The sequence below is a fragment of the Glycomyces sp. TRM65418 genome (genome assembly GCF_019710475.1).
Taxonomy (GTDB): domain Bacteria; phylum Actinomycetota; class Actinomycetes; order Mycobacteriales; family Micromonosporaceae; genus Glycomyces.
On record NZ_JAJFAX010000002.1, the window covers coordinates 1 to 56,178 of the forward strand.

At 68.8% G+C, this 56,178-nt stretch carries 56 protein-coding genes and 1 tRNA gene (1 of these 57 only partly in view); 37 read left to right on the forward strand and 20 right to left on the reverse strand.

Annotation, left to right across the window (positions count from 1 at the left end):
* Positions 1-4: 4 nt before the first annotated feature.
* Both K3N28_RS05055 and K3N28_RS05060 read right to left on the reverse strand, forming a co-directional pair.
* Positions 5-889 carry a helix-turn-helix transcriptional regulator gene (locus K3N28_RS05055; protein ID WP_228091396.1) on the reverse strand — a complete coding sequence of 295 codons (885 nt, stop codon included), beginning with the start codon at positions 887-889 and terminating at the stop codon, positions 5-7.
* Between the two features lie 111 nt (positions 890-1,000).
* On the reverse strand, positions 1,001-1,243 hold the full coding sequence (locus K3N28_RS05060; RefSeq protein ID WP_228091397.1) for a DUF397 domain-containing protein: 243 nt from the start codon (positions 1,241-1,243) through the stop codon (positions 1,001-1,003).
* Positions 1,244-1,747: 504 nt separating this feature from the next.
* On the opposite strand from K3N28_RS05060, the gene K3N28_RS05065 reads away from it, so the two are divergent.
* Positions 1,748-2,059, forward strand: coding sequence for a hypothetical protein (locus K3N28_RS05065; protein WP_228091398.1), 312 nt, complete (start codon positions 1,748-1,750; stop codon positions 2,057-2,059).
* A 213-nt stretch (positions 2,060-2,272) separates the two neighbouring features.
* On the opposite strand, the gene K3N28_RS05070 is transcribed toward K3N28_RS05065, so the two are convergent.
* Both K3N28_RS05070 and K3N28_RS05075 read right to left on the reverse strand, forming a co-directional pair.
* Positions 2,273-2,974, reverse strand: coding sequence for a glycoside hydrolase family 11 protein (locus K3N28_RS05070; protein ID WP_228091399.1), 702 nt, complete (start codon positions 2,972-2,974; stop codon positions 2,273-2,275).
* Between the two features lie 322 nt (positions 2,975-3,296).
* On the reverse strand, positions 3,297-4,346 hold the full coding sequence (locus tag K3N28_RS05075) for a potassium channel family protein (protein WP_228091400.1): 1,050 nt from the start codon (positions 4,344-4,346) through the stop codon (positions 3,297-3,299).
* Between the two features lie 301 nt (positions 4,347-4,647).
* Between K3N28_RS05075 and K3N28_RS05080 the strand changes: the two genes are divergently transcribed.
* Positions 4,648-4,980, forward strand: a complete 333-nt coding sequence (locus K3N28_RS05080; protein WP_228091401.1) for a hypothetical protein — start codon at positions 4,648-4,650, stop codon at positions 4,978-4,980.
* 17 nt (positions 4,981-4,997) lie between these two features.
* Here K3N28_RS05080 and K3N28_RS05085 read toward each other — a convergent pair whose 3' ends face one another.
* Both K3N28_RS05085 and K3N28_RS05090 read right to left on the reverse strand, forming a co-directional pair.
* Positions 4,998-5,393, reverse strand: coding sequence for a hypothetical protein (locus K3N28_RS05085; RefSeq protein ID WP_228091402.1), 396 nt, complete (start codon positions 5,391-5,393; stop codon positions 4,998-5,000).
* A gap of 977 nt (positions 5,394-6,370) precedes the next feature.
* Positions 6,371-7,018: a hypothetical protein gene (locus K3N28_RS05090; protein WP_228091403.1), complete on the reverse strand. Its 648-nt coding sequence runs from the start codon at positions 7,016-7,018 to the stop codon at positions 6,371-6,373.
* A 744-nt stretch (positions 7,019-7,762) separates the two neighbouring features.
* Here K3N28_RS05090 and K3N28_RS05095 point away from each other — a divergent pair.
* The 3 genes from K3N28_RS05095 (at position 7,763) to K3N28_RS05105 (ending at position 9,508) form a co-directional block, all read left to right on the forward strand.
* Positions 7,763-7,978, forward strand: coding sequence for a hypothetical protein (locus K3N28_RS05095; protein ID WP_228091404.1), 216 nt, complete (start codon positions 7,763-7,765; stop codon positions 7,976-7,978).
* Positions 7,971-8,738 carry a hypothetical protein gene (locus K3N28_RS05100; RefSeq protein WP_228091405.1) on the forward strand — a complete coding sequence of 256 codons (768 nt, stop codon included), beginning with the start codon at positions 7,971-7,973 and terminating at the stop codon, positions 8,736-8,738. Before K3N28_RS05095 ends, K3N28_RS05100 begins: the two co-directional genes overlap by 8 nt.
* Positions 8,739-8,884: 146 nt before the next feature.
* Positions 8,885-9,508, forward strand: a complete 624-nt coding sequence (locus tag K3N28_RS05105) for a hypothetical protein (RefSeq protein WP_228091406.1) — start codon at positions 8,885-8,887, stop codon at positions 9,506-9,508.
* 965 nt (positions 9,509-10,473) lie between these two features.
* Here K3N28_RS05105 and K3N28_RS05110 read toward each other — a convergent pair.
* Positions 10,474-10,899: a hypothetical protein gene (locus K3N28_RS05110; protein ID WP_228091407.1), complete on the reverse strand. Its 426-nt coding sequence runs from the start codon at positions 10,897-10,899 to the stop codon at positions 10,474-10,476.
* Positions 10,900-12,417: 1,518 nt separating this feature from the next.
* Here K3N28_RS05110 and K3N28_RS05115 point away from each other — a divergent pair.
* On the forward strand, positions 12,418-13,167 hold the full coding sequence (locus K3N28_RS05115; protein ID WP_228091408.1) for a BRO family protein: 750 nt from the start codon (positions 12,418-12,420) through the stop codon (positions 13,165-13,167).
* A gap of 380 nt (positions 13,168-13,547) precedes the next feature.
* Here the strand turns inward: K3N28_RS05115 and K3N28_RS05120 are convergent, their stop codons facing one another.
* Positions 13,548-14,204, reverse strand: a complete 657-nt coding sequence (locus K3N28_RS05120) for an HAD family hydrolase (RefSeq protein WP_228091409.1) — start codon at positions 14,202-14,204, stop codon at positions 13,548-13,550.
* Positions 14,201-15,082 carry a winged helix-turn-helix domain-containing protein gene (locus K3N28_RS05125; protein ID WP_228091410.1) on the reverse strand — a complete coding sequence of 294 codons (882 nt, stop codon included), beginning with the start codon at positions 15,080-15,082 and terminating at the stop codon, positions 14,201-14,203. The genes K3N28_RS05120 and K3N28_RS05125 overlap by 4 nt, the downstream gene beginning before the upstream one ends.
* A 166-nt stretch (positions 15,083-15,248) precedes the next feature.
* On the opposite strand from K3N28_RS05125, the gene K3N28_RS05130 reads away from it, so the two are divergent.
* The 15 genes from K3N28_RS05130 (at position 15,249) to K3N28_RS05200 (ending at position 28,394) form a co-directional block, all read left to right on the forward strand.
* The gene (locus K3N28_RS05130) at positions 15,249-15,473 is read left to right on the forward strand and encodes a DUF6284 family protein (RefSeq protein ID WP_228091411.1); all 225 of its coding nucleotides are present in this window, start codon (positions 15,249-15,251) and stop codon (positions 15,471-15,473) included.
* A gap of 9 nt (positions 15,474-15,482) precedes the next feature.
* On the forward strand, positions 15,483-15,980 hold the full coding sequence (locus K3N28_RS05135; RefSeq protein WP_228091412.1) for a hypothetical protein: 498 nt from the start codon (positions 15,483-15,485) through the stop codon (positions 15,978-15,980).
* Complete coding sequence (locus tag K3N28_RS05140) at positions 15,977-16,639, forward strand: GGDEF domain-containing protein (protein WP_228091413.1); 663 nt, start codon at positions 15,977-15,979, stop codon at positions 16,637-16,639. The genes K3N28_RS05135 and K3N28_RS05140 overlap by 4 nt, the downstream gene beginning before the upstream one ends.
* Entirely contained in the window at positions 16,640-16,999 is a 360-nt protein-coding gene (locus K3N28_RS05145) for an RRQRL motif-containing zinc-binding protein (RefSeq protein WP_228091414.1), read from the forward strand.
* A 112-nt stretch (positions 17,000-17,111) separates the two neighbouring features.
* Positions 17,112-17,726 carry a hypothetical protein gene (locus tag K3N28_RS05150; protein WP_228091415.1) on the forward strand — a complete coding sequence of 205 codons (615 nt, stop codon included), beginning with the start codon at positions 17,112-17,114 and terminating at the stop codon, positions 17,724-17,726.
* The gene (locus K3N28_RS05155; protein ID WP_228091416.1) at positions 17,723-19,012 is read left to right on the forward strand and encodes a DUF2637 domain-containing protein; all 1,290 of its coding nucleotides are present in this window, start codon (positions 17,723-17,725) and stop codon (positions 19,010-19,012) included. Before K3N28_RS05150 ends, K3N28_RS05155 begins: the two co-directional genes overlap by 4 nt.
* A 102-nt stretch (positions 19,013-19,114) precedes the next feature.
* The gene (locus K3N28_RS05160; RefSeq protein ID WP_228091417.1) at positions 19,115-19,321 is read left to right on the forward strand and encodes a hypothetical protein; all 207 of its coding nucleotides are present in this window, start codon (positions 19,115-19,117) and stop codon (positions 19,319-19,321) included.
* An 11-nt stretch (positions 19,322-19,332) separates the two neighbouring features.
* Positions 19,333-21,297 carry a hypothetical protein gene (locus tag K3N28_RS05165; protein WP_228091418.1) on the forward strand — a complete coding sequence of 655 codons (1,965 nt, stop codon included), beginning with the start codon at positions 19,333-19,335 and terminating at the stop codon, positions 21,295-21,297.
* 100 nt (positions 21,298-21,397) lie between these two features.
* On the forward strand, positions 21,398-23,521 hold the full coding sequence (locus tag K3N28_RS05170) for a hypothetical protein (RefSeq protein WP_228091419.1): 2,124 nt from the start codon (positions 21,398-21,400) through the stop codon (positions 23,519-23,521).
* A gap of 204 nt (positions 23,522-23,725) precedes the next feature.
* Positions 23,726-23,863 carry a hypothetical protein gene (locus K3N28_RS05175; protein WP_228091420.1) on the forward strand — a complete coding sequence of 46 codons (138 nt, stop codon included), beginning with the start codon at positions 23,726-23,728 and terminating at the stop codon, positions 23,861-23,863.
* 54 nt (positions 23,864-23,917) lie between these two features.
* Positions 23,918-24,115, forward strand: coding sequence for a hypothetical protein (locus tag K3N28_RS05180; RefSeq protein WP_228091421.1), 198 nt, complete (start codon positions 23,918-23,920; stop codon positions 24,113-24,115).
* 43 nt (positions 24,116-24,158) lie between these two features.
* Positions 24,159-24,620 carry a Pycsar system effector family protein gene (locus K3N28_RS05185; protein WP_228091422.1) on the forward strand — a complete coding sequence of 154 codons (462 nt, stop codon included), beginning with the start codon at positions 24,159-24,161 and terminating at the stop codon, positions 24,618-24,620.
* A gap of 59 nt (positions 24,621-24,679) precedes the next feature.
* A complete protein-coding gene (locus K3N28_RS05190; RefSeq protein WP_228091423.1) occupies positions 24,680-26,608 on the forward strand; it encodes a YfjI family protein in 1,929 nt (642 codons plus the stop codon).
* 56 nt (positions 26,609-26,664) lie between these two features.
* Positions 26,665-26,886, forward strand: coding sequence for an AlpA family transcriptional regulator (locus tag K3N28_RS05195; RefSeq protein ID WP_228091424.1), 222 nt, complete (start codon positions 26,665-26,667; stop codon positions 26,884-26,886).
* A complete protein-coding gene (locus K3N28_RS05200) occupies positions 26,886-28,394 on the forward strand; it encodes a tyrosine-type recombinase/integrase (RefSeq protein ID WP_228091425.1) in 1,509 nt (502 codons plus the stop codon). The genes K3N28_RS05195 and K3N28_RS05200 overlap by 1 nt, the downstream gene beginning before the upstream one ends.
* 102 nt (positions 28,395-28,496) lie before the next feature.
* Here the strand turns inward: K3N28_RS05200 and K3N28_RS05205 are convergent.
* Positions 28,497-28,569, reverse strand: a tRNA-Arg gene (locus K3N28_RS05205).
* Positions 28,570-28,878: 309 nt separating this feature from the next.
* Here K3N28_RS05205 and K3N28_RS05210 point away from each other — a divergent pair.
* The 5 genes from K3N28_RS05210 to K3N28_RS05230 all read left to right on the forward strand — a co-directional run bounded on the left by K3N28_RS05210 (position 28,879) and on the right by K3N28_RS05230 (position 34,069).
* Positions 28,879-29,547, forward strand: coding sequence for a hypothetical protein (locus K3N28_RS05210; protein WP_228091426.1), 669 nt, complete (start codon positions 28,879-28,881; stop codon positions 29,545-29,547).
* A gap of 144 nt (positions 29,548-29,691) precedes the next feature.
* Positions 29,692-30,129, forward strand: coding sequence for a dihydroneopterin aldolase (gene folB / locus K3N28_RS05215; RefSeq protein WP_228091427.1), 438 nt, complete (start codon positions 29,692-29,694; stop codon positions 30,127-30,129).
* On the forward strand, positions 30,126-30,662 hold the full coding sequence (gene folK, locus K3N28_RS05220; RefSeq protein ID WP_228091428.1) for a 2-amino-4-hydroxy-6-hydroxymethyldihydropteridine diphosphokinase: 537 nt from the start codon (positions 30,126-30,128) through the stop codon (positions 30,660-30,662). The genes folB and folK overlap by 4 nt, the downstream gene beginning before the upstream one ends.
* Positions 30,663-30,673: 11 nt before the next feature.
* Positions 30,674-31,237 carry a DUF3180 family protein gene (locus tag K3N28_RS05225; protein ID WP_228091429.1) on the forward strand — a complete coding sequence of 188 codons (564 nt, stop codon included), beginning with the start codon at positions 30,674-30,676 and terminating at the stop codon, positions 31,235-31,237.
* 141 nt (positions 31,238-31,378) lie between these two features.
* Positions 31,379-34,069, forward strand: coding sequence for a hypothetical protein (locus K3N28_RS05230; RefSeq protein WP_228091430.1), 2,691 nt, complete (start codon positions 31,379-31,381; stop codon positions 34,067-34,069).
* Positions 34,070-34,121: 52 nt separating this feature from the next.
* Here the strand turns inward: K3N28_RS05230 and K3N28_RS05235 are convergent, their stop codons facing one another.
* The 3 genes from K3N28_RS05235 to K3N28_RS05245 are packed head-to-tail and all read right to left on the reverse strand — an operon-like array spanning position 34,122 to position 35,045.
* Entirely contained in the window at positions 34,122-34,388 is a 267-nt protein-coding gene (locus K3N28_RS05235; RefSeq protein ID WP_228091431.1) for a hypothetical protein, read from the reverse strand.
* Positions 34,375-34,704, reverse strand: coding sequence for a hypothetical protein (locus K3N28_RS05240; protein WP_228091432.1), 330 nt, complete (start codon positions 34,702-34,704; stop codon positions 34,375-34,377). Before K3N28_RS05240 ends, K3N28_RS05235 begins: the two co-directional genes overlap by 14 nt.
* Positions 34,701-35,045, reverse strand: a complete 345-nt coding sequence (locus K3N28_RS05245) for a hypothetical protein (RefSeq protein WP_228091433.1) — start codon at positions 35,043-35,045, stop codon at positions 34,701-34,703. The genes K3N28_RS05240 and K3N28_RS05245 overlap by 4 nt, the downstream gene beginning before the upstream one ends.
* A gap of 356 nt (positions 35,046-35,401) precedes the next feature.
* Between K3N28_RS05245 and K3N28_RS05250 the strand changes: the two genes are divergently transcribed.
* Positions 35,402-36,142, forward strand: a complete 741-nt coding sequence (locus K3N28_RS05250; protein ID WP_228091434.1) for a GntR family transcriptional regulator — start codon at positions 35,402-35,404, stop codon at positions 36,140-36,142.
* Positions 36,143-36,189: 47 nt separating this feature from the next.
* Here K3N28_RS05250 and K3N28_RS05255 read toward each other — a convergent pair whose 3' ends face one another.
* Genes K3N28_RS05255 through K3N28_RS05265 form a run of 3 tightly spaced genes read right to left on the reverse strand, consistent with a single transcriptional unit; the run spans position 36,190 to position 38,277 of the window.
* Positions 36,190-36,678 carry a hypothetical protein gene (locus K3N28_RS05255; RefSeq protein WP_228091435.1) on the reverse strand — a complete coding sequence of 163 codons (489 nt, stop codon included), beginning with the start codon at positions 36,676-36,678 and terminating at the stop codon, positions 36,190-36,192.
* A gap of 4 nt (positions 36,679-36,682) precedes the next feature.
* Positions 36,683-37,450: a hypothetical protein gene (locus K3N28_RS05260; protein WP_228091436.1), complete on the reverse strand. Its 768-nt coding sequence runs from the start codon at positions 37,448-37,450 to the stop codon at positions 36,683-36,685.
* A 41-nt stretch (positions 37,451-37,491) separates the two neighbouring features.
* Positions 37,492-38,277: a DeoR/GlpR family DNA-binding transcription regulator gene (locus tag K3N28_RS05265; RefSeq protein WP_208498914.1), complete on the reverse strand. Its 786-nt coding sequence runs from the start codon at positions 38,275-38,277 to the stop codon at positions 37,492-37,494.
* A gap of 167 nt (positions 38,278-38,444) precedes the next feature.
* Between K3N28_RS05265 and nagA the strand changes: the two genes are divergently transcribed.
* On the forward strand, positions 38,445-39,560 hold the full coding sequence (nagA, locus tag K3N28_RS05270) for an N-acetylglucosamine-6-phosphate deacetylase (RefSeq protein ID WP_228091437.1): 1,116 nt from the start codon (positions 38,445-38,447) through the stop codon (positions 39,558-39,560).
* Positions 39,561-39,628: 68 nt separating this feature from the next.
* Here nagA and K3N28_RS05275 read toward each other — a convergent pair whose 3' ends face one another.
* Positions 39,629-39,928 carry a DUF4190 domain-containing protein gene (locus K3N28_RS05275; protein ID WP_228091438.1) on the reverse strand — a complete coding sequence of 100 codons (300 nt, stop codon included), beginning with the start codon at positions 39,926-39,928 and terminating at the stop codon, positions 39,629-39,631.
* Between the two features lie 1,502 nt (positions 39,929-41,430).
* On the opposite strand from K3N28_RS05275, the gene K3N28_RS05280 reads away from it, so the two are divergent.
* Together K3N28_RS05280 and K3N28_RS05285 are read left to right on the forward strand one after the other, a co-directional pair.
* A complete protein-coding gene (locus tag K3N28_RS05280) occupies positions 41,431-42,303 on the forward strand; it encodes an RDD family protein (protein WP_228091439.1) in 873 nt (290 codons plus the stop codon).
* Complete coding sequence (locus tag K3N28_RS05285) at positions 42,300-43,361, forward strand: histidinol-phosphate transaminase (protein ID WP_228091440.1); 1,062 nt, start codon at positions 42,300-42,302, stop codon at positions 43,359-43,361. The genes K3N28_RS05280 and K3N28_RS05285 overlap by 4 nt, the downstream gene beginning before the upstream one ends.
* A 76-nt stretch (positions 43,362-43,437) precedes the next feature.
* Here K3N28_RS05285 and K3N28_RS05290 read toward each other — a convergent pair whose 3' ends face one another.
* Positions 43,438-43,779: a helix-turn-helix domain-containing protein gene (locus K3N28_RS05290; protein ID WP_228091441.1), complete on the reverse strand. Its 342-nt coding sequence runs from the start codon at positions 43,777-43,779 to the stop codon at positions 43,438-43,440.
* A gap of 238 nt (positions 43,780-44,017) precedes the next feature.
* On the opposite strand from K3N28_RS05290, the gene K3N28_RS05295 reads away from it, so the two are divergent.
* The 7 genes from K3N28_RS05295 (at position 44,018) to pknB (ending at position 53,885) form a co-directional block, all read left to right on the forward strand.
* Positions 44,018-44,731: a DUF3662 and FHA domain-containing protein gene (locus K3N28_RS05295; protein WP_228091442.1), complete on the forward strand. Its 714-nt coding sequence runs from the start codon at positions 44,018-44,020 to the stop codon at positions 44,729-44,731.
* 236 nt (positions 44,732-44,967) lie between these two features.
* Positions 44,968-45,450, forward strand: coding sequence for an FHA domain-containing protein (locus K3N28_RS05300; RefSeq protein ID WP_228091443.1), 483 nt, complete (start codon positions 44,968-44,970; stop codon positions 45,448-45,450).
* Between the two features lie 69 nt (positions 45,451-45,519).
* Entirely contained in the window at positions 45,520-46,785 is a 1,266-nt protein-coding gene (locus tag K3N28_RS05305) for a PP2C family serine/threonine-protein phosphatase (RefSeq protein ID WP_228091444.1), read from the forward strand.
* Between the two features lie 180 nt (positions 46,786-46,965).
* Positions 46,966-48,906, forward strand: a complete 1,941-nt coding sequence (locus K3N28_RS23325) for an FtsW/RodA/SpoVE family cell cycle protein (protein WP_304608689.1) — start codon at positions 46,966-46,968, stop codon at positions 48,904-48,906.
* Positions 48,903-50,366, forward strand: coding sequence for a penicillin-binding transpeptidase domain-containing protein (locus K3N28_RS05315; protein WP_228091445.1), 1,464 nt, complete (start codon positions 48,903-48,905; stop codon positions 50,364-50,366). The genes K3N28_RS23325 and K3N28_RS05315 overlap by 4 nt, the downstream gene beginning before the upstream one ends.
* A gap of 242 nt (positions 50,367-50,608) precedes the next feature.
* Entirely contained in the window at positions 50,609-51,895 is a 1,287-nt protein-coding gene (locus K3N28_RS05320; RefSeq protein ID WP_228091446.1) for a serine/threonine-protein kinase, read from the forward strand.
* A gap of 70 nt (positions 51,896-51,965) precedes the next feature.
* Positions 51,966-53,885: a Stk1 family PASTA domain-containing Ser/Thr kinase gene (gene pknB / locus K3N28_RS05325; RefSeq protein ID WP_228091447.1), complete on the forward strand. Its 1,920-nt coding sequence runs from the start codon at positions 51,966-51,968 to the stop codon at positions 53,883-53,885.
* A gap of 140 nt (positions 53,886-54,025) precedes the next feature.
* Here pknB and K3N28_RS05330 read toward each other — a convergent pair whose 3' ends face one another.
* Both K3N28_RS05330 and K3N28_RS05335 read right to left on the reverse strand, forming a co-directional pair.
* The gene (locus K3N28_RS05330) at positions 54,026-54,559 is read right to left on the reverse strand and encodes a DUF305 domain-containing protein (RefSeq protein WP_374209708.1); all 534 of its coding nucleotides are present in this window, start codon (positions 54,557-54,559) and stop codon (positions 54,026-54,028) included.
* Positions 54,560-54,926: 367 nt separating this feature from the next.
* Positions 54,927-56,178, reverse strand: partial view of an ABC transporter substrate-binding protein gene (locus K3N28_RS05335; RefSeq protein WP_228091449.1) — the 3' portion only. Its footprint extends 536 nt past the window's final position; only the last 1,252 of its 1,788 coding nucleotides appear in the window; its start codon lies beyond the right edge, outside the window; the stop codon is at positions 54,927-54,929.

Consider the following 56,178-nt stretch of genomic DNA (forward strand, 5'->3'; position numbering starts at 1 on the left):
ACTACTAACTGTAATGATCGCGCAGGATCTGCCGCAGGAAGTCCTGGGTCTTGTGGGGCTGCGTGGCCTGGACGCACAGGTGCTCCATGGCCGCCTGGTAGGCGTCGAGCTCGTTGTCGCGCTCCAGGTACAGGCCGCCGGTGAGGTGCTCCAGGTAGATGACGTCGTTGAGTTCCTCATAGGCGAAGCGCAGCCACGTGAACGGCGCTCCGGCACCGGAGTGGGCGCCCGAGGCGAACGGAACGATCTGGATGCGCACGTTCGGCTTGTCGCAGGAGTCCAGGAGGGACTGGATCTGGCTGCGCATGACGGCCGCGCCGCCGAACGGCCGGTGCAGGGCGGCCTCGTCGATCACGGCCCACAGCTCGGGCCGCCGGTCCTCGCGGTCGAGGATCTCCTGGCGCTTCATCCGCACGTCGATCCGCTTGTCGATCTCGGTGAGCGGCGTGTGGCCGTAGCCGAGCATCATGACCGCCCGGGCGTACTCCTCGCTCTGCAGCAGACCGGGCATGACCTGGACCTCGTAGGTGCGGATCATGTACGCCGCGCCCTCCATGTCCAGGTAGTTGCTGAACCAGTCCGGCAGGAAGTCGCTGTAGCGGTGCCACTGGCTCGGCTGGTTCGCCATCCGCGCCATGTCGACGAAGCGCTCGATCTCCTCTTCGTCGCGGACGCCGTACATGAGCATGAGGTCGCGCACGTCGCGCAGCCGGAACGAGACCCGTCCCAGCTCCATGCGGCTGATCTTCGAGGCGGACGCGCGGATCTCCTCGGCCGCGTCCTCCCGGGAGATGCCCGCGGTCTCGCGCAGGCGGCGCAGGTTGCTGCCGATCATGACCCGCAGGGTGGTGGGGCCCGTCGGCAGGTCTTCAGGGTTCGCCTTCGCCATCGCTCATCTCCCTTCGGTGTCGGAGGACGAAAAACTCACCCTGACAGGGTAGCCGCATGGCCCGTCCCGCCAGGGTGAGTGTGCTGCCCGAAAAAGCTCGCTGGGGGCGAGCTAGGCGATCATGTCGTCGAACTCGCCGTCCTTGGCGCCTTCGACGAGCGCCTTGATCTCGGCGACGGTGTAGATGAGGGCCGGGCCCTCGGGGTCGCGGGAGTTGCGGACCGCGATCGATTCCCCACCAGGGAGCGCGGCCAGCTCGACGCAGTTGCCGCCGTTGGGGCCGCTGCGAACGCTCTTGCGCCAAGTCAGCGACGAGGGGAGCTCCCCCGCCGGGATTCCGTTGTGTGCCTTCATCACAGATCCTTCCACCAATGGCCGGAGGTTCCGACCGGATCTTCCATACCGGTGACCGACGGCGGTCCGGCGGGAATCCACGTGCACGGCCCCTACCAGAGGGGCCCGGCGGCGGACTATTCCGACATCCCTATCGCAGGCCGCGTCAAGTGTCCCACATTACAGACGGTGACCGCACATGAGGATGCTCGCGCGAATGCTCGCGCGGATGCACGTGCATCCGCCCGGTGTTGATGCATGTTACGATTCATGTGAGAATGCACATAGACACGGGACACAACCGCGCAGGATGTGCGACCGTGGTCACGGACAAGGGAAACCGTCAAACCGGGACTCTGATCCGTGACGACGCATCGCCGCCTAAAGGGGCGCACAACCCTCGGACGGCCGGTCGCCTTCGCGGTCGGACGCCCGGCATCGCACAACCGGACACGCCAGTCGTTTTGGAGAGCCAGGCCGGGCCAGCCCCGGCGAGGATCGTCGCCCGGAGAGGGGTTGGGTGCCATGGAACGTCTCGAAGCGCAGACGTTGCTACAGGCAGCCGCGGCAGGCAAGCTGCGGAGCTCGATGTGCCAGCAGGTGATGGCGATCGAATACGACCGCAACGGCCAGGTCCTCTACCGCTGCGCCCGCTCGTGCGGCAAGCACACGGCCGACGCGGCCCAGGTCCAGGCAGGACTCCTGTGGCACTACCGCGGTCGCAGCCTCGGGCAGCACTACGGGCTTCCCGACGAGGAGATCGTGGGCGACATGTTCGCGTCCCTCCAGCTCGCCTGGATCCGCGACGGCGACATCTATACCGCGCGCTTCCGCTAGGCGCCCAACTGAAAACGAGTGCGGCCGTCCGGCGGGGACCGTCGCGCACCCGAAGACTTTGCTCCGTTTGGTGGGATAGAGCCTCGGGGAGGCCGGTGGGGGCCTCCCCGAGCTCTGCACCAGACCGTCGACCTTGCAATCGCGAACAGTGCTGACACACTGATGGCGGGCGGGACCTCCGGGCCCCGTCCGCCTTCGCCCTTCCCTCCCGCGTCAGCTGACCCAGATGTTGGAGTAGCCGCTGCTCTGGTACCCCTCGGTCGCGAGGATCATGTAGTAGTCGAACGAGCCCAGGCGCATGCCCTTGCTCGCCCAGGCGTCGAAGTGGTTGCCGGTGGTGATCTGGCCGCCGGTGCTCTTGGACCGGCGGACGCTCCAGTACTGGTCGAAGGTCTTGGTGCCCTCCACGGACGGCGCGTTGTAGCGGGTGGTCTGGTAGATGTCGTAGGTGCCGCCGTTGCTCGAGACGGTGCCCTTGTGCGTTCCGGTCGGGCGGTAGGTGCCCCAGCTGTCGACGATGTAGTACTCCACGAGCGGGTTCGAGGTCCAGCCGTAGAGGCACAGGTACCCGTTGCCGGACGGGGCGAAGTTCCCCGACCAGTTCACGGTGCGCCGGCCGCCGTTCGCCCAGCCCTTGCCGCCGACCCAGTTGCCGGTGTTGCGCCACGAGGAACTGTAGTTCCCGCCCGACCCGAGGGTCATCGAGACGGTGCCGGGGGCGTCGGTCCAGAAGGAGTAGTAGTACCCGCCGTGGGTCCCGGTGGCGTTCTGCGTCAGCGTCTGCGCGTTCGCGGTCCCCGGCAGCGCCAGTGCGGAGGCGGTCCCGAGCGCCAGGGCGCCGGGCACGCCGAGCAGCAGGCTCCGGCGACTGACGGGGTTCCGGGAGATCTCGGGGGTGGGTTCGTCCTTGATCATGCGCCCTCCAGGTGACATAGAAGAAAATCGATGCGATAAGTATGAGGACGGCATGCGGGCGCGTCAATAATTTTCGGAGAATTTCCGGTAATCAGTTTGGAAGTTCCGATTGACTGTGGTCGAGGTCGGCCTGAGCCGGGACGGCGAGCCGCGGTGACCGCACCTCACCTGAGCACATGGGAGGCCGGGGACGAAGCGTCGCCCGGCCTCCCATGTGCTTCTCGAGTCCGCCTGGATTCAGGCGGTCGTCGTGACCCCGGCCTGCGATGGCGCGTTTCACCCTTCCGCCGGTCTCATCGACGGCGTCCGGAGTGCGCCGCGCTCATGCGTCCCACTCGTGCCGTGGCGGCTCGGAACGTGTCCAGTGATGCAGCCCTTCGAGAAAGATCCGAGTGCGGCACACGGCCTCCGCCGCCCGCCGGTGCTCGGTCGGTGACTCGGCCGGGCCGAGCGCCCCGGAGAGGGCGCGATCGACGGCGGCGACCGCGGCGCGGTCGCGCTCGGTCGGCTCGGGATCGGTGAGGCCGCGGGTGATGGCCTCACTGAGGTAGGTCTCCGCGATTGTGGCCTGCAGCCGGGTCAGCGCCGAACACAGTGTCTCGGCGGCCGTTCGCAGGCCCGGCGTGTACGCCGCGGCGACGAGGGCGGTCACCGTCGCCTCCGCGACATGCCGCAGCGCGGCCTCCGGGTCGTACTCCGGTCGCCGCGAGCGATAGGTGAACGCGACCAGTGGGTAGCGGTGCACCATCTCGTCCACCGCACGCAGGTGCTCCGCCCAGTTCCGGCAGCGCCCGCGGGTCTCCTCGACTCCTGCCTCGACGAGGCAGTCGGCGAGCATCGTGACGCCGCCATCCCCTCGGGCGTCGTCGTGGAGGGCGAGGGTGAACCGGTTGCGCGTCGCCACGCCGTTGACGACCTGGATCACGTAGGTCGCCATCCCGGTGAACATGGTGAAGCCGACCCCCGCACCGAACACCGCGAGCAGCTGGGCCTGTGTGGACAGCGGGGTGACGTCACCGTAGCCGAGCACCGAGGTGGTCCCCGCCGCGAAGTACAAGGCGTCGACGAAGGTGGGTGTGCCGAGCGCGGTCTGGATCGAGAAGTCGGTGTCCAGTATGGGCCACGCCGCCACCGCCATCCCCAACGTGGCCAGCAGGATCCAGCCGAGGAAGGTGCAGGCCACGATCACCGGCCCCGCCAGCCCGAGCACGGAGGCGCCGAGTCGGGCGCTCAGGAGGGTCGTCGCGGCCCACACCGTCCGCCGGATGGCCGTGGCGAGCAGTCCCTCGCGGTCCGGGTGGAGCACGGTGACGGCGGCGTCCCAGGCCGCCAGCACGATCAGGGCGAAACCCAGTATCTGTACAGTGATCACCGGGAAGCAGTACCCGTTCTGCCGGAACTGACGCGGCGACGACCATGCGCAGGTGCGGCGCCGTCCGGGCGCCGGACCGCGACGCCGCCGAACCGCTCCGGTGAGCGCCTCGACGGGAACACTAAGCGTGCCGAGCGGCGGTTGCTTCGAGCCCGCGCCGAGGAGGACGACGAGGCCGAGGGCGGTGCGGCAGGTGAGGGCGGGGAAGAGCCGGCCTGGAAATCGGCCCTGATGCCGACCGGCGAGCCGGCATGGGCCGTCCCGGGCCGGAACCGATCGGACCACCGTCGCAGCGACGACAATGGCCCTCGACCGGGAGATCCCTGGTCAGGAGCCGTTTTCGCCGGTGAGGAAAGTGCCCCGTTTGGTCGCTTATTCGAACACGTTGACGCAGGTCGTCGCCTTGCATGAGGCGGTGGAACGGCGATTGGGTGCGCCGATTGGCCAAGTTGCGTCCAGTTCCGCCTCCGCCGTGGCGCCGCGCCGACCGCGTTCGCTCTACCAGCGCCTGACTCCAACTCAGATCGATGCTCTGGTAGCGGCCTATCGCGCTGGCGTGCGCCAGCCGGTGCTAGCTGAGCGGTACGGCATCGGTCTGACCAGTGTCAAGAAGCTGATCCGCTCCGCCTCGTAGAGGCGGAGCGAGGACGGTTATTTCTTGGAGTAGTAGGCGAAGACGGCCTTGTGTTGGTCGATCCAGAACTTGAGCCGGTCCTTCTTTGGTTTGAGCAGGCCCAACTCGATCGCTTCCTTGTAGAAGCCGGGGCCGACGTCGTTCTGGTTGAGGTAATAGACGAGCGAGGAGATCATGAACCGCTGCCCGATTTCCTCCATGTGCTCCTTCGAAATCTCGCCGAGGAGCTGACCCATCGTGAACCGGTCGGCGTCTTGGTTGAAGTCGAACCCGAGCCCGATTCGGCGCTCGAGAACGGCGTTGAGTTCGGTGTAGCTGGTGAAGTTGCCGAGCTTGGCACGCTCGATCAGGAACTCGCGCCCGGCTTCAAGGAGCCTGGACCAGTCCTCATCGTCTCGCCCGAACTTGGGCATGGCGTGACCTTCCGTCGAGGGGTCCGCGCGGGCCAGCCCGCGCAGTGAGGCAACCACGTTAGCGCTGGCGCCGACAGAACTTCATAGGCGGTGATGCCGATGGCGATGCGGCAACCGCAAAAACATGCCAAGACTTTGCTCGGCCTTCGTCGGCCGAATCTTGGCCTGCTCGCCCCGGGAAGGCTCTCGACACCGCTCACCCCGCGTTGGCGGAAGAACTACGGGGTTCCCTCAACGTTGCCCTCCCACGGAATCGTCCACGGCCGGTGGCCCTCCCGGATACACGTGAAAGTGAGTCGCACCCTCTTGTCCTTGTACCGGTCTTGCCAGTTCTCCGTCGCAGGGACCCAACTCGGCGCTGGCGTTTCTTCCATCGTGCGCCGTATCCCCCATTGCCCTGGGCTACTGTTCCCTCGCCCGGGGCGTGCTTGCCATCTCTCGAGGCGCCGTCAACGTCCCGGACGAACCGATACGGCCCCCAGATCACGTGGCTTGCTTCTTGCGTCTCCTGTGCCGACATGCCAGGGCTGACCGGGTGGTCGTCACCGTCATCACGGACAGAGATGGACAGGTCGTCCAGACGGTCGAGTCCGGGCGGCCCCGACAGCGTCACCTTCAGCTCCACCCGGCCGCCGACTGCTCCGGTGAGTTCAACTTGCAGCTTGGGAGTAAGTTCGGCATGCCAGCGGTCACGCTCGATCTGTGCCAACGTATCGGCGGTGGCGTTGGCTCGCTCCGCCGCTTGGTTTGCTTTCGCGGCGGCCCGCCACGAACCAACCGCGGTCACGGCGGCGAGGGCGGTGACGGCAGTGCCAATGACACCCAGGGTCGTAGTGAGGTCCATAGTCGCTGAAGCTACAGCTCCACCCTGACAACCGACCGTGCCAGTTCTGGCACCCGGCTTGCAATGCCATCACCAACCGGCGCGCGAGCGACACGCACCCACGGTTGCAGAAACGATCTGCTCGAACCTCCTCCTACTGGGTGTGGTTTGTGCGTCCCTGATACAGCTGTGAACGGATCCGAGAGAGGCTTTCGCCATCACGAATTCGTTGCAGGACAGGACTACCATCCAGGATGCGCGCTAGATCGGAGGGCTTTAGATCGACGTTGCGTGCGCGCCAAGCCAAGCCGGCATCCAAGAGCTCGAGGCCGGCGCTCCACCATGCCAGTACTTCGCTCGGAGCGAAGCCCTTATCCGCCCAGTGATCTGCGACCGACCGTGCTTCCTCGTCCGATGCAATTTGGATCGGAAACATCTTCCGTGCGGCTTGTACGAAGTCCGGGCCTTGAGCTCGAATCGCCGGCTGGCTCTGTTGGGACAGGTTGCCGAAGAGATCTCGAGTCGCCTTCTCCAGCCGATGCTTTTCTGACCTGCGGCCACGCGGCTTGTTGCTGGTCCGTGGGCCGGGTCGCCGCTGCTGTGCGAGCCTCGGGAAGTGCTGCCGCGCCTTCATCACTACCGAGGCGGAGACGAGGTCGGTCGGCTCAAGGATGGTGTTGGTTTCGACGAAGATGAAAGTCGTGAGCTTGTCAAGAGGGACCCCGAGCTCGGCTGCGAGATCGCACGCGCGCTTGCGCGGAGGACCCGGCTTCGGGAAGGAACCTTGCTGACTCTCTGCCACCAGAACTCCTCACTTCAGACCTGCCGACGAACCCGAGGCATATGAATCCACACGTTAAGGCTGGATCACGCCCTCAGTGTGTCGCCGGGGCAAACCTGATCGAACACTTGTCCGACCACGGAAAGTGAACCATGACATCGACCGGCCGTCAACAACTTCTAGTGGTTCGTGCTTTGTGATAACACAAGATGTAGGTCCTTCGGGAAGCGCATTCCGCTTTGTCGGCCTCTGAGGGAATTCGACTCTTCTCATCAAGGGCATGGCCTGAAGTGCGAAAACACACCGGTGCCCCGATGAATTGGCGCATTGAAACTCATTTTCATTGACACGCAGCGTAGCGGCAAGGTGGAGTTCCAGGTGGTGAAGGTCACTAATGAGGCGCAGCGGATTGTTGGGGCCAGCCGAGGTGTCCTGACGTCGTTGCGGCGCATTCCAACCTGCCTCAAAGAAGCAAGAAGGCCGGTACGCGAGAACGGTGAGCGGGGCGATCGCGACAGCCAAAGGATGAATTGGATCTGTTCGCCACTGCGGGCCCTGTTGGCTGGGGGCGGGTTGAGGGCCCAGTGCCCGTAGCATACGGCTGTGACGCATGTCCTAAATGGCGATCGCGTTCTCCCTGGCCTTTCTCAGCTGTTCGGAGGATGCGCGCAGGGGCTGAAACTGTCGTATGGTTGAGATGGCCCACATCGCTCGCTGACCGGGGAGTGTGGTGCCCTACCCCGAAAACGCGAAGGAGACCGAGCTATGGGACCCGTCCAAACCCAGTCCCCGACGTTCGTGCTGAACACCGACGCCGAGCTTGAGGACGAGCGCGCGCAACTGGTCGACGAGCTGACCGGCAAGATGCATATGTCCTTCGACGAAGTGCGCGAATGTGCGGAGGACTGGGCGCTCAGGGCCGACGAACTGAGCCTGTGGGAGGCGATCCGAAGCATCGATTTCCTCCTCGGTCATGACTGAGGCTGGCCCTCCCGGCGCCGACGAACTGCGGGAGCTGGCAGCAGATTTCGCTCAGAAGCTGACCCGACGAGTTTCGGCCATCATCGATACCGACGTCCGATTCGTGGCGCATGCCAGCCACCGCGGATCGAAGTTCCGGGTCATTGTCGGCGGCCCGTCCGGAAGCATGGCAGTAATCCCTCTCAAAGTCGCCGAGAAGGAGTGCATGGAGCTGCGGGTGCAGTACAACTGCTGTTTCGACCACAGCAACGAGTTTCTGACTGTCGAGGATTCCTTCTTCCGGTTGTTCGATCTCCGCACCCGCGAGCGCGTGCCGTTGTTCCGGGTCGAATACGACCGGAACCCGACAAGGCAGATTCCGGCCTCGCATTTCCATGTCCACGCTCACCGGGACGACTTTACTCACCTGCTGATACTCGCGCCCGAACCGGGAACTCGCCCGTTTGTTCGTAAGGCGAAGGAGAAGGTGCCACGGATCGCCGAGTACCACTTCCCGACTGGCGGTCATCGGTTCCGTCCCTGTCTTGAGGATGTCCTTGAGAATTTGGTCCGGGAGTTCGGGGTCAAGCACGCCGGTGACCAGTGGATGGAGGCGATCCGAGAAGGACGCGAGGAGTGGCGGCGGACCCAGGTGATGACGGTGGTACGGGATCGCCCTGCCGATGCGGCGAAGGCGCTGAGAGACCTCGGATACACCGTCCAGGCGCCCCCCGAAGGTGATCCTGAACGGTCAATTACCGACCGGTTCACCGCATACTGACGCCGAACGGCGAAACGCCCCAGACCTTCGGGCGAGGTCAACCGCGGGAAGCTGGCCATGAGTCCTCGTGGTCAGCGGAGTTGCTGGGAGGCGGCCAGAAACGCCCCTGAGGTTGCCTTCTTCCATCTTCTACTCTCAGGAGTACCGTGAGCCCTTTGAACCCTGGCCAGCCACGCGAAGTTGTCTGGCTCCAACCGGAATACGTGGACCGACCCGAGGAGTTGTTGACGCCAGCTGAGATTGCGCAGATCGCCGGCGTCAGGTTGGAGACTGCGCAGCGATGGTGCAGGCTGGACCTCTTTCCGGTGCCGGTCAAGGAGGAGTATTTCGGGCCGCCAAGCCCGCGCCGGTACTATGTCGCGGTCGAAGTCGCAACGTGGCTTCTCGAGAACCCCCTGCAGCGACGCGAACACGTTCGCAGCCGCGAGCGGCTGCAGCAGGCACTGGGTGTTTACGATAGCCAGATCGCTGGTTTTGAACAGCAATTGCGCCACGCGCGCAGCGTCCGTGATCAGATCGCAGTCGCGCTCGAGTCGGTGCCATCGGTGCCGGAACCTGCCCTCCCGAAGCCGAAACGGTCAGGCGCGAAGCAGCCGTATCGCACCCTTCCCGAGCAGACGCTGGGCTCCTCAGATTCGGAGCCTTCCTTGCCAATGCTACGAGAGCCGCGAGCCAAGCAGTTGCGTCGGGCCAGGCGTGAAAAAGCTGCAGAGCAGAGCAGGGGTGGAGCGCCGAAGTTCCAGTGGTCATGGGAGCGACGCGACGATTGATCGGTCGGGATCAGCCAGCGGGCGGGACGAGGCTGGCGCCGATCTGCTCTACCGGGGGCAGCCTGCGCCACGGCACCTCCTTCGAACCGGTGCTGCGCCGCGCGATCGTGGCCTGGGCGGGCGGGTTTGGGGGTCCATGCCACGCATCGAGAGGCTATGCGCAGTTGCCGTCGACGGGGAAGCCCTGCGTGGGACCCGCATGAGGAAGCTGGTGAAGGTTGCGGTCTTCCGCGCGGCCACCAGCATGGCGAAAAGCCCGATGTAGCTGGAAATAGAGGCAAATTCATATATTTAAAAATATGGTGCCCCCGGCAGGATTCGAACCTGCGACGCACGGTTTAGGAAACCGTGGCCACAATTCCCCTTGACCAGCCTCTTTGTGCGAGACGGCGGAAAAATCTGACCATATCCTGCCTGCGGCTTCTGCTGGCTTAAATCAGCTTGTGCCTGCGCCCGCCGACGTGAGCGCGAACGGGCCATGGTTCGCCCGGCCCCACCACGGCGGATCGCCCGCCAAGGGCGGCGAGGCAGTGGTCTATGGAGCCGGAGTGAAGATCCTCGGAGTCCTCGGCGGGACCGTCTGGGCGCCCCCAGACGCGCACGAGGACCGAGCCGTCTTCCCATGCCGAGTCAGTCGGGCGCGCCCATACAGCCACGGCTCCAAAGCGCCGCCGCGAGATGACACGGAACAGGTGCACACCAAGTCGAATGTTGATCATGCGTCCGACAATAGGAACATCGTGACAGCAGGCGCCTTCTTGCTGTCTGCTCTCATTTCATCTGTGGCATCGTCGAGGCCCTGGACGAGAACCTCCACGACGTCGAGGTGTGGGCGTCCTAGACGACGGCAGCCTCGTCCGCGGAGACACGCGCATCGATGCGTACGACGATCCCTGAATCCCCCTCCACCACCAAGCGACTCGCGACACGGAGGAGTAGTAGGTCCGGATCCAGCCCGTCTGCGATCAGGCAGGGTTCTGCGGCTCCTGGTCTTCCGGCGGGCCGTCCAAGAAATTGTCGCGGTAGAACAGGTTGAGCGGCCCGGACGGTGCAGTCTCGTCGACGCCGACCTGCTCAAAGATCTGTCCGCTGAACTGGCTGACGGCATTGGCGTACTCGCGGCCTGTGGCAGCCGCGACCGCGAGGTCTTCCAGATAGAGGACAAGCCTCTCGAACTCGGCGTTTGCCTCGGCCGTCTCCGGCAGCGTTCCGATACGGTCGCGTATGTCCTGTGGAAGACCGTCCGCAAACTGCTGGAAGTCATCGCGGTCCCGCCACTGGCTCGACTGGAACTGGGCGTAGTTGGCGACGGCGAACCCCACCTGCTGCTTGGGCACGGAGTCGAAGGTCAGCTGCGGCACCGCCGGCAGCGAAGAGCGCTCATCGTTCATGGGCTCATCGTGGCACTGGGTCCTGGCCCTGCGGGCCGGAATCGGGGACCCCGAGCTCGGGCTAGCGGTCTCGCATGCCCCAACTTAATCGTGAACCGCAGGCCAGGGCCTCGACGACGCCTCAGATGAAATGAGAGCGGACACCCGCCGCGCATCTGTAGCATATCGGCTCTGACCTGCGAAAACATAACCCTCTGAGAGCGATTCTAAGGGGTTTTGAGTGCTCGGCCCTACCTCAATGTAGGGCCGATTTGCTCTCAGGGCTTCCCCTGGATCGTTTTGCCCGCCGGAACTCGGAAGGTGCGCCGCAGTGCCCGACGAGCCCGCGAACCAGCCCTGAGTCGCTCGCGCGAGGGCTGGAGCAGTCAGCCTCGCGGCCGATACCTCCGAGACCGTCGTGGCTCTCAAACTCACCGCCGGGCGCCGGAACGACTCGCCCCAGCTCGGCCTGGGAGGGGTAACGGTTTTCTTCATGTGTGCTGCCGGCTCCGGTAACCCGGCCCGGGCCACCAGCTTTGGGGAGACTCTATGTTCGACCTGTCGGCTTGAGACCTACCCGAACCGGGCCATCAACCACATCATGTTCTCTGACGAGCTCCGGTTCTCCACCGATCTTGCGACGGCTGGGCGGCAGTGGTCTCGCTGGCCACATGAGGTTTCGAGCCAAGATGCCCACTTCAGCCGCCTCTGCACGCCCATACAAAGTCTCAGCGCCATGGATCTGGCGCTCGGACGGATGAACGAGGGAGGCCACTACATCTACGCTTGAGTGATGATCCCCAGCGGCCACGCCTTCTGCACCGCCAACTTGGCGAGCTGCGAGCAGGTGGCAGGCCATCCTCTCATCAGTGCAGCGTTCGAGGAGGTGTAGTTTCGACCGGTTCCAGCGCCGCATATCACGGCAGGGAATCGCATTCGTTTGCATTGACACCTGCAGACGTCGACGTACTTCCACTGACATAAACAGACATCTGCACACCCGCTCTATCCGCTCTGCCCGCTCTATCCGCTCTATCCGCTGCATAGTCTCAGTACTCTCCAGCAATTCCAGTAAATATGTTAGGGACATCCTCTCGTTAGCGTGTAAATAGAAACAACAGTGTATCTTCGCAGCTAGAGCAGGCAATGCAGCCTCACACCGTCCACGCCGACGGGTCATCCCGGGTCACCCAGGGGCACCTAGAGGAATCTGTAGAGGTATCTACAGGAAGTCGGCAGCCGACGGTTCCTTGCGGTCGTCGGCCGCTTTCCGGAGTCGGAGGGGAATGGTACTCTGAGCGAAGACGGCCGCGATTCACGTCGCTGCCGCCGGACCGTCCGGGCAGTTCCCGAGCGATGAACTCCGGCCCGCCGATGGACCTCCAGCGGACCGGAGAAACCCACCCGAGGCCAGAAGGGGTCCTTCACGAACTCAGGCCAGCCGGCGTACCGCCGGACATGGAGAAGCCCGCCGCGAGCGGTAACTCGACGACGGGCAGAGATCTCCGCTAAAGCTCACATCTATGCATTGGAGATGCCTTGAAGGCTATCATGTTTGCGTGCGAAGAACCGTATCACGGGGGCGGCAATTCCCCCTTTGATCAGGTCAAACACTTGGACGAACACGGCAACGAGTACTGGACCGGGCGTGAACTCATGCCCCTGATGGAGTACCGCCACTGGGAGGACTTCCGCCGCATCACCGAGCGGGCCTACCAGAGCGCCAAGAACTCCGGGCGCGACGCTGACCAGCATTTTTCGGCGATCACCGAGAAAGGTACCGGCGGTCGACCGCGATCTGACTACCGCCTGACGCGATTCGCGGCCTACCTGGTTGCGATGAACGGTGACCCCAACAAGCCCGCGGTCGCCTCCGCTCAGGCGTACTTTGCCATCCGGACTCGGGAGGCCGAGGTCCGTCCGCAGCTCTCCGGCGGTCTCGCGGTCCTGGAGAAGGTGCTCTACGAAATCCACGACACCCAGGTGCGTGTGGGCGCAGTCGAGCTCGTCCAACAACGGCAAGACCAGCGGCACACGCAGCTCGAAGCTCGCGTGAGCACGCTCGAGGGCAATCACGGCTACGTCTCCGCCCTCGGATACGCGAAGACGCACCCGCCGCTGTGCACCGAGCAGGTGTACCTGTCCCGAGTCGGGAAGGTCGCTACCCGCATGGCAAAGCAGCAGGGCATCCGCGTCGGGCAGGTCAACCACCCGAACTTCGGGAAGGCGAACACTTACCCGGAGCACATCCTGAAGGCGGCGTTCGAAGAGGTCAACGCCAAGCAGTAGCTGCACGTGAAAGCCCCCGCATCACTCGGTGTGGGGGCGTTTCCGACCATGGCGCGACGGAAGACAACGAGTGCAGAGCTTCCTCGCGGGTGACTGAGATGCCTCCCGGTGGGCGGGCCCATGGCCAATATGGCCAAAAGGGCCACAACTCTTGGTGGTGTCCTTTGACCTGGGAAGATGGCCCGCGGTGCGACATGGCCGAACTCGGCCGATAGTTCCTCCGACATGGCCAAAACTCCCGGCGCCAGACCGCACCGGGAGTTTTGGCCATGTGCCCCCGGGTTTGGCTGGGTACTGGCCACGTACGAGGACCAAACGTTTTCCCAGGTAGACCGGCTAAATCCTTGGGTTGTGGCCATTTGGGCCATATTGGCCAGGGGTCAGAACGACTCCACGACGAGTGAAGCGCCCGCATCCTTGAGGCGCTTCGCCTTCCCCTCCTTGTTCGCGTAGCCGATCGTCATGACGCCGGCGTTCTTACCGGCTTCGATATCGGTCACGGAATCTCCGACGAAGCAGGCGCCCTGCGCGTCGGTGCCTGTCACCTTGAGCACCTCGTTCAGGAGGTACGGGTCCGGCTTCATCCGCTCGGGGAGGCCGAACGGCCTCCCGATGATGGCCTCGATCGCCTCATCGAGACCGTGGCACTTGAGGTACTTTGCGATCGCACCTGCGCTGTTGTTGCTCACGATTGCGACCGTGAGGCCAGCCGTGACCGCCGTGGAGATCAGGTTGCCTATGCCCGGCGTTGGCTCCGCGCTCTCGACGGCCAAGCTCTCTGCCAGGCTCAGTTGCTCATCGATGCTGTCGATTTGAGCGCGAGGTAGCGAGTTGGCGGCACCTCGTAGCACCTCCATCGGGTCATGCTCATCCTTGATCGCGTCGGCAATCTGCGGAGCGAGTTCCCGAAGCGACTCGACAAGTTCCGCGGCGATCTGTGAGGCGGGATACCCGGCGAACACACTGCACACGGGCCCGTCGAAGTCGAGCAGCAGCAACGATTTGCCTGCAATGACTGTTTGGGGATCGAGCTTCATCCGATGTCCCTGGTGGTCGCGACGGTATCCCACAGCGAATCGAACCAGGTGCGGGCAGCGTTCACGAACATCTCGCCCTGCTCAGCGTCCTCGCCGGTGCTGGAGAAGTGGAACAGGCTGGCGTCCTTGCCCATGGGATCAAAGATCTCGACCCGTTCCCCGTTGATCGGCACGGAGTGCTGAACGATCGGATAGAAGCCGAAGAACACTTCGGCTCCGTTGAGGATGAAGAGCTTGAAGACCGGAGAGATGCCGTGCATCCGCACCTCCACCGAGCCTGACTTGATCAGGCCGAGTTCCTCCAGCTCTCGGACATCGTTCACGATGGTTTCCAACGCCCGGTCTGTGATTCGGGCCATCCGCTCGGTCACCCTAGACGCGTCGTTGGTCGGATCTACAGGCGTTGGGAGCGACATCGGCAGCCGCATATCCGAGACCATGATCCGCAAGGTGACGTCCTGGGGTGTCAGCTCTCCCATCCGGATGCGGTCGAGCGGTTCGAGCACGACTCCTTTCAGGGTCTCGCCGGAGAATCCGGCGAAGTCGATCGCTACGTGGTCGTCTTTGAAGAGCGCTTCGACGTGGGGCCGTAGTTCGACGCTGCGGTGCGTCTTAACACGGACGCGAGGCAGTCGGCCCTGTTGGGTGACAACCAACTTTTCCTTGTCCGTGAGGATCTTGAACGCACTTTTGACAGTCTCGCGGGCGACGCCGAAGCGGTTCTGAAGCTTCTGGTTCGAGGGCAGGGTCTCTCCGGGCGCGAACTTGCCCGTCAAAATCGCCGCCTTAAGCCTGTTCGCGATTTGGACAGATGAGCTATCGCTGCTGTCCTGATCGAGTTTCCCCAGGAAGTCGTACTCGTCGCTGTAGTCGTCCATGCCCCCAACATAGCACTTGACTAGCCAGGACGGGAATCTTGCGACCCTGCGTTGACATGGCTAGCCAGGATGTGTATGGTGATGCTTAACCGACTTGGCTATCCAAGTCGACCAGGAGCTTCGGTTCCGTCCTTCCCAAACGCCAGAACTTCCTTGGGGGCATCCCGTGCTGAACCTCACCACCATCAACGAGCCCGACTGGTTCGACCAGGAGCCGAGTTTCTCCGAGCTCGACGCGATCGAGGCCGAGTGGCCGGCCATCGAGGCCGAGCTGTCGCTCTTGGAGGACGAGCTGCACCAGCTCTTCCCGGAGTGCCTGGGCGACTTCGACATCGACGTTGCCCTGGGCGACGAGGTCAAGTTCGCCTTCCCGACGTTCTCGATGTCCTAGGAGGCCACCGTGTACTCCTTCAGGGACATCGAGGCCCAGCCGGTCAAGGCCGAGGACCTTGAGGCGGGCGACGTCATTGCGAGCCCGGCTCTGCGCAGCGAGACCGTTGCCGTGGTCGAACGGCTCGACGCCTGCCGCGTCAAAATCACCACCGAGTTCGGCCGTAAGCCCGTGGTCTGGCAACTGGACCGATGGACCAAGGTGCCGACACTGCGGTGCTCGAAGTTCAAGATGCAGCCGACCGTCGCGGTCTGGGAGCCGACGTACGAGGCCCGGAAGATCGAGGCCGGCATCCGCTTCAACCCCCACAACCGAAGCGACATGTTCGTGCTTGCCGCTGCCAGCTTCGAGAGGCGCGGCCAGGGCTGGTCCTTCGACGACCTCTCTACCGAATGCGCCGAATCGGTTGACGGGCTGACCAAGGCGCAGGCACGCTCCGCCGTCCGCAAGGCCGCCAAGTCCCACGCTCGCCGCCTCGGCCTCGACTTCGCGGAGACCGAACGATGAGCCTGAAGACCTCCTACCTCATCACGGCGGCTTCGGCGGGCCTGGTCGCCGCTGCGGCGACGGCGGGGCCGCTGGGGTTGCGGCTGCGTCGCCAGCACCAGGCGATCACCCACGATCCGCTGACCGGGCTCTTCAACCGGGCCGGGTTCACCCGGGCAATCCGTTCTGCGAGCCCGGGAATGTGGCTGGTCGCGGCGGACTGCAACCGGTTCAAGGTCGTCAATGACACGCTCGGCCACACCGCCGGGGACCAGGTCCTGCAGGCCCTCGCCGCCCGGATGCGCCGCCTGGTCGCCACGACCGGTGTCGCGGGCCGCTTCGGTGGCGACGAGTTCGTGCTGCTCTGCTCGGCCGAGCAGCTGGCCGCCATCGGCGCCGGCGTCCTCGCGGTCACCGCGACCGGCGCAGACGGGCAGGCGATGCCGGTGACCATGGCCGCCGGGGCCACGCTGTTCGGCCCTGCCGAGGACTTCGGGGTCCAGCTGGGCCGCGCGGACGCGGCCTCGTATCGCGCCAAGGCGACCGGTGCTCCGCTCGCGGTGTTCGACCCCGCCGCCGACGACCACCCCGCCACCATCCAGGGCGATCGCCCCGCAGTTCGGGTGCGGGACCTCGACCAGTGGGCGACCGCTCACGAGGTCGTGGAGGCGGTGGCGTAGATGGGCTACCTGGCGCGCTTCGACGACCCGACCGGCGAGCGGTTCGGGATCCCGACCTACAACTTCGGTTCCGCTCCGAAGGGTCTGTGCACTCGCCGTCAGCTCGCTGCGAAAGGGCTCACTCGAGGCCGCCAACCGATCGCCGCGCAGATCAAATGGCGGCGCGGCCGGCGGGTCGCCTACCTCTACCGCGAGGACCTGGCCCGACCGAAACGCCCGGCCACTGACGCACAGCTCGCCGCCTTGCTGAAAGCCCATGTCGCACAGTGCATCTGCCCGACCTGTGGCACCGAATACGGCTACTACATCCCGCGCAGCCTGGGCGAATGCCTGACCTGCCACGAAGGAGCAGCCCGATGACCACCACCACCGAGGTCCTGGAGCCCGCCGTGAGCGAGGCCGAGACCGACTTCGAGCAGGCCGTGACCGACGTGCTCGCCCTGCTCGCCGCCGACACCACCGAGGAGAACCAGTGACCCACATCGACATCCGCAACCAACAGGTCACCGTTGACGGCGACATGACCTTCACCATGTCCCCGAACACGACCATGACCGTCAACGGCGCGACGCTCACCTGCGACGCCCACGGCATGATCAGCGTCTCCGGCAGTGGTGACGGGTCGCTGTCGGTCCGCCAGGTCGTCGACCACATCCCGCCGGGCGCGAACGTGGTCGGCCTCGTGATCGGCGGCGACACGACCAGCCCGCGTCCTCCCCGCGAACCTCGTGCCCTGCGTGTGCCGAGGGCGCCGCGTATCCCGCAGCCCCGCACCGAGCCCGCCGCGGTGAACGGTGCGGGACAGGCGAAGGCGGCGATCGAGGCCCTGTTCGGCAGTAAACCGCTCACCGACGCGCAGCTGCGGCTGCTGGAGCGCCAGTACCCGCAGCTGGGCCGCCTCGACGATGAGAGCTGGCTGACGCTGGTGGAGGAGATGGGCGCGATCCAGGTCATGACCACTGACGGCCGCGACCTCGAAGCGATCATGCGCCTCTCAGCGGTCGCCAACCGGTTCGGCATCGGCGAGGACTTCATCCGCCTGATCACTGACGCCGTCCGCTTCAACACCGAGGAGGACCCGCGATGAGCACGCCTGTTCCCACGCCCGCGCAGCCCGACCCTGAGCCCGAGATCGACTGGGACGAGTTGGAAGCGGAGCTGCTGAGCGGTGACACCGACATGCCGGCCGAGCCCGCGCTTGCGACCACGATCGCGGTTGACGAGGTTGCGGAGTTGCTGCCGCAGCCGCCGAACCCGGCCAACCGGGCCCTGCTCGAGGGCCTGTCCGACATGGCGCGCCGCCACCGCCTCCCCGAAGAGGACGCCGTCATCCCCGACCAGATCGAGGACGACGACCGCGACGAGGTCACCGAGGATGAGTCCGCCGAAGTAGAGCCGCTGGGTTTTGGCCTGGTCTGCGCGATCGCTGGCGTCGTCACTGCGGTGCTCGCCTTGGCGGGGCTCGGGTTCATCATCTCCTTCGACACCCAGACCGACGCCCTGGCGCCGTTCTTCGGCGACAAGGCCTGGATGGTCCCGCTCGGGATCGACGTCGGCATCGTGGCGTTCGCCGCCCTCAACTTGGTGCTGGCCCGGATCAACATCTCCATGCCGTGGGTCCGCGCCGTCCCGGGCGTCTTGACCGCGATGACGCTCTACATCAACGTCACCGCCTATGACGACCTGATCGCCCGCGTCGCTCACGTGGCTCTGCCGGGCCTGTGGATCGTCGCCAGCGAGGTCGGTACGCACGTGGTCAAGGTCCGCGCCGGACTTGCCGCCGGCACCCGGACTGAGTCGCTGGGGCTGGCCCGGTGGCTACTGTCGCCGGTCACCACGGCGCGGCTGTGGCGGCACATGCGCCTGTGGGGCGTCCGCACCGCCGCCCAGGCACGCAAGGTCGAGTCGATGCGCCTGGAGGCCAAGGCCGCCTTGCGGTTCCGCTACGGCTTCGCTTGGCGTTTGGTGGCCCCGGTTCAGTTGCGTACCGCCTACCAGCTGCGCAAGCTCACCGACACCGAGGTCTACACCTTCGTGCCGCCCCAGACTGCCGACGACCAGGGCGCGGACGTTGCCGAGGTCGTCGCGCCGAGCCCGGCGCCGGCCACCGCCACCGCCACCGCCACCGCCACCGCGGAGCGTCCGGCACGCAAGACCCCGGCCAAGAAGGCGCCCGTGAAGGCCGCCGGCAAGGCGACTACGCCGCGCGTGGACGACGCCGACGCCATCGCCCGGCTCAAGGCCTTGGAGCCCGACGAGGGCGGCCATGTCTCGATCAAGCGGGCCCGCGCCGAGCTGCACTGCGGCTCCGACCGCGCCAAGCGCCTGCTGACCGAGGCCGGGCTGCTCGCTCCCGAGACCGTCACCGACTAACCCCGGCGGGGCCGCTCAGCTGCTCGACCGGCCCCGCCACCCAGACACCGCAACACCAACGCACGCCGCAACCACCGCAACCGCTTCGAAGGAGCACACCTCATGGACACCGGAACCATCCTCCTGGTCAGCGTCGCGCTGCTGGCCCTGGGCATGTGGGCCCTGCGCCGCTCGTTCCTGTTCGGCCAGACGATCTTCATCCTCGGCATCCTCGGCCTGATCGGGGCCGTCCCCGCCATCGGCGAGTTCGCCAACACCGTCGTCTACGGCATCGCCGCGGGCACGACCACCTTCATCCAGTCGTTCTGAGGCGCACCGACATGACTGAGCAGAAGCCGACGAAGGCCCCGGCCGAAGCCGCCGGGGCCGGGCGGGCCGAGACCCCCGCCCTCACCACTACTCCCGATCCGATCACGCCGACACCCGCCCCTGCGGGCCCTGGCGCCGCGGGCAAGCCCGCCGCGGCGGGGAAGCCGGGCGCGAAGGCGAAAGCCTCGCCGATGCGCCGCTGGTCGGTCCCGCTCGCCCTGGCCGGCATCCTGGTCCTCATCGGCCTGGTCCAAGCCGGGATGGCCTGGTGGCTGGCCGCCCTCGTGGTCGCCGTCCTGGCTCTCCCAGCCGTGATCGGGCTGATCGCCGCGACCCGCAAGCACCGCAAGCAGACCCGTGAAGCCCAAGGCCCCGGCCAGGGCGTGCGAGGCGGTATGCGCGGCCGCTTCGGGCGCGGCGGCACCGCCGCCCCCGGCACGGGCGCCGCCGGGGCCGCGGGGCGGGGCAAGGGCCGGGGCCCGCTCGCCCGCAGCGGCGCGGCGGCCTCACCCGGCGTCTCCGGCGCGGGTGCGGGGCGGAGGGGGCAGCTCGGTCGGCTCATGGGCCGCAAGGGCGGCGGTCCGGCCGGGGCGGGCAAGGCGGGCATGAGCGCCGCCGCGCCCGGCCTGGGCAAGGGCGGCCGTACCGCGAGGGCGGGCCGCAAGACCGGTCTCGGTGCGTCCGGCTCGGCCGCTGGGGCCGGGAAGGGGCGGGGCGGCCTGCTGGGTCGGCTCATGCCCGGCCGGGGCAAGCGGGCCGGAGCGACCGGGCCGGGAGTCGGCTCGGGTGCGGGTCGGGCCGGTGCCCGTCCGGGGGCACGGGCCGGGGGCGGCCCGAAGGCCGGGCCGGGCGCGACCGGTGGGGCCCGTCCGGGCCGGGCCGGTCGGTTCGGGGGCCGGTTCTTCCGCAAGGCGAAGGCCGGGGGGCACGGTATGCCGGGGCAGACGAGCCCTGGCGGACCGGCCGGGCCCGGCACTGCGGGCGGCCCGAAGGCCGGGCCGGGCCGACCGGGAGCGAAGGGCACCAAGCGCTCGGGCGCGAAGGGGGCCGGGCCGACCGTGATCGACGGCGAGACCGTTGAGCGGCCGGGCCGGTGGCAGCAGTTCAAGACCTGGGCGGGCCGGGCCGGGGAGTCAACGGCGATGGGCGGGGCCCGCGCGGCCGGGAAGGGCTGGCGGGCCGCGAAGCAGGACGCCGCCGACACCGGCCGGGCCGCGAGCTACGCGACCGGGGCGTTCCGCGACTGCTGGGTCCGCCGCCAGAGGGCCGCCGAGGACCGGGCTGACACTGTGGCCGACACGGTTACCGCAGCGATGAAAGCCCAGTCGGGCTCGGAGCAGACCGAGCCACGTACAGCCGAGTTCGCGCCCGCACCGCCGCCGAAGCGGCCCCGCCGCGAGGGCCCCGGGCCGGTCCTGAACGCCGTCCGCGTCGAAGGACCCGCCGGGCCTCAGCCGATGCCCGGCCCCGCCCCGGCGGCCGGACTCGGAGCAGGTCACCGCTCCCGCCCGGTTGCGGCGCAGGGACCAAGTCTGGGGCCGATCGCCCCGCCCCCGCCGTCCGAACCGCGGACACTGCCATCCGTCATGAATGTCCAACCCGCACAACGAGAAAGGCACCACAAGATGAGCGAGTACCACCCCGTCGTCCAGGGCGCGTCCGAGTCGGTCGCGAGCCTTGGCGGCTACCAGTTCCGCAACTACCGCGACATCAAGGGCATGGTCAACGCCACCCCGGGCATGTTCGCGAACTTCGCGGCCTCCTTCAGCGCCCTGGCCGACCAGCTGGAGCAGACCCCGGCCGGCGCCGAGACCGCCGCGAACTACCGGCACATGGCCGCGCAGCTCCAGAGCATGAGCCACGGCGCGGAGACCAACGCCGCCATGTTCGCCGCCCTCCACACCGAGGACGACAAGCGTCTGGAGGCCCCGCGCCCCAACGAGCACATGGCCGACTACGGCAACAACCTCGACTGATCCTTCCAGCCCGGCCGCCTACGGGGCGGCCGGGCCCCGCCACCCGGCACGGCGGCACCCACACCCACCACCGCACCACTTGCTAAGGGAGAGAGCCATCATGAGCAGCGGATACGCACCGGTCAACGACCGCGAATGGGATGTCGCGGCCTGGTCCAACCCCGTGACGGGGGTCCTGGTCCTGTACATCGTCGGCATCATCCTCTACGTCGCCGGACTGCCGTGGCTGATCGTCGCCGCCATCGGCCTCGTCGCCGGGGCCACACTGACCTGGACCGTCCACAAGGCCGGATTCCGGCCCCTGGGCGTCGGCTACACCGCTGCCTGCTCAGTCGTGGCGACCGCCTGGGCCGCCTACGCCTCGACCACGTTGACGTTCAACGTGTTCGCCATCGAAGCCACCCTGGTGCACCTCGCAATCCTGGCCGGGGTGTGCCTGCCGCTCGCGATCGTCTACGCCGTGCTCCTGGCCGGGGAAGCCCGCTCGCACCAGCGGAAGTACCTCGAACGCCAGACCGTGGTCGAGCGCCGCTCCGCCACCGAGGTCGCCGTCCGCGCCGCCGGCATCAAAGGCTGGGCCATGACCGGCGAGGACACCGACGAGGACCGGATGACCGCCGAGTTCGAGATCGCGCCCGGCGGCACCACGTTCCGGCAGGCCCTGGGCCTGATCGAGCCGCTCGAACTGGCGCTCAAGGCCCCCTTCCGCGGCGCGGTCCGCCTCGAACAGCCCCAAGGCTTCCACGTCGGCAAGGTCCGCCTCACCCGCGCGAACCGGTCGATCCTGGCCGACCTGGTCCCCATGCCGACCGTCCCCGCCCAGCCCCGCTCGATCCTCGACCCCCTGGCGACCGGCCGCTTCGAAGACGGCGAGATCGCCACCGAGGTCTACGCCTACCAGTCCTCGGCCACCATCGGACAGCGCGACGCCGGCAAGTCCGGCCTGCAGAACGTCATGATCGACAACTTCGCCTCCTGCGCGGACTGCCTGATCTGGGTCATCGACTTCAAGAACGGCGCCCTGGTGTGGCCGTGGCTGGAGGCCTACGCCAAAGGCGACGCCGCCCGGCCCGTCTTCGACTGGGTCGGCTTCACCATCGGCGACGTCCACGCCATGCTGCGCGAACTGGTGCGCATCGCCGCCATCCGGCAGCGGGGCCGCGGCCGCCAGGACAAGATCACGCCCTCACCCAAGCTGCCCTCGATCCGGATCGACATCGACGAGATCGCCGACCTCCTCGCCGGGTACGGCGACGAGCAGCAGCGCGAGGTCATCAAACTGCTCATCCAGTACGTCCGCAAGTTCCGCTCCGAGGGCATGGACATCGACTTCTTCTCCCAGCGAGCCACCATGTCGTTCCTGGGCTCCAACGCCCAAGACCTGCTATCCCAGACCACGATCAACAACATCCTGCGGGTCCGCACCCACGCCGAAGTGTTCAACACCCTCGGCATCTCCAACGCCGACCTGGGCGGGGTCGACCCCACCGCGTTCAACCAGCCCGGCTCGGTGCTGACGATCTTCCGCGACTCCCGCAAGGCCGCCCGCCGCGTGTTCTACCTGCCCACCGACGACATCCCCGCCCGCGCCGCCCACTACGCCGCCTGGCGCCCGACCCTCGAACCCGAAGCCGCCCAAGGGGCCTCGCGCGCCTACACCGAGCGGTGGACCAACCCGCGCATCCAGGCCCTGCTCGCCGCCATCCGCGACGACCAGCCCTTCGAAGTCACCGACACCGACGCCGCCGTAGTCGAGCCTGTCACGGCCGTGCCGAACCCCGACAGCGGCGCACCGGCCGTTGCCGAGCCCGCCGTAGACGCGGCCCCGGCCGGAGCGTCGAACGAACTGCTGCGGCTGCGCGCGATCTTCCACGACCGCTTCGGCCCCGACGAGGGCGAAGCGAAGTACCTGCTCGCCTGCGGCAAGGTCGCCATGCGCGTCATGGTCAACCACATCCGCGCCACCCGCGCCGAAGCCGCCCCCACCCGCGACCTCCTCACCGCCCTCGCCGCCGCCGAGACTGCCTTCACTGACATCTCCGCCAAGACCCTCGCCGCACTCGTCACCCCCTACGGCGTCGAGGCCGGCGTCCAGATCGGCGCCGGGCCCTGGGGCACCAACGCCCGCGGCTACCGCCTGGCCGACCTACTCGCCGGACTCGACCGCGAACCGGTCGCCGACACCGCCGAGGAGGTCCGCACGGGCGCTAACACCAGCGCCTAACACGAGGGCTAACGGCACCTAACGCCAAAGCGCGACCGACAGCCGTTACCGCACCCGTTAGTCGCACCTGAGCTGCGAACTAACACCTAACACCAGCTACCGGCAGACCCCCCTCCGAAAGGGGATCGCGGCCCCGCACACCCAAAACAGGGTCCTCCCACCATCCGTTACCGACCACGACCCGATACCGAAGGAGACACCGAGATGACCGATGAATGCCCCGACTGCGGCATCCTCCCCGACCACAACGGCGAATGCGGCTGCCCCTGCGAGTACTGCGGATCCACCGCCGCGTGCTTCGACGACTGCGAATGCGTCTGGTGCGACGAACCCGACGAGTAACCCACCGCGCCCGGCCCCCTCGGGGCCGGGCCCAACCCGAACGGAGACGCCGCCATGGACACCTGCGACCTGTGCGGACTCAAGTACGACACCGCGAGCTACTGCGATTGCGAGGGCATCTGCTCCCAGTGCGGAACCGCCTACGACGACAACGGGTTCTGCGAGTGCTGCGGCGGCTGTAACTCCTACACCGGACGTCTGGACTACGACCACCTCTGCGACGCCTGCTACTACGCCGAGTCGGACGCCTAAGCCACCAATCCCACGGAGCCGGCCCACCCAGAAAGGAGCAACCGTGGACCTCACTGCCATCGACACCGAACTGCGCGAACGCCGCACCCACGCTCGCACCCAGACCCAGCAGGCCGACGCGAAAGCCACCGCCCTCGCCGGAGCCGTCGTCCCCGGCCTCGCCGCCGCCATCGCGGCCGGCGCACTCATCGGCCTCACGCCCGCCGCCACCGTCGTCGGCTGGACCGCCGCCGCGCTCGGCCTCGCCGTCATCGGCCAACTCGGCGCAGTCGTGTGGCCGAGGCGCGGCACCGCGCCAGGCAAGCGCCACCGCGACAGCGACGCCCTCCTGGACTTCCTCGAAAGAAACGACCCGCGCGTCCTCCGTGCCCACCTCGCCGCCGAAGTCATCGACCTCAACTCGATCCTCGACCGCAAGTACCAGTGGCTGCGCCGCGCCCTCACCACCGCCGCGACCGCCACGGTCTTCGCCGCGAGCACCGTCGCCCTGGCCCTCATCAACTAGCCGAACCCAAACCGGGGCCACCGCGAGGTGGCCCCGGACCCGGAAAGGGACCGAACGCCATGCAGTCCAAGCACCCGAACCCGACCCATGAGGCCGAACAGGTCGTACTCGGCGCGGCGATGCTCAACAAGGCCACCGTCCCCGCCCTCGCCGCCCACATCAACGCCGGATCGTTCGATGTTCCCCGTCACGGCCTCATCTGGGACGCCATCGCCTCCCAACACGCCGAGGGCAAACCGACCGCACCTGTCGCCATCGCCGCCCGTCTCGCCGACGAAGGCAACTTGAACAAGGCCGGCGGCGGCCCCTACCTGCACGATCTGCTCGTCGCCGTCCCCACCGCCGCCAACGGGGAGTATTACGCCGGCATCGTGGCCGAGGCCGCACACCGCCGCGAGATCAAGGTGATCGCTTCGCGTTTGAGCCAGTTCGCCGACAAGACCGGGGAAGACCTCGACGCCGTGCTCGACCGTTCCCGCGAAGCACTGGCGAGTGTCACCACGGTCGGCGGGGCATGGCCCGATCCGATCCCGCTCAACGACTACGGCGATCTGCCGAACTTTCCGACGATGGTCCTGCCCGAATGGGTCGAACGGATGGTCGCAGGCGTCGCCGAGGCCACCCAGACCCCGGCCGACCTCGCCGGAGCGATGGCCCTCGCCGCCCTTTCCACCGCTGCGCAAGGCACGATCCGCGTCAAGGTCCGGCCCGGTTGGGTCGAGCCAGCAGTCCTGTTCGTGTGCGTCGCTCTCGGCCCGGGGAACCGGAAGTCTTCCGTGTTCGACGCGATGGTCCGCCACCCGCTCACCGCAGTGGAATCGGAACTCGCGGAGGAGATCCGCCCGCGGATCATCGAAGCCGCCACTGAGGCCGACATCCTCAGCCGCGCTGCAGAAGCCGCCCGCATCGCCGCCGCCAAGTCCGGTGGTGACCCCGACGCAATGAACAATGCCAAGGCCGCCGCCCTCGCCGCCGAAGAGATCACCGTTCCGGTCGAGCCGCGCCTGTTCGCCGACGACGTGACTCCCGAGATGGTCAAGACCCTCATGGCACGCCACGGCGGATGCCTCGCGGTCCTCTCCGACGAGGGTGGGCTGTTCCAGACCATCGCGGGCCGCTATTCCGGCGTACCCGACCTCGACGTGTTCCTCAAAGGCCACTCCGGCGGATCGCTGCGCGTCGAACGCAAGACGAGCGGATCCGAGCACATCGAATCCGCCGCCCTCACCATCGGGCTCTCACCCCAACCCGCCGTACTTCGCGACGCCGCCGCCGTCCCCGGATTCGAAGAGCGCGGCCTCCTTGCCCGCTTCCTGTGGGCCATGCCCGCCAGCCGAGTTGGATCGCGTAACCACGACCCCGATCCGGTCTCCGAATCCGTCGAGCGCGAATACAGCCGCCGCATCACCGCTCTGACCCACGCTGCGCACATGACCGCCGAGCCGACCACGCTCAAACTCACTCCGGCCGCTGCTGCTCAAGTGACCGAGCTGGAGCGTCAGCGGGAACCACGGCTTGCCCCCGGCGGCGAGTGGGCGCCGATCCTGTCATGGGCGAACAAGTGGACCGGTGCCGTTGTCCGCATGGCCGCGCTACTGCACATCGCCGAGCACGGCTATGTCGGCCGATACGAACCGATCGACGCCGACACCATCGACGCCGCCGCGATCCTCGGCCACTACTACGCCCAGCACGCTCTCGCGGTGTGGGCGTACATGGGCGCGACCGCCGAAGCCGCGCCGGCCGCGATCCTCCTCGACTGGCTCAAAGCCAACGCCGAACCCGGCATGAAACTGCGTGACATCTACCGAGGCGTGCGGGGGCGGATCTGCCTCAGCACCGCCGAGAAAGTCCGCGCCGCCCTCGCCGTCCTCGAAGATCACGGCTACGTCCGCCAGCTCCCCGCTCCGGCTGGCAAGCCCGGACGGCCCTCACCCCGATACGACTTCCATCCGTACATACGCACCAGAACCGGCGGCTCGGCCTAGGAAACTTCGCCGCCGGTCCCGTCCTCCCAAACGCCAGAAAGGAAGGAAACACCAGCATGTCACGAGCCACCACACGACCGACACCGCAACGGTCGGCACGGGACCTCATGACCCTTCAGGAGGTCTACGACGAACTCGGCATCTCTAAGAGCACCTGGAACGACTGGAAGAACAAGGGCCGAACGCCCACCACGATCAAGTTGCCGAACAACCAGGTACGCGTCCGCCGCACCGTCTTCGACAAGTGGTTGGAACAGCTCGAAGAGGTGAACGCCTGATGCGATGGAGCAGGAAGGTCACCTTCTGGGAGCACGAGGTCTTCGCTCGAAGGAAAGGCAAGACCTACACCGTTCGCTGGACCGTGGGCGGGAAGAAGCAGCGCCAGCCACTCCACGGTAAGACCGCCGCGGACGCGCGCAAGGCCGAACTCATGGTCGCCTACGCCAACGGCGAGCGCTTCGACATCGACACCGGCCTCCCCGAATCCGAGCTGCGCCGGGAGACCGCCCTGAGCTGGTACGCGGCGACGCTCCAGTTCACGGAGGCCCACTGGCCGCACATCGGGAGCCGACAGCGCCAGAGCATCGCCGAGGGACTGAGCGAAGCGACGCTCGCTGTGCTTAAGGAGGGCAGGAAGCCGCACAGCAACGACGAGATCCGCGCGGCGCTCCGAGAGTGGGCCTACGCAGCCAGAATCCAGGGCGACGATCTGCCCGAAGACCACAAGGCGGTCATCGTCTGGCTGGAGGAGAACACCTTCGACATGACCGCGTTCGAAGACGACCAGACGGGACCGGCCCTCGCACGCGGCATCTTGGAGGCATTGAGCCGCAAGCAGGACGGCACCGCCGCCTCCGCGAACTACGCCAATCGGCGACGCACCACAGTCAACAAGTTCTTCGAGTACGCCACCGAGATCCGTCTGCTTCGAACCAACCCATTGAAGGGCGTGACCATGCGACGAGAAAAGAGCGACGACACGGTCGACCCCGCGGTCGTTCCGAACTCCGAGCAGATTACCCGGCTGCTCGCAGCCGCCGGAGAACACGGTGACCTCGGGAAGCGACTGGAGGCGTTCTACGCCGTGATGGCCTACGCCGGACTCCGGCCCGAGGAAGCCATCGCACTGCACCGCGACAACATCTACCTGCCGCCCGAAGTGGGGGAGGGCCACCCCGACTTCGGCAAGCAGTTCGGCGAGTTCCGGCTCAAGCGCGCCGACACGCACGCCCCGACGCGCTTCAACGACGACCGCACCAAGCGCCGGAGTCGCCGCCGCCTCAAACACCGCGCCGAGAAAGCCATCCGTATCGTGCCGATCGAGCCGAGGCTGCTGGCAATCCTTCGGCGCCACGTCGCTGAGTTCGGGTACGGGCCGGGCGACCGGCTCTTCGTCGGGCCGCGTAATGGTGTCCTCTCGCCCGACCGCATCGGGAAGGTCTGGCGGGAGATCCGTCCTGAGGCACTCACCAAGGACGAGTTGCGGCGCGGCCTGGCCGCCGTCCCGTACAACCTCCGGCACGCCTGCGTCTCCGGGTGGCTTGCCGCCGGCATCGAGGTCGCCCAGGTCGCCGAGTGGGCCGGGCACAGCATCGAGACCCTGCTTCGCGTCTACGCGAAGTGCATCGACGGCAGCGTGCAGCGCGCCAAGAAGCGGCTGCTGCAGGCCCTCGCCGAGGAGAAGCCCGAGGCCGAGGAAAAGGACGAATCCCCAGCTAGCGGTGAGGAGGATGCCGGTCAAAAATCTGACCATATTCTGACCGGCGAGCCGGAACCGGCCGTTTAGAGCCGGACTCAACCGGACCACGTCCACACCAACACGAACGGCCCTTGACCAAGAAATGCCTGGTCAAGGGCTGTTTTTGCTGGTGTTTGCGGGTGAGGAAAGTGCCCCCGGCAGGATTCGAACCTGCGACGCACGGTTTAGGAAACCGACGCTCTATCCCCTGAGCTACGGGGGCGACGACAGCCGAGTCTAGCCGATCGGCGGGACCGGTCGGACCGGCCTTCGGGGGAGTGGGAAGGGCCGGCCGCACCGGGTCCGCCTTGCGGGCGCCGCTCCGATCCACGGCCGGATTCACCGCGCCGGGCGGGGGCCCGCCCCGTGGAGGCGGCAAGCCACTCGCGGTCGGATCCACCGCTGCGGCCGGGGTGGTCGGCCGTGCGGACGCCGCTCCGGCGAGCCTCGCGCACGGGTCCTGCGGCGCTCGGGGTCCGCTCGCCCTCCGGGCCGGACCGCCCGGTGCGCGGCGGGCCGGTAGCGTGGTGGTGTGACCCCTTCCCCCCGTAGGCGTCCCGACAGGCTCACCGTGTTCGGGCGGTACTTGCAGTTCAAACTGCGCGTGCCCGTCATCGTCGCGGTGTGCGCCTCGGTCCCTGCCGTCTTCCTCACCGTCTGGGGCGAAGGCGATCTGGCGTTCACCGGGAAGATCATCGGCTGGGTCGCGGGCGCGGTGCTGTGGTTCGAGTCGGTGGCGCTGCTCCTCGCCGCGCGGCACAAGCGCGCGTGGCTCTGGCATCACAAGTGGATGCTCACGGTCTGCGCGCTCACGCTCCTCAGCCTGGTGGTCGCCGCCGGAGGCGCGCAGGTGCTGCGCCTCGCCTATCTGCTCGGGAGCGTCAGGGTCCTGCGCGCCAAGCGCATCATCGACGCCGCCGGCGTGCTCGGCCGTCGCCTCAGCCTCGGCATCTGGTGGAAGTCGGGCCTGTTCACCGGCGCGGGCGTCATCGCCGCCGCGATCGCGGCCGTGCTCCTGGTCGACCCGAACGCCGAGTACCGCGAACTCCTGTCCTGGCTGGACGCCAACCTCCGCCTCCTCCCGATCGTCCTCGCCGGAGCCGTTCTCGCGGTGGCGACGTGGGCGGTCTTCCGCAACCGGTACGTCAGGGAGAGCGGCGCCGCGAAGCCGACCGTCGCGCTGGAGCACGAGGCCGAATAGCGTTGCGGCGGTGTCGTGCCCGGCAGCCGCAGTCGACCGTGGAGGCCGCGGGTCCCGATCGGGGGCAAGCGCCGGGAGCATCGGATATGCCCTCTCGCATCGTCCTTCCTCGACGTCGCAACGCGTTCGAGTAGGCTCGGGCGCGTGGATACCGACCTGATCACCTTGACCGGCCTGCGGGTGCACGGACGACACGGCGTGTTCGACCACGAGCGGGCGGCCGGGCAGGACTTCATCGTCGACGTGTCCCTGCGGGCCTCGACCGCCGAAGCGGCCGCCTCCGACGACCTCGAGCACACCGTCGACTACGGCGCCCTCGCCGACACCCTGGCCGCCATCGTCGCGGGCGAACCCGTGAACCTCATCGAGACCCTCGCCGAACGTCTCGCCGACGCCTGCCTCGCCCTCGACAGGGTCGAATCCGTCGTCGTCACCGTCCACAAGCCGCAGGCCCCCATCGCGCAGCAGTTCAGCGACGTCGCCGTCACCATCGAACGCCGGAGCCGGGACGCCGCCCGCCGACAGCCTCGGCGAAGCCTGCAAGACGAGCATGAGCAACGCCGAGAAGGAGACCGCGCATGAGCCGCGTCGTGTTCAGCATGGGTTCCAACCTCGGCGACCGCGAGGCCGCCCTCACCACGGCCATCGAGGCCGTCGGCCCCGAGGCCGTCTCCGAGGTCTACGAGACCACCCCTTGGGGCGGCGACGACGAGCAGCCCGCCTACTACAACATCGCGGTCATCGCCGCCGACCCCGAGAAGCGCGCCGAGGACTGGCTCGCGCTCGGCCAGCGCCTGGAAGCCGAGGCCGGCCGCGTCCGCGACCCCGAGCGCCCCTACGGGCCGCGCACCCTCGACGTCGACCTCGTCGCCGTCTACGAGGACGACGGCACCCCCGTCCTCAGCGACGACCCCCGGCTGACACTGCCGCACCCGCTCGCGCACCTGCGGGCGTTCGTGCTGGTCCCGTGGTTCGCGATCGACCGCGACGCCGAGCTGCCCGGCAAGGGCCGGGTGAGGGACCTGCTACGCGACGAGTCCGTCGCGGCGGATGCGCGTGCACTCCGCCGACTCCACCCGATATGGTCAGAACACGGCGAAGCTTGCGAGCCGTGAATGGGAGCAGCATGAGAAGTGACGATCAGCACGGTCCCAAACCGAGTCTGAAGCCGACCGCGCCGTCCACCCTCGCGGTGGTCGCGCTGACCGGGGCCGCTCTCACCTCACTCCTGGTCGCGCGCTACTACCAGCAGGCCCCCGACCTCGCCTGGTACAACTCCCTCGTCGTCTTCGCCCTGGCGGCACTGCTGGCGTGGATGGCCTGGACGACGCGGAAGACGCTGCGCCCCAGCCGGGGCCGGCTGCGGACGGCGAGCACCGGCGGCGAACGTCCCCCGCGCTCGACCGGCCGCCTGGAAGGACCGGAGCACGCGCTCCAGATCGCCCGTTTCGCGGTGCTCGCCAAGGCCGCCGCGATCGCCGGCGCCGCGTTCTTCGGCGCTTACCTGGGCTTCACCGTGTGGCTCTCGGTCCAGTCCAGCCGCCTGACCGCCGCCGCCGACGACCTGCCTCCGGCGGTCCTCGGCACGGTCGCGTGCGCCGCGCTCACCGCTGCCGCGCTCTGGCTCGAACACGCCTGCCGCATTCCCCCGCAGGACGACGACGAAGACGACGAGCCGACCCGCCCCTGACCGCTCCCCGACGCCGACCCATCGCACGACCCTGAACACCCGGTCCCGGACCTCCGGCGCCGAACACCCGCCCCGACCACCCGACCCCGATTGCGGATCACCCCATATCCCCGATATCCGCGCGTTGCAGAGGTGCGCCCCATGAAGTTTGACTCCCCCGGTCGAAGCGATGAACGCGATGCGACCTCGACGATGAACCTCGGCTCGGAGCGGGCGGCGTCGACGGGCGACGACGACCCCCCGTCCGACCGGATGGCCGTGCACCTCGTCTGGGAGATCGGCCTGCTGCTGCTCGCCGGCGGCGTGCTGTTCGCCCTCACCCGGTCCTCCGGCGGCCCGTTCGCCGAAGGCTCCTGGACCGGTCTCTTCGCGGCTCTCGCCCCCGTGATCATGCTGGCCTCGGGGATGGCCGTGTCCCTGCGGGTCGGCGCGGTCAACCTGGCGGTCGGACCGATCGCGCTGCTCGCGGCGTGGATCTTCGTCGACGCCTCCGGTTCCGGCGCCGCGGTGTCCCTGGGCATGGGCCTGGGCGCGGCCGTGTTCGTCGGCGTCGTGCTGGCGACGCTCACCGCGTGGCTGCGCGCCCCCGGCTGGGCTGCCAGCGGGGCGATCGGCGGTGCGATCGGGCTGTGGGCCGGCTCGGCCGGAGACCCGGGCGCGTTCGCGCTCGCCGCGCTGCCGAACACCGGCGTCCTGGCCGCTCTCGCGGGCGCGGCGGGCCTGTCGCTGTTCCTCGGCCTGGTCGGCGCGTTCGCCGGCGTCCGGGCCCGGCTCGCGCCCATCCGCGCGACCCCGGCGGGGGAGCCGCACGGCCGCAGCGGACTGGTCTTCGTCGGCGTCCTCCTCTCCTCGACGCTGGCCGGAGCGGCCGGCGTGGTCGCCGCCTGGACCGCGGTGCCCGACGCCGGCGCCGCGGGCCTCCCGGACCCGATCCTGCTCACGGTGGTCGCGCTCGGCGCGGCGCTGCTGGGCGGCACCAGCCTCATGGGCCGCCGCGGCGGCGTGTGCGGCACGGTCTTCGCCGCGACGCTCGTGCTGGCCCTCATGTGGCTGGCCGAGGCGCGCGGCTGGACCTTCGACCCCAGTTGGATCGCCTTGAGCGCCATCGTGGCCGGGTTCCTCGTCACCCGCCTGGTCGAGGCGATGAACACCGTCGACGACGCGGAGGCGGCGTCGACGAGCCGCGCCGGCTCCATCGAGGACCTGCGCGAGGACGACCCGCGCCCCACCGACCGCGACACCGGCGCGTACGCGCCGTACGACGAGGACTTCGCGGGCCTCGGCGCGGGCGGCGGGGACTGGAAGCACACCGGCGGCATCACCACCACCGGCGGCATTCCCAAAGCGGGAGCGGGTGATCCCTTCGGCGCGTCAGGGGTCTTCGACGACCTGCGCGACTCGTCCCGCGACGGCTACGGCTCGCCGCCCGACCGCCGCTACGGCCGCTTAGCCTCGACCTTCCCACCCGGCACAGAGGACCTCCGCATGACCTACGTACCGCCCGATCGCGACGAGCCCGCACAAGACCAGACCCGGCAGCTCGACTTCACGCCGGCGCCGGCCGGCCGGCCCGAACTCGCGCACGGCATCGACGAGCGCGCGCAGCACCTCGACCCGTTCGCGGGCCCCCCGGCCCTCGCGGTCGGCTACGCCGAACGGCCCGAGGCGCGCAAGGACCGCGTGGTCTTCCAGTTCGTCTGGGAGGCGATCCTGCTCCTGCTGACCTTGAACGCGCTGTTCCTGGTCTACCGGCGCGAGGAGGAGCTGTTCGGCGACGACTTCACCGGCCTCTCGGACGCCCTCGAATCCCACGCGCTGTACCTGACGCCGATCCTCTTGGCGGCCTTGGCGATCGGCTTGTCGCTGCGGCTCGGCGCGGTGAACCTCGCGGTCCCGGCTCTGGCGATCGCGATCCCGCTCGCGTCCCCCGTGGAGTCGAACGTGTGGCTCTACCTCGGCTACGTGGCGGGAGCCGCCGTCGTGGCCGGACTGCTGTACACGCTGCTCGTCGCGGCCTTCCGGGCGCCCGCGTGGTTCGCGGGCCTGGCGATCGGGGCCGTGGTCTTCGCGTCGCTGCCGGTGCTGGACCGCTTCGCCGAATGGCGCGGCGTCGCATCGGTGGACCTGCCGAGCGCACCGAACGGCCTGTACGTGCTCGGGGGCGCGGCCGTGCTCGCCGTCGCGGGCGGGCTGATGGGCCTGGCACCCGGGGTGCGCAACGGCTTCAGTGCGGTGAAGCGCCTGGCCGACGGTCCGAGGGAGTACGCGACGCGCGAGCTTCGCCCCGAGGGCGGCGAGCGCCCCGCTTCGGCGGTGTTCCTGCTGCTGGGCGGCACGGTCCTGTCGATGCTGCTGGCGGCGGGCGCGGGTTTCCTGACGTTCATGTACGCCCTCGGCCCGGTCGAGGGGGACCATTCGCTGAACTTCGGCATGAACGGCGTCCCCCCGGTCTCGGTCGAGCCGCAGGTGCTCGCGTTCGGCATAGCGCTGCTGGCGGGGACGAGCCTGTGGGGCCGGCGCGGCGGCGTCTTCGGCACGGTGCTGGCGACGGTGGGGGTGTGGGCCGGGCTGGTCCTCTGGGGCCGTGCGGTGTCGGACGCGGGCGAGGGCTCCTGGCAGGCCGACTACTCGCAGGCGATCTTCGCGGGCGTGCTGCTGCTGGGTGTGTTCGTCTCCTTCGCCCTCGACCGCCTGGGCCGCCCGAAGGACACGGTCGAGCCGGAGGACGAGTTCGACATGCACGACACTCAACCCATCGACCCGAACCATCCCGATCACACCCTCGAAGGCACCGGTCTCTTCAACCCGGACCGCCCGGAGCCGATGCGCTGATTCCAAAGTGAGCCGAATGCGGCCGGGGGCGAAGGCCCCGGCCGCATTCGGCTCACCGCTGCGCAATGGCCCGCGCATCGCGCTCGATCCTGGGACTCATGGCATCGCCGTCCCAGGCCCGCCGCCATTGGACGGGCCCGGCGGCGGGTTGGGTGAAGGTGCAGACCTCGCGAGGCCCGTTGCCGAGCCCTTCATCGCATGAGACGCGATGCAGGTCATAGTCGACGGTGGACCGCTCGACCAGGAACCGGATGGTCCCGCCCATGCCGATGCCATAGGCGAAGTCCTCGACGAGGACCCAGGTCTCATGATCGGCCATCGGCGGACTCCTCGATCGGGTCGGCGATGCCGAGGAGGGCGGCGAGGCGGTGGTGGTCGCGGTAGCGAGCGGTGAAGAAGGATTCGAGCGCCGCGCGATCGGCGTCGCTCCATGCGCTGCGATGCGGCGGATGGATGGCGAGTCGCGCAGAGCCGGCCTCGATCCGGTCGATGACGCCGATGTCGACAGGCGGCTGTGGATAGAGCCGGCGGAGCACCACGGAGTCGGGCTCGGCGTGCGGGATGCGACCGGAGACGACACGACCGGTGAAGTCGCCGGTCCCGATCTTGGCGGCGGGCTGACAGGGGTCGCTCATGCGGACGCTCCCACCAGTCGCGGGCCGACCTCCGGTGTCGGGTAGGGCCGAGGCTTCCGGCGATGGGCGCCGCTGGATCGCACGCGCCGACGGAGCCGGAGGTCGTCGGTGGTGAGGTCGCCGGAGAGGAGCGCCGCCTCACGCTGTGCCGGGGAAGCGGTGTAGACGAACAGGCGGACGGCCGACTCGCGGGGCGGGCAGCCATGCCGCCCCCACCGCTCGCCGCACCACTCGCAGCGGAGCCGGCCGAGCCCGAGCCAGGTGCGGTAGGGCTGATGCAGTTGCAGGTCGATCTTGACGCCAGCGGGTACGGCGTCGCGCGCTAGGCTCAACAGTGCCATGAGAAGTCTCTTCTCTTGGAGTGCGCGGCCCGCCGGACAGGGTTCCAAGCTTGAACCGGCGGGCCGCTGTCTGTGTGCGACCGTATTGAGTTGGTGTTCCGTCCGCCCCGAACCCGATGGATCCGGGGCGGGCGAGGATCGCCGTGCGGCACGCCGCTTGTTTCCCCACCGAAACAGGCGACCTGCGAGTCAGCGCCGCCAAACGGTGACCCTGAATCAAGTGCCCCATCAGTAGAGCACAACCGATGGCATCGGTCAAGTGTTGATGCCATCGGAATGAAACGCTCTCGCCTGAGACCCATCAATGCGGCAGTGGGTAGGCTGAGTCAGCACCGGGCCAGGAAGGATCGAACGACATGGAAGCCAAGCAGGGCTCAGCAGCGGCGACCGCTGCGGAAGCACTGCGCCAGCGCATCCTCGACGGCACCTATGCGCCTGGTCAACGACTCCCCAGTGCCACCGCGATCGGCAACGAATTCGGCATCGACCGCGGCACCGCCGCCCGGGTCCTCGCACAACTGCGCCAGACCGGCTTCATCATCACGAAACCCGGTTCTGGAAGCTTCGTGCGAACCTTCGAGCCGATCCTTCGGTCCTTCCCGGCGCGTCTGTCGGCTTGGCAGGAAGGGCGGGCCATTCAAGACGCGGACACCGGCAAGCGAGCCCGCATGGTCGAAGTGACCGTCGGCGAAACACCCGCGAGCGAAGCCGTCGCCACTGCCTTCGACCTCGCACCCGGTGATCCGGTCCTGCGCCGCTCGCGGCGCTTCGCAGTCGAAGACCGACCGGTGCAGCTCGCCGATTCTCACTACCTGCTCGAACTGGTCCGGTCCACCGCGATCGTCTATACCGACACCGGCCCTGGAGGCGTCTACGCACGCCTCGATGAGATCGGCCATGCCCCCGTTCGCTTCACCGAGCGCCTGCGCGCACGGATGCCGCTGCCTGCCGAGACCGCCGCGCTCGAACTTCCGGGCGGCACGCCGGTCATCGCGATCACTCGCACCGCCTTCGACGCCGAAGACCGCTGCGTCGAGGTCACCGAGATGATCATCGACGCCAGCGCCTACGAACTCGAATACCACGCCACCATCTGAGCGGTAGCAAGCTGATTCCGCCGGTTCGCCGATCGTATCGCCCGGCCTCAGAGTTCGAGGTGCCCGAGGTCGGCCGCCTGATACCGGCGGGCCAGCTCGTTGAAGGAGCCGCCGGAGTTGAGGTTCTCCGGATCCAACAAGGTCTCGTCGAGCTTCATCTGGCCGTCCTCGAACCGCCGGAGCAAGATCCTGAATCCGATGTCATCGAACACGATCGCCTGCGGTCCAGGGTGAACCTCAAGGAATTCGGCTATCGCTCCGATCGCTCGGCTGATCGCGAGCTCTTCTGCATCGGCGTCGAGGCTCTTGTGCGGGACGAAAGTGGCCTCGAGCATCTCCGTCATGCCCATGTACGCCGCAGTGTCCCGGTCTTCGTCAGCCGTCGTGATCGCGGTGGCCACCCAAAGTTCTGCACCGCTAGCCGAAGCCGGACTCTGGTGTCGTTCCGGGCATCCCAAGCTCGTGGCGAAGTGATCCAAAGCCTCCTGGGCGGTCACCACTGCGCCGGTGACTAGGTTGTACGACGGTGCTGCCATCTGGTCACTCCTTCTTCCACGGATAAAAATCGATGACCGTGCCGTCTCGGACGATCTTGATCTCCTTCAAGCCGCTGATCGGATCCTGCGCCAACTTTTGCCGCAGCGCGTCCGGCTGCAGCTCCGAATCAGTGAGGTCGAGGAGGATGCGGTCGGCCTGCTCATCCTTCACCTTCTTGTGCATTGCTTTCCTGACGTTCTTGGGAATCGCCGAAGTCGGTGCATAGCAGTCCCACCATTTGCCCTCGATGACGAAGTCGGGTTGCTTGGTCCCTCGCGGTGGTGGGCTCTGCTGGACCGAGTAGCCGAGTTTCGACAGCAATGCGGCCGCGCCGTTCTGCAGTTCTATGCTCCGGGCCTTAGAGGCCTTGCCGTTCGGACGTTCAGGAGGGCCCATGGGTTTTCGGTTCGGGTCGGGTGCCATCGACGGACGGGTGATCGAGGGGCCGGCTGCATCCGCTGCCCCCGGCCTGGACGAAGTCGTGACGGCAGGCGGTGATCCCGAGTGCCGACCGCCGTTGCCGCGCAGCGACTCCACTGCTGCCAAGGCGGATTCTGCGAGGCTCGCCATTCTCGCTGCCCGGGCTTGCTGATCGTCGAGGGTCGCCGCGATCGCCCCGACTTGTGCGGCCTTGTTGTCGGCTCCGAGCGCCGACAGTTCGTCTCGCAGTTCCTCGGTCTGCTCGCGCGATGAGCTGATCCCGGCGCTCGCCGCCCGGATGCTCTCCAAGGCGAGCCGGATCAGGGCGGCGAGGGTGTCGATCGAGGACACGTTGCTCCGGTTGCTCGATGTGGCAGAGCGGTCGGCGCTGATTACACCACGATGACTCGGATGCCCGCCTCTTCGAATCCTCGGAGTTGTTCCGGCGGGGCGTTGCCGTCGGTGACGAGGGTGTGGACTCGGTCCGTGGGGCAGATCCTGGCGAAGGCGTGGCCGCCGATCTTCGAGCCGTCCGCTATCACCACGACTTTGCGGGCGCGCGCCGCCATGAGGGCGTTGATCGCCGCCTCGCCTTCGTGGTGGCTTGTCGCGCCCAGCTTCATGTCGATCGCGTCCACGCCCAGGAACGCGATGTCGAGGGTGATCTCCCGCAGGATCGGCGCCGCCAGCGGCCCTATCAGTTCATAGGACTGTGGACGGACCACGCCGCCGACCACGACGACCTTCAGATGCGGTCGAACGATGAGCTCATTGGCGATGTTGAGCGCGTTCGTGACGATCGTCAGCCCCGTCGACCCCGGGGTCGCCACGAGGTCCGTTCGGGTCGCCAGCGCCCTCGCGACTTCGGTGATCGTCGTGCCGCCGTTCAAGGCGATCACCTGCCCCGGGCTCACCAGTCCCGCCGCCGCGGTGCCTATGCGGTGCTTCTCCTCCACATGCCGGGCGGTCTTATAGCGCAACGGAAGGTCGTACGAGATCCCGCCGGCCACCGCGCCGCCTCGGGTCCTCGTGATCATCTGCTGCTGCGACAGCTGGTCGAAGTCGCGGCGGATCGTCGCCTGCGAGACGCCGAGCCGCTCGGCCGCTTCCTCCACTGTGATGCGTCCGGTCTCTGCGAGGATCTCCAGCAGGGTGTTCCACCGGGCATAGCGGTCCACGGCGCTCCTCGGGTCGGGATCGCGGCGGGCGGCCGCGGTCTGCACGATAGTGTTCGAAGTACGTCAGTTGGCGCTCGGGCGGTGCTCAAGCCATGCTCGTGCGCTCACGATCATTGTGCCGCACCGGCGAGGGCCGACACACGCCGGACCGATTGGAAGGAGCGCCAGTGGACGGCGTCATGCTGCCGGCCGTAGGCCGGATCGTCACCCCGGACGGCGTGGTCAACGGGACCCTCGTCATCGACGGCGACCGATTCGAAGGCGTTCTGGAACGGGACGGCGATCCCACCGGCTGGGTCGTCCCCGGATTCGTGGACGTCCACTGCCACGGCGGCGGCGGCTTCTCGCTCGCCAACGGCGACCCGGAGGCGGCTCGCGGGGCCGCCGCGTTCCACGCCTCCTGCGGGACCACGACCCTCGTCGCCTCGCTCGTGTCCTCGACCCACGACTTCCTGCTCGACACGACGCGGGCCCTCCGCCCGCTCGTCGACGACGGGACGCTCGCCGGGGTCCACTACGAAGGCCCCTACATCTCCGCCGCCAAGTGCGGCGCCCATCGCACCGACGTCCTGCGCGACCCCGACCTCTCCGAACTGACCGAACTCCTCGAAGCCGGGAACGGCGCGGTCAAGATGGTGACCATCGCCCCCGAACTGGACGGCGCATTGGAGGCCATCGAGTTCCTCGACCAGCGCGGCGTCGTCGCCGCCATCGGCCACACGAACGCCAGCTACGAGCAGACCGCGGCCGGGATCGACGCGGGCGCCCAGGCCGCCACCCACCTGTTCAACGCCATGCGAGCCTTCAACCACCGCGAGCCCGGCCCCATCCCGGCCCTGATCGAGGACGAGCGGATCTTCTCCGAGATCGTGGCCGACCCGGTGCACCTGCACCCGGGCACGATGCGATTCGCCTTCAACACCTCCCTGCCGGCCTGGACGCTCCTGGTCTCCGACGCGATGGACGCGGCGGGCCTGGACGACGGCCGCTACATGCTCGGCCGCCACGAGGTGGAGGTCGTCGACGGGGTCGCCACGGTCGCCGGGACCGACGTCATCGCCGGTTCCACCATCACGCTCCTGGACGCGTTCCGCAACGCGGTGCGCCTGGCCGGGCAGTCGGTCGAGGCCGCCTCGCAGATGGCCTCGGCGACCCCTGCTGAGCTGCTGGGCCTCAGCGAAGTCGGCGCGATCGAGACCGGCAAGTACGCGGACGCCGTGATCCTCGACGACGACCTCAACCTGATCTCGGTCCTGCGCCGCGGGCTCTGGGTCAACATCTAGGCGAGGGCCGAGCGCCGAGTAACGAACGGGCCGGGAGCCCCGCTCCCGGCCCTTGCCCGTCTCCGCCGCTACAGCATCGGCGCCGCGTCGTAGAACATGTTCTCGCTTCCCGCCCCGATGAGGACGTAGAGCAGGCAGAACGTGAAGAACGAGATGACGCCCAGCGCCAACCCGGTGATGGCGATCGTCTTGTTGGTGGCCTGTCCCTTGTTCGCCCGGCTCCATCCGATCGCGCCGAAGACGACCGCGAGGATGCCCAACGGCCACGTGAACACGTTGAGCACCGGCACGAACGACAGCACCACCGCGACGATCCCGCACACCAGGGCCGCCGTACCGAGGCCGTTGCGCGCCTGCCGGGCGTGCATCGGCCCGCCGCTGTACGCCTGTGGCGACGGGGGCGGCGGTGGGGCCGCCCCGCCGGCGTAGGGGCTGTACCCGCTGCCCGCAGGTCCCACCCCGGAAGGCGAGGTGCCCGGTGCCGCTCCGGCAGGCGAGGCGCCCTGCGGCGGTCCTGACGGCGAAGTGCCCGGCACCGGACCGGAAGGCGAGGTGCCCTGCGGGTACCCCGACGGCGAAGTCCCGGGCGGCGGCCCTGACGGCGAGGCGCCCGGTGCCTGCCCCGGCGGCGGACCGGCGGGCGAGGCGCCCGATGGCGAGGTTCCCGCCGGTGTTCCGGACGGCGAGGTTCCCAGCGGTCCTGACGGCGACGTGCCCGGCGGCGGTCCTGGCGACGAGGCGCCGGTCGGCCCCTCCGGCGACGTGCTCAGCGGCCCTGACGGCGACGTGTTCGACGGCGACGTGCCCGGCGGCGGAGGGACGGGCGGCGGCGGAGGCGCGGGCGGCATCGGGGACCACGATTCACCGGTCGGGGCCGGCGTCCACGCCTGGTCGATCGGCGTCGGCGTCCACGAATCGTTGAGCGGCGTCTCGGACGGCGCCCGCGGCGTCGCTCCCGGCGCGCCCGCCGGAGGCGTCGGTTCGGTCAGGCCCGTGGGCGGCATCGACGGCCCGCCGTCCGGTCGGGTCGGTCCGGGCTCGCCGATGGGGGAGGGACCGGGGTGCGGCTGCGTCGGGCCCGGCCCGCCCATCGGGGACGGCCCGGGGTCCGGCTGCGTCGGTCCGGGCTCCACCACCGGGGACGGCCCGGGGTGCGGCTGCGTCGGCCCCAGCCCGCTCGCGGGGGCCGGCCGTGTCGGTCTCGGTTCGACCGCGGGGGAGGGCCCGGTGTCCGGCTGCGTCGGTTCCGGTTCGCGAGCGGTCTCCTCGTCGCGCCGGTGCGGTTCGGTCGGTTCGGCTTCGGGTTCGGGTGGCCCGGAGGCCGGCGGGTAGGTCGTCATGGTGCCCTCCTCGTCTCTCGGCGCCGCTTCTCAGCCGGCACGCGGCGCCGCTGTCCCGCAACGTAGTGCAATCCCACCCTTCACGCGGAGTTTCAGCGGAACCCGCAGTGCGCGTCCGATTACAGGTCACTCGTTCGAGAACTCCATTCGGATTTTTTTCGGCAAGGGGTTTACTACCCGTCAGTACGCGGGTAGAAATGAGTTACGGATCCGGAAGGACTTCAAGGGGACACGGTCTCCAGAGACCAGAAGGATTCGGGCACCGCCACCGAGTACCCACGTGCGACCTGAGCCGTCGGGAGGCACAGCGGGTCCAGCATCCTAGGAGCAGGACGCCGCTATAAAAGACTTCACGCTTGTTAACTCGGTCGGAAGTGCAGCACGTTGCGAGCGGCCCAGTCGAGGCAGTAACCGACTGGGCCGTGTCGTTGCCCGCAGAACGACGCGTTCGGTCCCTGTAGACCGGGCTCCGCGACCGCTGTGGGCGAACTGACTGGGAATGCCGGGACGAGGCTGCAAGAATGGCCTCGATGACCACGATCGAACCCGGCTGGTACCCGGACCCCGCCGACCCGGCCACGCAACGCTACTGGGACGGCGGCGCCTGGGTCGGCAAGCCCGTCCCGGCAGACGCCGAGCCCCCCGCCGAACCCGAACCGGTCGACCCCGAGCCGGAACCCGTCGAACCGTCCACACCCGACGCTGCGATCGAGACGCTCCCCGCGGACCGCAGCTTCGGCGAAGGACCGCCGCCGCGCATCGTCCGGCGCGCCCCAGGCGTGACCCAACCCCCCGACACCGTCCCCATCCGCTCCCTCGGCATCACCGTCGGCTGGATCACCCGCCACGACATCCAGCGCATCCTCGGCGGCCGCGTCCTCGCCCACCCCGGGCAGCGCCTGGTCGCCCGCCTCGTCGACGCCGTCTGCATGCTCGCGCTCAACGCCGTCGTCAACGGCTACTTCATCTACCAGCTCCTGCAGACCTTCTGGCCCTACCTGCTCGAAGCGGCCTCGGCCGCCGACCCCGCCGACGTCCAGGTGCCCTCCCGGCTCAGCGACCAGCTGTGGGTGGTCCTGCTCATCGCCATGGGCCTGTGGTTCGCCTACGAGGTCCCCTCGACCCTGAACACCGGCCAGACCATCGGCAAGCGGCTCATGGGGATCAAGGTCGTCTCGCTCGCGCCCGTCGGCCTCGGCTGGGGCCGCCTCCTGCTGCGCTGGTCCTACGCGGCCCTGCCGCTCCTGTGCTTCCCCTTCGGCGCGATCGTCTGGGTCCTCGACGGGATATGGTGCATCCGAGACCAACCCTTCCGCCAGTGCCTGCACGACAAGTCCCCGGGAACCGCGGTCGTCGAAGCGGGCACGGGCGAGCCGGAATCCGACAAGGAGCCCCCGCGATGACCGATCCGATCCGCGACGACCTCGCATCGATCCCCCGCTACGTCCCCGGCAAGGCCATGCCCGAAGCCGTCAAGCTCTCCAGCAACGAGGTCCCGTACGGGCCGCTCCCGGGCGTCGCCGACGCGGTCGCCGCCGCGGCGGCCGACGTCCACCGGTACCCCGACCTCGGCGTGGTCGCCCTGCGGGACGCGCTGGCCGCGCGGCACGGCCTCGACGCCGGGCGCATCGTCACCGGCACCGGCTCGGTCGCCCTCATCGGGCACCTGCTGCAGGCCGTCGCGAGCACCGGCGGCGACGTCGTCTACTCGTGGCGCTCCTTCGAGGCCTATCCGATCGCGGCCACCGTCGCGAAGCTCCGCAGCGTCCAGGTCCCGAACACCGCCGACCACCGCCACGACGTCGACGCGATGATCGCGGCGGTCGGACCCGACACGCGCGCGATCCTCCTGTGCAGCCCCAACAACCCGACCGGGCCCGCACTGACCGCCGAGGAGATCGACCGGGTCTTCGACGCCGTTCCCGAGTCGGTGCTCGTCGTCATCGACGAGGCCTACCGCGAGTTCGTGACCGACCCGGCCTGCCCCGACGCGATCGAGCGCTACGCCTCACGGCCCAACGCGGTCGTCTTCCGGACGTTCTCCAAGGCCTGGGGCCTGGCCGGGCTCCGCGTCGGCTACATGGTCGCGCGGCCCGAGGTCGCCGACGCCGTGAGCCGGTGCGTGATCCCCTTCGCCGTCAACGCGGTCGCCCAGCGCGCGGCGTTGACCGCGCTCGAAGCGGAGGGCGAGATGCGCCGCCGCGTCGCGCTCGTGACGTCGGAACGCAAGCGGACGGTGACGGCCGCACGGGAACTGGTGCCCGAGGTGCCCGACTCGCAGGCGAACTTCTTCTGGCTGCCCTTGGGGGACCGGGCCGTCGATTTCGCGGTGCACTGTGAACGGCGGGGACTGCTGGTGCGGCCCTTCGCGGGAGACGGCGTGCGCGTCACGATCGGCATGCCCGAGGACAACGACGCCGTCCTGGAGGCGCTGCGCGCCTTCGTCGAGACGGAGCGGTAGAACGGCGGACCGAGGGCCGGGCGCCGGTGAGGCGCCCGAGCCCTCGGTCGCGAAGCATGGGTCGCTCGGGGTGCGGCTACCTGCCGGCGGTGCGCTCGTTCTCGCTGCAGAACGCCTCGTACATCTCGGCGAGGGTCTGCTTCTGCTTCGCGGTGAGCTCGCGGTCGGTCGCGATCGCCAGCGGCATCGCCGAACCGTTCTCGGAGTGGCCCATCCCGGCGCGCAGGTACATGATCGGCGTGGCCATCCGCAGCGCCAGCGCCAACTGGCGCAGCACCGCGCCGCTCGGACGGCGCACACCGCGCTCGCCCTGGAGGTAGGGGTTCGAGACCCCGGCGGAGTCGGAGAGCTCGCGTGTCGCGACGTGCGCGCGTTTGCGCACGTCCCGGACGAATGAGCTGAAGTCGCGATCTGTCACCCGCGTCACCATACGCGCCTTCCCTCGGAATCGCCACCCGACCCTGCCCGGCTTTCCCGGTATTCGGTACTACCGGACGACACCGACCTCACCCGATCAGTGGATATGAATCCGGCTCGGACAACGGTTGCGTCTCAACCGCTCGCCGTGGCGTGAAGCCAGCCGATACCATCGGGGGACGACGCGGCAATTCAGGGAGCGTCACGGACCGGATGGCGTCTGACGAGGAGGAGAACCGGTGAGCGTTCTGCAACGCTTGGAAAAACAACTGGAGGGCCTGTTCGAGGGCACCTTCAACAAGATGTTCAAGGGCGTTGTGCACCCGGTCGAGATCGCCAGCGCCATGCAGCGCGAGGCCGAGACCCACAAGGCGGTCCTCGCCGGCGGGCGCGTTCTGGTGCCGAACCGCTACGTCATCGACCTCTCGCCGCCCGACCACGACCGCCTCGCCCCCTATGCCGCGGCGCTCGCGCAGGAGCTGGCCCAGTCGCAGGCCGAGTTCATCGGCGAGAACGGCTGGACCGTCTACGGCGACGTCATCGTGGAGATCGAGCGCGGCGAGGGCCTCGACACGGGCATGTTCCGCGTCACCGCCGAGGTCGCGGCCCTGAACGAGGGCGTCGACCAGCCGGTCTCCGGCGGCGGCTACGGCCCCGCCCACCCGCAGGCCCCCACGGGCCCGGTCCTGGTGACCGCCGACGGCCGCCAGTTCTCGGTCGCCCACGGCGCCACCGTCATCGGCCGCGGCGAGCAGGCCCAGATCCGCCTGCCCGACGTCGGCATCTCCCGCCGCCACGTCCGCGTCGACTTCGACGGCCGCCAGGTCTCGGTCACCGACCTGGGCTCCACGAACGGCACCCTCGTCAACGGCCAGCGCATCGCCACCGTCTCCATGCAGCCCGGCGACGTCATCCAAATAGGCACCACCTCCCTGACGCTCCAAGCCGGATAGGGGTCCGTTGTGGCCCGGGCGGGCCGCCTGAGAGAAAATCTGAGCGGCGGCTCGCTCGTCGCAAGTACCGCTCCGCAGAGCTCCGCTTCAAGTACTAGCTCCTCACGAGGCTTGTCAGATTTCCGCTCAGACGGCCCCGGCGGCCCGGCACCTCAAGGGCCACAAGCAGTGGAACAGGCCGCGCGCCGGTGGGCTACCGTGTCCAGGACCGATCGTTCATTCGCTGGGAGCGCCGAATGCCTGAGATAGTCCAGACCGTCGCCCGGTTCGGGTTCCTCGTGCTGCTGTGGCTGTTCGTGTTCGCCGCGGCCCGGACGATCACCCGCGACCTGCTCGCCCAGCGCCGCCCCGCGGCCGCCGGGCCCGGGGCCGGTCCGGTCTCGGCCCCGCCCGCTCCCGGCCGCGGCGGTCGCCCGCAGGCCCCGCAGTCGGCGCAGTGGCTGGTCGTCACCACCGGCGAGTTGCAGGGCCGCCGGTTCGCGCTCTCCGGTCAGCCCATCTCGATCGGCCGCGCCCCCGACTCCACGATCGTCATCCGCGACGACTTCGCCTCGAACCGGCACGCCCGCGTGCGCCCGCAGGACGGCCAGTGGGTCGTCGAGGACCTGGGCTCCACGAACGGCACCTACCTGGGTCGCGCTAGAGTCACTGCACCCACGCCGGTCCCGCTCGGGGTGCCCATCCGGATCGGGCGTTCCTCCTTCGAGCTGCGTCCCTAGCAGCGCGGGCGAGGAGGCGGCGATGTCGGCATCGAACAGCGGGCGTGCCCGCGCTACGGCGGTTGATACATGAGTTTGCACCTGCGATACGCGGCCATCTCCGACCGCGGGGTGGTGAGGCAAGGCAACCAGGACTCGGTGTTCGCCGGGGCCCACTTCATCGCGGTGGCGGACGGCATGGGCGGCATGGCCGCCGGCGATCTCGCCTCGGCCATCGTGATCAACACCGTCGCCCGCCTGGACGTGCCCCCGCCCGCCGACTCGGTGGTCGACGAGCTGGCCGACGCCGTCGCCGACGCGAACCGCGCGATCCGCCGCTGCGTCGCCGACGACCCGCAGAAAGAAGGCATGGGCACCACGCTCACCGCCCTGTGGTTCGACGGCGAGTGGTTCAACCTGGTGCACATCGGCGACTCCCGCGCCTACCGGATGCGCGAGGGCGCCTTCGAGCAGATCACCGTCGACGACACGTACGTGCAGATGCTCGTCGACGAGGGCCGCATCACCGCCGAGGAGGCCGAGCGGCACCCGCAGCGTTCGCTGCTGCTGCGCGCGCTCGGGGCCTCCGAGGTCGAGCCGGCGTTCCAGACCATCAAGGGCGTCCCCGGCGACCGCCTGCTCCTGTGCTCCGACGGCCTCTCCGGGCCCGTCTCGGACGCCGACATCGCCCGCACCCTGCAGGGCGCCGCCACCCCGCAGGAGGCCGCCGAGACGCTGGTGCAGCAGGCACTCGACGCCGGGGCGCCCGACAACGTGACGGTGCTCGTCGCCGACGTCATCGCGGACGACCCGGGGGAGCAGCGGCAGCTCATCGGCGGGGCCGCGGCCGACGCCCGCCTGGCCGAGTCCGACACGGCCGTGCTGCGCGCGGTCAAGGAGGCCGAGGAGCCGAAGGCGGACGCCGAGGCCGAGACCGAAGAGGTCCAGCCGAAGGCGCGCAAGCAGGGCCGGGTGTGGCGCACGATCCTGGCCTGCCTCATCGTGCTCACCCTCGCCGCCGGGGGCGGCATGTGGTGGGTCCGCACGCAGTACTTCATCGGGGTCTCGGACGCGGGCAACATCAGCGTCTACCGGGGCCTCCCTTTTGAGGTGGCGGGGTACCGGGTCGCGTGGGTCGAAGTCGACTCCGGCCGCGCCGCCGAGGACGCCGTGGACGACGTCGAGACCGAGCTCGAGTCCGGGATCCGCGCCGACGGGATCGAGGACGCCGAGAGCCGGCTGGGCGAACTCGTGGACCCCGCCCCCACCAACGCCAACCTCGACCCGCTGTGTTCCTCTGCGGACACCGGCGCGGACTCCGTACCTGCGGCGGCGTCGGACTGCCGCGAGGACTGAGCGCTACCGTTGTAGGCTCACTGCGTCCTAGGGGGTGTCTCTGGGCACTCAGGCGCACAAGTACTTTGGTTGCAACCCGCGGAGCCGGCCCCCGGCGCCGGGGCGAAGCCGAACACCGTTGCCGCGGCGGAGCGCGCAGAGCCGCCGGCACCGGAGCCGAACGAGACGCGAGGGGAACTGATGGCCCAGCCCATGTCGGCGACCGCCCGGCCGGCGGGACCGTCCGAGACGCCGCTCACGCCCCTGTCGGGCATGCCCAAGCGCATCGGCACCGAGATCGCCATGCTCATCGCGGCCGGGGTCGCGGTGTTCCTCTTCCAGCTCACGATCGACCTGGCGCTCACGGAGACCACCACTTCGGTCACCTTCATGCTGCCGATCCTCATCTTCATCGTGTCGATGTGCGCCTGGACCGCCGTCAAGGTCCTCGCCCCTTACGCCGACCCGCTGTTCGTGCCGATCGCCGCGTTCCTCACCGGCGTCGGCATCGTCTACATCAGACGGATCGACCGCACCGCGATGACCGACGACCCCCTGCCGGCCGACGCCGGCGTCTTCGGCGGGCAGGGCGGACGCCAGCTCATGTACTACATGGCCGCCGTGGTCCTGCTGACGGTGTTCCTCGCGGTCGTGCGCAACCACCGGATGCTGCGCGGCTACGCGTACATCCTGCTGTTCGCGGGCATCGCGCTCGCCGCGCTGCCGGGTTTCCTGCCCTCCTCGATCTCCGAGTCCGGCGGTTCGAAGAACTGGATCCGCATCGGATCGTTCTCGGTGCAGCCGAGCGAGTTCGCCAAACTCATGCTGCTGATCTTCTTCGCCGTGTACCTGGTGCGCAAGCGCGACATGCTGTCGGTGGCGGGCAAGAAGATCCTCGGCCTCCAGCTGCCGCGCCTGAAGGACCTCGGGCCGATCGTCATCGTCTGGGCCGCCAGCCTCCTCATGCTCGTCATGGAGCGCGACCTCGGCACCTCGCTGCTGCTGTTCAGCATCTTCCTGTCGATGCTGTACATGGCGACGCGGCGGGCCTCCTGGATCCTCATCGGCCTCGCCATGTTCGTGGGCGGCTGCATCGCGATCTACCCGTTCTTCGGGCACCTCCAGACCCGCGTGGCGATCTGGCTCGACCCGTGGAAATACGTCAACGACCCGGTGAACGACTCCTACCAGCTCGTGCAGGGCCTGGTCGCGCTCAACAGCGGCGGCCTCCTCGGCAACGGCCCCGGGGCCGGCAACCCGAACCTCATCCCCGCCTCCGAGTCGGACTTCATCCTCGCCGCGATCGGCGAGGAGGTCGGCCTCATCGGCCTCATCGCGATCCTCCTGGTGTACGCGATCCTCGTCGAGCGCGGCTTCAAGACCGGCATCATGTCGCGCGACCTGTTCGGCAAGCTCATGGCCGGCGGCCTGGCGTTCCTGGTCGCGTTCCAGCTGTTCGTGGTCTTCGGCGGCGTCACCGGGCTCATCCCGATGACCGGCCAGACCACGCAGTTCCTCGCCGCGGGCGGCTCCTCGCTCGTCGGCTCCTGGCTCCTGATCGGCCTCCTGGTCCGCGTCTCCGACGACGCCCGCAAACCCTGGCAGGCCTCGTACGGCCTCCAGAAGACCGAGGCCCCGCCGGAGTTCCTCGCCGAGCAGGCCGCCCGCCGGGCCGCCGAGAAGGCCGAGCTCGCGGGCGTGGCCGACTCCGGCCCGATCCCCGGCGGCGACCAGCCGACCGCGCTCATCATCCCCGGCCACCTGCAAGGACCCGGCAGCAGCACCGTGGAAGAGGACGTGCTCGGAGCGACCGGCCCGATGTCCCCCCCGACCGGCGGATCCACCGGTCAGCCCGGCGGCCACACCAGCCCTCCCGGCGGCTCCACGGGCCGCCCCGCCCACCCCGGCAGCCCGGCCGGACCGCAGTACTCGCCGCCTCCGCCGCCGAACTCGGCCTTCGGCGGGCCGAGCAGTCCCCCGTCACCGCCGCTGCACAGCCCGCCCGGGAACACCACCCGCCCCGCCCCGCAGAGCCCGCCCCCGCCGCCCGACTCGGCGTTCGGCAGCCCCCCGAGGAACGGCGCCCCCTACAACAGTCGACCCCGGTCCTCCGAAGACCAACGTAGAGAAGGGGACTCATGAACCCGGCCCTGCGACGCATGGGCGTCATCGCGCTGCTCCTCCTGGGCGCCCTCATCGTCCAGTCCACCTGGGTGGGCTTCTTCCACCACGACGAGTACGAGGGCGTGGCCGCCGGCCGCACCCTCATCGACGAGTACGGCGTGCCGCGCGGCAAGATCCTCGCCGGCGACCTCGTCATCGCCGAGTCGGTCCCCACCGACGGCGGCGACTACGCCTACCAGCGGGTCTACCCCGAAGGTGAATACTTCGGGAACATCACCGGCTTCAAGGCCCTGCACTACGGCGTCTCCAACCTGGAGGAGGCCATGAACCCGCTGCTCAACGGCACCAGCTCCCTCCTGGCCTTCGACGACTTCTGGGCCACGGTCCTCAAGGAGCGCAAGCCGGGCGGCAACGTGGTGACCACCCTCGACCCCGAGCTCCAGAAGGCCGCGTACGACGCGCTCGCCGCCACGGGCGTCAAGGGCGGCGCGGTCGTCCTCGACCCGCGGACCGGGAGAATCCTCGCCGAGGCCTCCTATCCCGGCTGGGACCCGAGCGGGGTCGCCTCGCCCAGCGGCGAGACCGCCAAGGAGGCCTGGGAGGCCGTCAACGCGGACGAGGACAACCCGGCGCGCGACCGCACCCGCCTCGAGTTCTACCCGCCCGGTTCGACCTTCAAGACCATCGTGGCCGCGGCGTTCATCGAGAACGGCGGCAAGGCCGACTCGATGGTCCCGGCCGGGAACGGCTACACCGCCCCGAACACGGACCACGAGATCCGGAACTCCAACGACCAGTGCCCCGATGAGGAGATGACCCTCGAAGAGGCCTTCGCGAAGTCGTGCAACACCACGTTCGCCCGGCTCTGCGTCGAGGAGCTCACTGCCGAGCAGATCACCGAGATGGCCGAGTCCTTCGGCTTCGGCGAGGCGTTCGAGACGCCGCTGCCCTCGGTGGCCTCCGATACGGGCGACCTCACCGAGGAGGCCTTTCGTGCGCAGGCCTGCATCGGCCAGCAGGACGTGAAGGAGACCGTCCTGCAGAACGCGCTCATCGCCGCGACCATCGCCAACGACGGCGAGCTGATGGCTCCGCAGCTCATCGCCGAGCTCACCGACTCCGAGGGCGAGACCGTCCAGAAGGGCGACGAGGACAGCCGCGGCCGCGTCATCGACATCGACACCGCCCAGGAGATGCGCATCCTCATGGAGGCCGTGGTCGACGAGGGCGGCACCGGAACGACCGCCCAGGTCGACGGCTACACGGTGGGCGGCAAGACCGGCACCGCCGAGCACTCCGACTCCAGCGACAACACCCTGCCCGACCACGGCTGGTTCCACGGCTGGGCGATGAACGGCGACGACGAGCCGGCCGTCGCGGTCGCCGTGTTCCTCGACTCCTACGGCGACGGCGCCTCCGCGAAGGCCGCCGATATCTCGGGGAACCTCATGGAGCAGGTCCTGGAAGGGCAGGACTGACCGGCGGCTCGCACGCACGGCCGCGCCCGCGAGCCGTGCGGCGGCCTCGCCGAGCCCGCGAGTGACCGAGCGCGCATAGCGGCAAAGACACGATTTCCTCACGATCTTCTGATGCGGCAACCGAAGCAGCCGCCAGGGCGTGGATCTTCGAGACGGTCTCGACGGCCTGGTGCTGGGCGGCCTGCCAGTAGACTGAAGCGTCGACCCCGGAGCTGATCCGCCCTGAGAAATGAGGAGACGCCGTGTTGAGCCCCGAAATGCTCCTCGGGCAACGCTATCGCCTGCGCGAACGCGTTGCCGTCGGCGGCATGGGCGAGGTCTGGCGGGCCGAGGACACCGTCCTGGAGCGGACCGTGGCCGTCAAGGCCATGCTGCCCGCACTCCTGAGCGAGCCCGGCTTCGCCAAGCGTTTCAGCGCCGAGGCCAAGACCGTGGCCGCCCTCACCCATCCGCACATCGTCAACGTCCACGACTTCGGCAACGCCGACCTGCCCAGCGGCGAGACCACCGCCTACCTGGTGATGGAGTTCATCGAGGGCAAGTCCCTCGCCGACCTCCTCGCCGCACGCGGGCGGATCGACGCCCGCGAGCTCATGCCGATCATCGCCGCGACCGCCGAAGCGCTCCAGCAGGCCCACGAGCGCGGCATCATCCACCGCGACATCAAGCCCGGGAACATCCTGGTGCGCGACCGGGACGGCCAGGCGGTGCTCACCGACTTCGGCATCGCCCGCTCGGGCGCCTCCGGCGACCTCACCGCCACCGGCTCGGTCATGGGCACCGCCTCCTACATCGCCCCCGAGCAGGCCGAGGGCACGGGCGTGCTGCCCGCCTCCGACATGTACTCGCTCGGCGTCGTCGCCTTCCACGGCCTCACGGGGCACCGGCCCTTCACCGCCGAGAACCCCATCGAGCTCGCCCTCCACCACGTGCGCACGCCGCCCCCGCCGCTGCCGCCGGACGTCCCGCCGGGCGTGCGCGCGTTCGTCGAGCGGTCCATGGCCAAGAACCCGCACCAGCGCTTCGCGAGCGCCGCCGACATGGCCGCCGCCGCGCGCGTCGCGGTCGACGCGCCCCCGTCGACCTCGGTCATGCCGCCCGTCGGCCGGCTCCCGCGCCGCGCGGGCATGGTCCCGATGGGCGGGCCGCCCGCGGGCGTCGCCGAGCCCGCGCCGGTCGCCCCGCAGACGCCGATCGGCTCGCCGCAGCACCCCGCCTCGCCGCCCGGCATCGAACTGGGAGCCGTCCCGCCGCCCCCGGCGTCCAAGCCGCGTATGAGCAGTGGGCTCGTCAAAGTCCTCGCGGGCGTGGTCGGGCTGGTCGTGCTCGGCGGTATGGTGTTGCTGCTCCTGCAGTTGAACGGCGGCGGCACGCCCGGCGGCGAAGAGACGACCTCGGACACGCAGACCGAGGAGACCGCCGACGAAGACCCCACGCCGCAAGAGGAGACTTCCGAACCCGAAGACCCCGGCCAGGAGACCGGCGGCGGAGGCATTGGGTCCTGCCTGCTAGACGACTGTGATCGATAGCGGGCTTTCCGCCCTGCTCCTGCCATTAGAATCAAGCCGCGATGAACGGAACACGAGGACGTAAAACGCGATGACGACAGAGCCCCGCCTACTGGGCGGCAGATACGAGATCGGCGAGGTCGTCGGCTACGGAGGCATGGCCGAGGTCCATCGCGGTCGCGACCTGCGCCTCGGTCGTGACGTCGCGGTCAAGCTGCTGCGGGCCGACCTCTCTCGTGACGAGTCGTTCCTCATCCGCTTCCAGCGCGAGGCCCAGAACTCCGCCTCGCTCAACCACCCCAACATCGTCGCGGTCTTCGACACCGGCGAAGAGGCCGGCATCCCCTACATGGTGATGGAGTTCGTCAACGGCCGGACCCTCAAAGAGGTCCTCATCGCCGAAGGCCGCTTCGACTACGCCTCGGCGTGCGAAGTGGTCGCCGACATGTGCTCGGCCCTGGACTTCTCCCACAAGCACCACATCATCCACCGGGACGTCAAGCCCGGCAACGTGATGCTCTCGGACACCAACCAGGTCAAGGTCATGGACTTCGGCATCGCCCGGGCCCTGGCCAGCGGCCAGGCCACCATGACCCAGACCAGCGCGGTCATCGGCACCGCGCAGTACCTCTCGCCCGAGCAGGCCCGCGGCGAGACCGTGGACGCCCGCTCGGACGTCTACGCGGTCGGCTGCGTCCTCTACGAACTGCTCGTGGGGCACCCGCCGTTCACGGGCGACAACCCCGTCTCCGTGGCCTACCAGCACGTCCGCGAGGAGGCCCGGCCGCCTTCGGAGCTCAACCCGAACGTCCCGCCCTCCGTGGACGCCGTGGTCATGAAGGCGCTCGCGAAGAACCCCGAGAACCGGTACCACTCGGCCGGCGAGATGCGCGAGGACCTCATCCGCGCCGCCCGCGGCCAGGCCGTCATGGCCCCCGCGGTCATGAGCGAGGGCGAGCGGACCCAGATCATCGACGCGGACGCGACCGCGCCGATCAGGCCCATCGAGACGGCGTCGAGCAAGCGCCGCCCGTGGCTCATCGCCATGGGGGTGATCCTCGCGCTGGTCGCGGTGGCCGCGGCCGGGTGGGGCCTCATGAAGATGCTCGACGAGCCGGCCATGGTCCCGGTGCCGAACGTGATCGGCCAGACCGAGGAGGCCGCGACGGACATGCTCGCGGCCGAGGGCTTCAAGGTCGAAGTCGCGCAGGTGGTGGCCGAGGTCCCGGACGACCCCGGCATCGGTCTGGTCGCCGAACAGGATCCCGAGCCCGGCACCGAAGAGGCGGATGGGGCGACGGTGACCATCACGGTCATGGTCAAACCCGACCCCGTTGTCGTCGAAGACGTCGTCGGCGAGCAGTTCGACGAGGCCAAGGCGACGCTCGAAGAGCTCAACCTCGTGGTCGAGCGGAAGGAAGAGGCGAGTACCGCGCCGGCAGGCGAAGTCCTGAGCCAGACCCCCGAGGCCGGGGAAGAGGTCGAGATCGGCACCCCGGTGACGCTCGTCGTCTCGGCCGGCGGCCAGGCCACCGTCCCGGACGTGGTCGGCATGACCGTCGAGACCGCGAGGAACGCGCTGGAGGACGCAGGCTTCAACGCGGAGGTCGTCTGGGGCAACGGTGGCGACACTGCGAACGTCGTCTACGCGCAGGACCCGGGCAGCGGCTCCACCGAGTCCGTGGACACCACGATCACCATCACCGCTCAGGGCGTGGTGGTCCAGTGGGACGCCTCGACGACGCCGCAGGCGCTCGCGGACACGCTGAACGGGATGGGCCTCACCGCCACCGTCGACGGCGACCCGGAGGCCGCGGCCATCGAGAGCGTCTCCGGTCCCGACGGGGGGCTCACCAGCGGCGACGTCGTCGCCCCGGGTTCCGAGATCACCATCGTCCCGGCCCCGGATGACGGCAACGGCGGCGGGGGCGGCGGTGGCGGCAACGAGACCACGCCGGAGGATGAGACCTGCGGCCCGTTGGACCCGCCGTCCTGCGAGAACGAGAACTAGCGACGCCGACCGGCGCCGACGAGGGAGGGCCCCGCCGCGACACCGCGGCGGGGCCCTCCTTCGTCCGCGAGTCGACGGCGGAAAACGGCGCGCTCCCCTCCCGCGGGTGAGCGCGCCGAAGTCCTGCAGGCCGGATCGGATCAGTTCGCCGGGCACTGGCGGTCGGCGGCCTCGGTGAAGTCGGGGACCTGCCGGGCCTGCGCCTCTTCGACCGTCTCGGCCGGGCCGTTGCGCCGGATGTCCTCGATGAGCCACTCCATCTCGAGGATCTCCCGCCGCTGCGCCTCGCTGATCTGCGCGGCGAGCTCGCAGACCCGCACGTCGGCGATCTGGGCCCGCTCGGACCTGGTGATCGCCAACGAGTGGTGGGGGATCATGGCGCTCATCCACCCGGCGTCCTCCACGGTGGCCTGGCTGCGGTCGAGGAACGCGCCGCCGCCGAGCAGGAGCAGGCTCACCGCGACGACGCCGAGGTTCGCTTTGGTGTTGCGGTACATGTTCAGCATCCACGCCAGCATGATCAGGCCCATGGCCCCGCCCATGGTGAGCGCCATGAACATGCGGCTCTCGCTCCAGCGGACGTGCCCCCATTCCCAGGTGCCGACGTACATCGCGGCGTACATGACGACCATGCCGGTCAGGATCATCGCCGCGAACCGCAGGTACCTCTTCATGTCGTGCCGTCGACCCGTCTTGTCGGCGCCCTTCGCATCGTGCTCGTCCTTCACTGGAAAACTCCGTTCGTCGTGGGTCCTCGCCACGCTTCAGCGTGCCGCCGTATCGCTCCGCGCGCTTCCATTCCGCCTCGATTGCGGTAACCCGCAGCCAGGCGCAATAAACTGAGCGCCGCTCAGCGGAGGCCCGATCTCGACCGCCGGACACCAGCAGGGCCCCGACCTGTGGGTCGGGGCCCTGCTGCTCTCGTTCGCCGCGCTTCGACCCGCCTCGGTCTTCTGCGCGGCCACGGGACGGGGCTGAGGACCACCCCCGCCGCCGGGCTTGCGGCGTCCCGGACCCGTTCCCCGAGCCCGGGGCGCGGTCCTATGCGGGCTCGATGCCGCCTTCGAGGATGCGGACCATGATCGGGTTGTCGAAGTAGATGTCGTTGAGCTCGTACGAGCCCGGGTCGACCGACTTCACCCGCTCGCCCTCCACGGCGTAGCTGACGCGCTGGTTCATGAACAGCGGCAGCCGCGGCAGGGTCTCGTTGAAGACGATGCCGAGGGTCTTGTTCGCCGCGGCCTGCTCCTCCTCAGTGCCCTGCTGGGACTTGAGGTACAGGTCGTTGACGTTCACCGTGCCCTGCGAGGCCGTCTCGACCGCGTCGACCGCCAGGCCCATGCCCGGCGCGTCGGCGGTGTTCGAGTTGTCGGTGAACCAGGTCATCTGCCAGGCGCCGTACACGTACGGCACGAACGGGTTGCCCCACTGGCGCACCGCGATGTCGAACTCGCCCGCGCCCCAGATGCCCCACGGGTTGTCGCCGGGGACGTTCTCGTACGACACCGCGATGCCGAACTCCTTCAGCTGCGCGGCGGCCTGCTCGCCGGAGAGGACGAAGTCGGTCCAGCCCTCGACGCCGATGATCGTGTACTCGGCCAGCGAGCCGTCGGCCTTGTGCCAGCCGTCCGACTCCTTCGTCCAGCCGGCCTCCTCCAGCAGGCTCGCCGCCTTGGCGTGGTCGGCCGTGTAGTACTCCAGCTCGACGTCGTCGAACAGGCCCTCGGCGTGCGGGTCCGCGAGGCCCGTGAAGGTCGCCGGGATGTAGTAGCCCCCCGCGCCCTTCGCGATCTCGCCGATGGACTCGGCGTCGAAGACGTACTGCAGGCCCTTGCGCACCCGCACGTCCTGGAACTCCGGGAACCGCTTGTAGTTGAGCATGAGGCCGATGCCGTCGAAGCCGGGCGTCGACAGCTCCTTCAGGCCCTCGACGCCGGCGATGGTCTGCCGGTCGGTCGCCCCGAGCACGTGGGTCGCGTAGTCGATCTCACCGGTCAGGTAGAACTGCACGACGCCCGAGTTGTCGGCCTTCTGCACCTCGAAGGTCGCGAACTTCACCTGGTCGGCGAACAGGCCGTCCGGGTGCACCGTGTAGGTGATGACGGTTTCGCCGATGGTGTCGAACTTGTAGGCGCCGCATGTGATGAACCCGTCCTCGGCGTCGAGGAAGTCCTCGGCGGCGATCTTCTCGGCCAGCGCCGACTGCTCCGGGGAGCCCTGGAGCTGCCCGGCCTCGACCAGGCCCTGGGCCTCGTCGCCCCACGCGCCGTACCGCGAGTACGGGAGCACCTGG

Excerpts from the sequence above, each read along its gene's own strand:
- K3N28_RS05055 (WP_228091396.1), bottom strand. The coding sequence starts at position 889 with ATGGCGAAGGCGAACCCTGAAGACCTGCCGACGGGCCCCACCACCCTG.
- K3N28_RS05060 (WP_228091397.1), bottom strand. The coding sequence starts at position 1,243 with ATGAAGGCACACAACGGAATCCCGGCGGGGGAGCTCCCCTCGTCGCTG.
- K3N28_RS05065 (WP_228091398.1), top strand. The coding sequence starts at position 1,748 with ATGGAACGTCTCGAAGCGCAGACGTTGCTACAGGCAGCCGCGGCAGGC.
- K3N28_RS05070 (WP_228091399.1), bottom strand. The coding sequence starts at position 2,974 with ATGATCAAGGACGAACCCACCCCCGAGATCTCCCGGAACCCCGTCAGT.
- K3N28_RS05080 (WP_228091401.1), top strand. The coding sequence starts at position 4,648 with ATGGCCCTCGACCGGGAGATCCCTGGTCAGGAGCCGTTTTCGCCGGTG.
- K3N28_RS05085 (WP_228091402.1), bottom strand. The coding sequence starts at position 5,393 with ATGCCCAAGTTCGGGCGAGACGATGAGGACTGGTCCAGGCTCCTTGAA.
- K3N28_RS05095 (WP_228091404.1), top strand. The coding sequence starts at position 7,763 with ATGGGACCCGTCCAAACCCAGTCCCCGACGTTCGTGCTGAACACCGAC.
- K3N28_RS05100 (WP_228091405.1), top strand. The coding sequence starts at position 7,971 with ATGACTGAGGCTGGCCCTCCCGGCGCCGACGAACTGCGGGAGCTGGCA.
- K3N28_RS05110 (WP_228091407.1), bottom strand. The coding sequence starts at position 10,899 with ATGAACGATGAGCGCTCTTCGCTGCCGGCGGTGCCGCAGCTGACCTTC.
- K3N28_RS05120 (WP_228091409.1), bottom strand. The coding sequence starts at position 14,204 with ATGAAGCTCGATCCCCAAACAGTCATTGCAGGCAAATCGTTGCTGCTG.
- K3N28_RS05125 (WP_228091410.1), bottom strand. The coding sequence starts at position 15,082 with ATGGACGACTACAGCGACGAGTACGACTTCCTGGGGAAACTCGATCAG.
- K3N28_RS05140 (WP_228091413.1), top strand. The coding sequence starts at position 15,977 with ATGAGCCTGAAGACCTCCTACCTCATCACGGCGGCTTCGGCGGGCCTG.
- K3N28_RS05145 (WP_228091414.1), top strand. The coding sequence starts at position 16,640 with ATGGGCTACCTGGCGCGCTTCGACGACCCGACCGGCGAGCGGTTCGGG.
- K3N28_RS05155 (WP_228091416.1), top strand. The coding sequence starts at position 17,723 with ATGAGCACGCCTGTTCCCACGCCCGCGCAGCCCGACCCTGAGCCCGAG.
- K3N28_RS05160 (WP_228091417.1), top strand. The coding sequence starts at position 19,115 with ATGGACACCGGAACCATCCTCCTGGTCAGCGTCGCGCTGCTGGCCCTG.
- K3N28_RS05165 (WP_228091418.1), top strand. The coding sequence starts at position 19,333 with ATGACTGAGCAGAAGCCGACGAAGGCCCCGGCCGAAGCCGCCGGGGCC.
- K3N28_RS05170 (WP_228091419.1), top strand. The coding sequence starts at position 21,398 with ATGAGCAGCGGATACGCACCGGTCAACGACCGCGAATGGGATGTCGCG.
- K3N28_RS05175 (WP_228091420.1), top strand. The coding sequence starts at position 23,726 with ATGACCGATGAATGCCCCGACTGCGGCATCCTCCCCGACCACAACGGC.
- K3N28_RS05180 (WP_228091421.1), top strand. The coding sequence starts at position 23,918 with ATGGACACCTGCGACCTGTGCGGACTCAAGTACGACACCGCGAGCTAC.
- K3N28_RS05190 (WP_228091423.1), top strand. The coding sequence starts at position 24,680 with ATGCAGTCCAAGCACCCGAACCCGACCCATGAGGCCGAACAGGTCGTA.
- K3N28_RS05195 (WP_228091424.1), top strand. The coding sequence starts at position 26,665 with ATGTCACGAGCCACCACACGACCGACACCGCAACGGTCGGCACGGGAC.
- K3N28_RS05200 (WP_228091425.1), top strand. The coding sequence starts at position 26,886 with ATGCGATGGAGCAGGAAGGTCACCTTCTGGGAGCACGAGGTCTTCGCT.
- folK (WP_228091428.1), top strand. The coding sequence starts at position 30,126 with ATGAGCCGCGTCGTGTTCAGCATGGGTTCCAACCTCGGCGACCGCGAG.
- K3N28_RS05225 (WP_228091429.1), top strand. The coding sequence starts at position 30,674 with ATGAGAAGTGACGATCAGCACGGTCCCAAACCGAGTCTGAAGCCGACC.
- K3N28_RS05230 (WP_228091430.1), top strand. The coding sequence starts at position 31,379 with ATGAAGTTTGACTCCCCCGGTCGAAGCGATGAACGCGATGCGACCTCG.
- K3N28_RS05235 (WP_228091431.1), bottom strand. The coding sequence starts at position 34,388 with ATGGCCGATCATGAGACCTGGGTCCTCGTCGAGGACTTCGCCTATGGC.
- K3N28_RS05240 (WP_228091432.1), bottom strand. The coding sequence starts at position 34,704 with ATGAGCGACCCCTGTCAGCCCGCCGCCAAGATCGGGACCGGCGACTTC.
- K3N28_RS05245 (WP_228091433.1), bottom strand. The coding sequence starts at position 35,045 with ATGGCACTGTTGAGCCTAGCGCGCGACGCCGTACCCGCTGGCGTCAAG.
- K3N28_RS05250 (WP_228091434.1), top strand. The coding sequence starts at position 35,402 with ATGGAAGCCAAGCAGGGCTCAGCAGCGGCGACCGCTGCGGAAGCACTG.
- K3N28_RS05255 (WP_228091435.1), bottom strand. The coding sequence starts at position 36,678 with ATGGCAGCACCGTCGTACAACCTAGTCACCGGCGCAGTGGTGACCGCC.
- K3N28_RS05275 (WP_228091438.1), bottom strand. The coding sequence starts at position 39,928 with ATGCACGCCCGGCAGGCGCGCAACGGCCTCGGTACGGCGGCCCTGGTG.
- K3N28_RS05280 (WP_228091439.1), top strand. The coding sequence starts at position 41,431 with ATGACCACGATCGAACCCGGCTGGTACCCGGACCCCGCCGACCCGGCC.
- K3N28_RS05285 (WP_228091440.1), top strand. The coding sequence starts at position 42,300 with ATGACCGATCCGATCCGCGACGACCTCGCATCGATCCCCCGCTACGTC.
- K3N28_RS05300 (WP_228091443.1), top strand. The coding sequence starts at position 44,968 with ATGCCTGAGATAGTCCAGACCGTCGCCCGGTTCGGGTTCCTCGTGCTG.
- K3N28_RS05305 (WP_228091444.1), top strand. The coding sequence starts at position 45,520 with ATGAGTTTGCACCTGCGATACGCGGCCATCTCCGACCGCGGGGTGGTG.
- K3N28_RS23325 (WP_304608689.1), top strand. The coding sequence starts at position 46,966 with ATGGCCCAGCCCATGTCGGCGACCGCCCGGCCGGCGGGACCGTCCGAG.
- K3N28_RS05315 (WP_228091445.1), top strand. The coding sequence starts at position 48,903 with ATGAACCCGGCCCTGCGACGCATGGGCGTCATCGCGCTGCTCCTCCTG.
- pknB (WP_228091447.1), top strand. The coding sequence starts at position 51,966 with ATGACGACAGAGCCCCGCCTACTGGGCGGCAGATACGAGATCGGCGAG.
- K3N28_RS05330 (WP_374209708.1), bottom strand. The coding sequence starts at position 54,559 with ATGAAGAGGTACCTGCGGTTCGCGGCGATGATCCTGACCGGCATGGTC.